This window comes from Pseudomonas sp. P5_B3, assembly GCF_056400405.1.
The window spans coordinates 1-49180 of the sequence record NZ_JBFULI010000048.1 but is presented as its reverse complement, the minus strand read 5'-3'; the positions used below and the strand labels follow the sequence as shown (position 1 = coordinate 49180).

The window sequence follows — 49180 nt, the reverse complement described above, 5'->3', positions numbered from 1 at the left end:
CTTGCCCGACACCGTCAGCGCCGGGCAGATCGCCGAGTTATACCGTCGTCGCTGGAGTATCGAAGGGATGTTCCAGCGCCTGGAGTCGGTGCTGGACAGTGAAATCGAAAGCCTTGGCGCTCCGCGGGCGGCGTTGCTGGGATTTGCTTCAGCGATCCTGGCCTACAACGTCCTGGCAGTGCTCAAGCGCAGTGTGGAACAGGCTCATCGCGAGACATTGCCCAAAGGCTGGGAAGCTTCGATCTTCCATCTGACGGTACAAGTGCGTAGCGGATACGAGGGCATGCAGATCGCACTGCCCTCGGATTACCTGACACTTCAAACGACCTCAGAAACGCTGGCAACACGACTGTTGGCGCTCGCCAGGAATATCAAGCCCAAGCAAGTGGCCAAAAGCATACGTGGTCCCAAAATCGCCAAACCCAAGGAGTGGCTGGACGGCAAAGCTGCGCATGCTCATGTGTCGACGGATCGGGTGCTCAAAGCCCATAAAGGGAAAACACCTTGAAAGGGCTGGCCGTAAGGGCGGAACCCTAAGTAGCCGTGACCGCAGCAACGGATATGTCCCCCCTAAAAATCGGGCAGATGTGTAGATACCTATGCTAAGTGGGCACAGCCCTACAGCCGCAACGAGCCCAACACCCCTTGCAGAAAGTACTCGCCGGCTTCCACTTGGCTGATCTCGATGAACTCGTCAGGCTTGTGCGCCTGTTCAATCGAGCCCGGGCCACAGACCACCACCGGCACATCCAGGCGTTGTTTGAACAACCCGCCCTCGGTGCCGAATGAGACTTTGGCAGTGCCGGTGTCCGGGGCGGCGAAGTTTTTCAGGAAGCGCACCGCTTCGACGCTCGGGTGGGTATCGAGGCCCGGATAGACGTTCAGGGTTTCGATCTCGATATCCGCCGCGCTGGACAGTTTTTTCGCTTCGCGCACGATCACTTCGGCACGCTCGCGCATCTGTTCCAGGAACTGATCCAGGTCGTCCGCCGGCAAGTTACGCACTTCGAAATCCAGGGTGCACAAGTTCGGCACGATGTTCAGCGCCTTGCCGCCGACAATCTGCCCGACATGTACGGTGCTGTAGGGCACGTCATAGTCGGTATCCTGCGCGCCCTGCTCTTGCAGTTGCTGCTGGCTCTGACGCAGTACCGCGATGAAATCGCAGGCCACGTGAATCGCATTGACCGAACGCGGTGCCAGCGAGGAATGCGCTTCCAGGCCGCGACAGTAAGTGCGGTAAGAACCCTTGCCCTTATGCCCGAGCACGAACTGCATGTTGGTAGGTTCGCCAATCACGCACAAAAACGGCCGCACCGGCGCCAGGTGCAGCACGTCGAGCAAACGCCGCACGCCGACGCAGCCGATCTCTTCATCATGGGAGAGCGCCAGCTGCAATGGCCGGTTCAATGAATAGTCGGCGGCATCGAGCATGGCGTCGATAGCCAGCGCGATAAAGCCCTTCATATCGCAACTGCCACGCCCGTAAATCCGTCCGTCCTGCACCGTTGCCTGAAACGCCGGAAAGGTCCAGGCCTGCCCCGCTGCCGGCACCACGTCGGTATGACCGGACAGCAGAATCCCCGGCACCTCCCGCGGCCCGGTACTGGCGAAGAGGTTGGCTTTTTTGCCAGTGGAGTCCTTGACGATCAGCGACTCGATGCCCTTGGTCAGCAGCAGATCGCGCACGTATTCGATCAAGGCCATGTTCGACTCCGAAGAGACGGTGTCATAGGCCATCAGACGTTTGAGAATGTCCAGCACGCGGGGTTTCATGAGACCTTGCTCCGTTGCTCGACTGAAGAAGCGAACCGGTTGATGGAGAACGGCGAAATCGAAGTGCTGGTGCTGCCGGTGCTGATCAGTTCGGCCATCACGTCGCCCACGCCCGGACCGAGCTGGAAGCCATGGCCGGAGAAACCGAAGGCATAGAACAAGCCATCAACGGTGCCGCTTGGCCCCATTATGGGCAGGGAATCGGGCAGGTAACCTTCGATACCACTCCAGACCCGAATGATGTTCAGGTTGCCGACACCCGGCAGCAGGCGACGCATCTGATCGAACTGATTGAGAATGCTGCGCGGCTCGACATAGGCCCGGCGGTTGAGCATGTCCGGCTCGCTACGATAGCCGCCACCGATGATGATGTTTCCACGGGGTATTTGGCGGAAATAAATCACTTCCTCGGGAATCTTGGTATAGACACCGATGACTGTCGGCAAGGCGTAAGGCACTGGCTCGGTCACGGCCATTTGCGGACCATGGGTTTCCAGCGGCACCGGTTCGCCGAATTGCGCCGAGAGTTTTTGGCCCCAGGCGCCAGCGGTGATCAACAGCTGAGCGGCACAGAACTGACGACCGTCGGTGGTGCTGATGTGGAACTCACCGCCGATCTTATGCACCTCGGCCACTTCCGTGCGCTCTTCGATCTGCGCACCGAGGCGTCGTGCCGCGCGGGCAAATGCCGGGGCCGCCAGACGCGGGTTGGCATGCCCATCGTGGGGGGCATAAGAGCCGCCTTTCACATCCGGGCCGAGAAACGGAAAACGCTTGTGTAATTCGTCGCCACTAAAGATCTTCAGCTCCAGCTGCTCTGCCTCAGGGGCGTCTGCGTAGGCTTGCAGCTCGGCGATCTCGTCTTCGCGGTAACACACCCGCATATGCCCGCTGGCGATGAATTCCAGGTCATCGTCGATCAGCTCCGGCAGACGCTTCCATAACGCCCAGGAACGATTGGCCAGTTCCAGCTGCCCGAGGTAACGCCCTTGACGTCGCACGTTGCCGAAATTCACGCCGCTGGCGTACTGACCGATCTGGTCGCGCTCCAGCAAGATCACCGACTGCCCGCGCTGACGCAGGAAAAACGCCGCCGCTGAGCCCATCAGGCCGCCGCCGACAATCACGACATCGGCTTTCTGTACCGTCATGGCGACACCTCCTCGGTGAGTATCGAAAGGGGTTTGACCGGCGCCTGACCCCGTTGTCGGCCGACCTGTTGCACGCTGACGCCCGCGGCAGCGGCAATCACCTCTGCCCCGGCCTGCGAGCAATAACGCCCCTGGCAGCGGCCCATGCCGACCCGGCTGAAGGCCTTGGCCCGGTTAACTTCACAGGCCCCCTTCTCACTGACAGTACGGCGCAACTCGCCGGCCGTGATCATTTCGCAACGGCAGACGATCGCTTCGTCCGGCAGCGCTTTGGCCTGGGCAGAAGGCCACGGAAACGCCTGGGCCAGTCCGAGACGAAACTGATCCATTACCGTCAGCGCGTGCCGTTGTTCGTCGCGCAACCCGATGTTCACCGGATGCTGCAGATCCTCCAGCAGCGCCATGGCCACCAGGCGCCCGGCGTGCTCGGCGGCGTCGGCGCCGCGAATCTTCGAACCGTCACCGGCGGCATACACACCGCTGACCGAGGTCCGGCCGTCTTCATCCGTAGCCAGCCACCATTGGCTCGACGCTTCATCGAAGCGCATACGGCAACCGGCCAGGTCGGCCAGTTGAGTTTCCGGGCGCAGGTGATAACCCAGCGCGACGGCATCGCAATCCACCGTCAAGGTCTCACCACGTGCCGTGCGCACGCGTACGCCACTGACACCGCTGGCCGCATCGCCCTGCACTTGAAGCGGCGAAATGCCCAGATGCACCGGGATCTTCGCGCGATACAACTGCGCCAATAACTTCATCCCGGTGAACAGCAACCCCGGGCGCGCCAGCAGTTTCGGCATGGCAAGGATGCGTTTGCTCAGAGGCGAAGTGTCGAGCACTGCCGCGACCTTCGCTCCCGCCTTCACATACTGACTGGCAACCAGATACAGCAAAGGCCCGCTGCCCATGAACACCACGCGGTGGCCGATGGACACAGCCTGAGATTTCAGGGCGATCTGCGCACCGCCGAGACTATACGTGCCCGCCAACTGCCAGCCTTCGATCGGCATCAAGCGGTCGGTGGCACCGGTGCAGAGGATCAGCGCGTCGTAATCCACCGTCGAGTGCTTGCCCTGGCTGACACAACACAGTTGCCCCGGTGTCAGGTTCCACACCAGCGTGTCCGGGCGATAGTCGATCTGCCCGCGCAAACGATCGAAGCTCTGGTGCAGATCGTTGGCCTTGGCGGCTTCGGTGCCATACAGCGTGGCGTAATCCCGGGTAAAACCTTCGGGCTGGCGACGGTAGATCTGCCCGCCATCCCGGCGATTCTCGTCGATCAGGATGGGCTTTAATCCAGCGGCGACCAGGGTTTCGGCACAACGTGTACCGGCCGGCCCGGCGCCGACGATAACGACTCGATGAGTGCTCAGCCGCGCAGTGGCCATATCGCCTCCGGTTGTGTGGTGACAATATCCAGGCCTTCACGGACCTCATTGGAACAGGCGCGTAGACGCTCGCCTCTGCGGGTCCAGACCCAACAGTCCTGGCAGGCTCCCATCAGGCAGAAACCGGCGCGGCGGCCCGAATCGAACTCCGATTGGCGCAAGGCCGAACCCTGAGTCAGCAACGCGACCATCAGCGTATCGCCCTGCAGCGCCTCGATAGGCTTGCCGTCTACCTGAAGTTTGATGATGGGCCGGCCCTGTTCGGCCAGCCTTACGAAACGCCCGTTCATGCATAGACTCCCGCGGTCATGCTGTTTGAATCCTTCTGGGTTTTCAGCAACTCGGCACTGTCGTGATGGCAAAGGACTTCACTGCCGCCAACAATCATCCGMCGGTCCGGCGCAACGCAATTGCACAGACCGTCAACCCGCACCGGGCAGCGATTGAGGAAGGTGCACAGCCCCGGCACATTGGCTTTTGCACCAATGGGCGGCAGCGTGCCACAGGTCGTTGTTCCGCAGCTTTCCAGCCAGCCCTGACGCAACTCCGGCACTGAGTGGATCAACAGATCGGTATAGGGATGGAAGGGTGCTTCAGCGTACGATTGTCGAGTACCGGCCTGAATCTTGTGGCCGCTGTACATCACCACAATGTCGTCGCACAGGGCTCGCACGGTGGAGATGTCATGGCTGATGAACAGATAGGACACCCCCAGTTGCTGGCGCAGGTCGCGCAGCAGTTCGAGAATCGCTGCACCGACCACGGTATCCAGTGCCGAGGTCACCTCGTCGCAGAGAATCAGATCCGGTTTGGCAGCCAGGGCCCGGGCCAGATTGACCCGTTGTTTCTGCCCGCCGGACAGTTCGTTCGGACGACGTTCAGCCAGCGTGCGCGGCAAACGAACGAGATCCAGCAACTCACCGATACGCTCGCGCAAAGCCGCACCCTTGAGGCCGAAATACATCTTCAGCGGGCGACTCAGAATAGTGCTGACGCTGTGCATCGGGTTGAGCGCGGTGTCGGCATTCTGAAAGACCATTTGAATACGTCGGAACTGCTCATCGGTGCGCGACGACAGGCTGCCACCCAGGGGCTGGCCATCGAAGGTCAGTCCCCCGAGCGCCGGCTCCAACAACCCGGCCACCACCCGCGCCAAAGTCGACTTGCCAGAACCTGACTCACCGATGACGCCAATCGCCTGGCCTCTGCGAACCGTCAGATCAATGTCCTCCAATACCAGGATCGATGGCATGCCATGCGCGTTTTTGTTGCCGTAACCGGCGGTCAGTCCCTGGATAGTCAGCAAAGGCGTGTCTTCAGCGACACCGCAGGGTGGACGGATGGTGGTGTCCGGCCGTGCTGCCGCCAGCAAGCTGCGGGTGTATTCGTGGGCCGGGCCTTTAAGCAAGGGTGCCGTGGCGCTCTGTTCGAAGATCTCGCCGCCATTGAGCACCACGATCTGATCGGCCATCTGCGCCACCACGGCCAAATCGTGGGATACGTAGACTGCCGTCGCGCCACGTTCGCGTACCACTCGTTTGAACGCCCGCAGTACATCGATCTGGGTGGTCACATCGAGTGCCGTCGTCGGTTCGTCGAGCACCACCAGCAATGGATCGCTGATCAGCGCCATGGCCGCCATCACCCGTTGCAGTTGCCCGCCGGAAACCTGATGAGGGTAACGCTGGCCAATGTGATCGGGGTCTGGCAGGGCCAGGTCGCGGAATAACTCGATGGCCTTGGCCTCAAGCACAGTCCTGCTGCCCAGGCCATGAATCAACGCGCCCTCCACCACTTGGTCGATGAGTCTTTTCGCCGGATTGAACGCCGCGGCGGCGCTCTGGGCGATGTACGACACACGGTTGCCGCGCAAGCCTTGCAGCTCGCCTTCGCTCAACGCCAGCATGTCGTGTTCGCCGACCTGCACCACCCCGCCCGCCAACCGACAACCGCGTCGGGCATAACCGAGTAACGCCAGGGCGATAGTGGTCTTGCCGGAGCCGGACTCACCGATCAACGCCAGCACTTCGCCTTTCTGCAGGGAGAAGCTTACGCCCTTGACGATTTCCACATCACCGAGTTCGCCACAGGCGACCACTCGCAGGTCCTGAACGCTAATTAATGCACTCATTTCAATGACCTCCCGAACGTCGGCTACGTCGCGACGACAGTCGGTCGATAAACAGATTCACACCGATGGTCAGGGTGCCGATGGCCAAAGCCGGAATCACGATGGCAGGCGCACCCTGGTAGAGACCGCCGATGTTTTCGCGCACCAGCGACCCGAGATCGGCATCCGGCGGTTGCACACCCAGGCCAAGAAAACTCATACCGCTGAGCAACAACACGATGAAACCGAAGCGCAGCCCCAGATCTGCAAGCACCGGGTTGAGCATATTCGGCAGAATTTCCACGCAAGCCACATACAACCGGCGCTCGCCACGGGTACGAGCTACCTGCACGTACTCCAGCGCTTCAATGTTCACCGCCATGCTGCGGGCGATGCGGAATGCACCCGGGGTGAAGCTCAATACCGCCGTGCAGATCAGCAAGGTGACCGAGGAGCCGAAAGCCGAGACCATGATCAACGCCAGCATCTTGCTGGGGATCGAGATGAAGGCGTCCATCAAGCGACTGATCAACTCATCCAGCCACTTCGGCGACACCACCGACAGCAACGCGAAGCTGGTGCCCAGACCACTGGCCAACACCGCCGCCACCAAGGCCAGGCCGACGGTGAATCGTGCGCCGACGAGGATCCGGCTGAGCATGTCGCGGCCCAGGTAATCGGTGCCGAACGGGTAAGCAGCGCTCAGGTTTTCGAAGACATTGTCGGAGACCACTTCCCCCACAGGATGCGGTGCCAGCCACGGGCCGAAGATGGCTACCAGCAACCAGATCACACACATCGCGGCACCCACCAGGCCGAGCCAGGACGATCCGTGGGAAACCTTGCCCAGCGCCAATTTTGTAGTAGCCGGCGATTTCACAATGAGATTGTTCATTGATTTCTCAGCCTCGGATTGGAAAGAATCGCGCACAGGTCGGCAATCAGCACCAACGTCAAATACGCCGTACAAAACAGCATGGTGCAGGCTTGAACCAGGGCCATGTCGCGGTTGGTCACGGCATCGACCATCAGGCTGGCGATGCCGGGGTAGTTGAAGATCGTTTCAACGATCACCACCCCGCCCAACAGGTAAGACAGGCTCAAAGCGATGGCATTGGCGATGGGCCCGATGGCGTTGGGCAAGGCATGGCGTAGAACGATCCGAATCTTGCTCACACCTTTGAGTCGGGCCATCTCCACGTAAGGGCTGTCGAGCTGATCGATCACCGCCGCCCGGGTCATGCGTGCCATCTGCGCGACAATCACGCAGCACAGCGTCATCACCGGCAAGGCGTAAGTGCGCATGAATTGCCAGGGTGATGTGATGTCACTGGCGTAGGACAACGCCGACAACCAACCCAGGTTCACCGCGAAAATCAGCACTGCCAGGGTCGCAACCAGAAACTCTGGCACCGCTACCATGGTCAAGGTAAAAAAGCTCAGGACACTGTCGATGCGCCCGCCCCGGCCCATGGCCGAACCGATGCCCAGAATCAACGCCACCGGCACTGATACCAGCGCCGTGGCGGCCGCCAGCATCAGGGTGTTGGGCAGACGCCCGGCCATCAAGTCGCTGACTGGCATGGCGTTGGATACCGACTGCCCCATGTCACCGCTAAGCAGGCTCATCAACCAGTGCAGGTAACGCAACACACCGGGCTGATCCAGCCCCATTTTCAGGCGCAAGGCTGCCACCTGCTCGGGCGTGGCGAACTGCCCCAGAGACTGTTGTGCCGCGTCTCCCGGCAGCACCGCCGTGATGGCGAACACCACCATGGACACAATCAACAAGGTCACGATCGCCGCGCCCAGGCGCCGGCCGATCAACCACAGAGTGTTGCTATTCATCACCCTATCCTCATGCTATGTAACTGCAGCAAAAACCCGACTTTCATCAAGCGTCCAGCCAGACCTGCTCGGCAAACATGTACCCCATGAAACCGCCCAGGGGGTTGGTGCCGTAGCCCTTGACTCGCTGATCGGCGCCATCGATGTTGCTGATGAACACCGGCACGCCAATACCGCTGTGCTCATGCACCAGGGTTTGCATATCTGCGTACATCTTGCCGCGCTTGGCCTCGTCGGTTTCACCTCGGGCTTGTACCAACAGTTGGTCGAACTGTTCGTTTTTCCAGCCGGACTCATTCCAGGGTGCTGTCGACTGGAAGAACTGCGAGAAAAGCATGTCGGCATTGGGCCGCGGATTGATGTTGCCAAAGCTCAGTGGGTGCTTCGCCCAATGGTTGGACCAGTAGCCATCGCTCGGCAGACGGTTGACGTCGAGCTTGAGCCCCGCCTGTTTGGCTGACTGCTGCAGCAGCACGGCGATGTCCACCGAACCGGTCGCAGCCGGCGAGCACATCAGCGGCATAGTGATGCTTTCCATGCCGGCCTTTTTGAGCAGGAACTTGGCTTTTTCCGGATCGTAGGCACGTTGTGGCAGGTCGGCGTTGAAGAAGCGCGCACCGGGTGCGATCGGGTGATCGTTGCCGACCCTGGCGTAGCCACGGAATATCGCCGACTTGATCTGCTCGCGGTCCAGCAAGTATTTCATGGCCTGGGTGAATTCCGGGCTTTGGCCTGGCATCTGGTCCTGACGAATGATCAGGTCAGTGTAGTTACCCGACGGCGAGTCCACGACCCGATGCCTGGTGCTGGCCTTGATGCGAGCCGTTGAGCGCGGGTTAACCTCGTTGACGATGTGCACGTCGCCCGACAACAGGGCGTTGATCCGTGACGGCTCGTCGGCAATGGCGATAAATTCGATCTCGTCCAGATACGGCAAGCCGGGTTTCCAGTAATTGGTATTGCGCACACCAATCGAACGCTCCCCGGGCTTGAACTCCTTGACCTTGAACGGACCGGTACCGATGCCCTGGCTGAAATCGCTCGTACCCTCGGGAACGATCAACATGTGAGAGATGGCAAGAATCGACGGCAATTCAGCATTCGGGCCGCTCAATTGAATCTGCACTTCGTGGGTGCCGACGGCCTTGACCTCAGCGAACTGCGACGCGAGCGGCAGGACCTTGGAACCGGTGATCGGGTCCTTGTGCCGCAACAGGGAAAACACCACGTCAGCGGCGGTCAGGGGCTTGCCGTTGTGGAAGGTCACTTCCTTGCGCAGGCTGATGACCCAGAGCGTGGCGTCAGTGGTTTCAATTCGCTCGGCCAACTCCAGTTGCGGCACCATATGGCTGTCGAAACGGGTCAGGCCGTTGTAGAACATGTAGTGACGCACGTAGTCGGTGGACGACGAACCTTTGGCTGGATCCAGGGTGTCGGCGGTGGAGCTGGACGAGCCTGCAACGCGGATACGACCGCCAGGCTTGCCTTTGCCAGGGCTTGCACCTTCATCATCGGCAAACAGTTTGCCAGCGGCGCCGAACAGACTGCCAGCCCCCACTGCGGCCACCCCTGCCAACCCCAGCATTTGCAATGCATTGCGGCGTGACATGCCGCGATTGAGCCCTTCAAAAACACGCAGACTTTCTTCACCGGTGATCAACTGGGAGTCGATATTCTTTTTATCGTCAGTCATGTCAGTCCAACCTTTCGCAAATGATAAGGCTCAAGTGCTGGCGATTAAGCGCAGCGTGATTGAAACGTAAAAATGAGAAGCAACCACATGAACTCAGTGCAGGTAGTCCTGCAGGCGGTAATACGCACCCACCAGAGGCAGGAACCAGGGTTTGCCGAAATGCCCGGGAATGGCTGGCCAATCGAGTTCGCGCCACGGGTTGGCCTCGACCTTGCCGGCCATTACCTCGGCCATGACCTGCCCCATGTGTACCGACATTTGCACCCCATGACCGCTATAACCCATGGAGTAATAAACCCCTCCATGCTGCCCGGCCCGGGGCAACCGATCGGAGGTCATATCCACGAGACCACCCCAGCAGTAATCGATCTTCACGCTAGCCAGTTGCGGAAACATCTGGACCATCGCCGCCTGCAATACCTTGCCGCTCTTGGCGTCGGAAATGCTGTCGGACATGGCAAACCGGGCACGACCGCCAAACAGCAAGCGGTTGTCCGGCGTCAGGCGGAAGTAGTTACCGATCATGCGGCTGGTGACATAGGAACGCCGTGCCGGTAGCAAGCTGTCGATCAGGGCCTGCGGTAGCACCTCCGTGGCGATCACGAAACTGCCCACCGGCACGATCCGCCGCCGATACCAGCCCAATCCGCCCTGCTGGCACGTGCCTGTGGCCAGCAGAATTTGCGTGGCGTGTAGCGAGCCCTTGGTGGTGTTGACCTGATAGCCGCCAGCGCTGGCTTTCCAGTCCGTCACCGACACGCCCTGAAAGATCGATGCGCCGTGACGTGCTGCTGCTTCGGCAAGCCCGACACCGAAGCGCCCGACATGCATCTGCACGCCGTTGCGCTGCAGCATGCCTCCATGGAACTGGGCCGAGTTGGCTTCAGCACGGGCTTCTTCTGGAGAGAGCAACTCGACGTCGGCGTCGACCTCCCGCCGAATCAATTCGCAGGTGCGCGCCAAACCTTCGTAATGCATCGGTTTGGCGGCCAGCTTCAGCTTGCCATTGCGCTTGAGGTCGCAGGCAATCTGCTCCTGCTCCACCAATGAAACGACGCTCTGTACGGCGCTTTCATAGGCTTGGTAATAAGCACGCGCCTTATCAGCGCCGAGGCTGGCGCTGAGTGCCGCGTAGTCTTGGGCAACGCCGGTGCTGCAGTGGCCACCATTGCGCCCCGAAGCCTCGCCAATCACTCGCCCTCCTTCCAGCACCACCACACTGGCCCCCTTCAAGGCCAGGGCTCGGGCCGCCGCCAGGCCGGTGAGACCACCACCGACGATGGCCACATCGACCTGCCCGGGCAATGCGCCGAGCTGAGCACCGGTGAATTGCGGTGCGGTATCGAGCCAATAGGACTCACTGCCCATGTCTAACCCCTTTTGCCTTGAAGAGTGCCCTGAGACTCAGAGACCGACCAACCCGGGCAATGCGCCGATATCCGGGATCTGGTGGTAGCCATAGACGGCATTCGCCGGCTGTTCATGACCACGAGCAACGAAGGCTTTGTTCTTGATCTTCATGTCGTTGGCCGGCATCAGGTCATAACGAAAGCTCGAGGACACATGCAGAACGTCTTCTGGGCCGCAGCCGAGGTTATCGAGCATGAACTCGAAGGCGGCCAGGCGCGGCTTATAGGCTTGGGCTTGTTGGGCGGTGAAGACTTTATGGAAAGGTGCGCCGAGCTTGTCGACGTTGGACATGATCTGCTCGTCCATCGCGTTGGAGAAAATCACCAGGGGAATCTTGTCGGCGATTTTCGCCAGGCCAGCCGGCACGTCGGCATGTGGCCCCCAAGTCGGTACGGCGTCGTAGTAGAGCTGGCCTTCGCCTTTGTACTCGACACCCCAACGCTTGCAGACCCGCGCCAGGGCGGTCTTGATAATCTCATCATACGGCCGCCAGTCACCCATCACCTGATCCAGACGATAGGCGGAGAAGTCCTTGACGAACTGATCCATTTGCTCAAAAGGGACACGATCGGCGAACAGTTCGCGCGTCATGTTTCCCATTTGAAAGTTGGTCAACGTGCCATAGCAGTCAAAGGTAATAAACTTGGGTCGAAGAAAGCTCATGAGTGCGGTCCTTAATGATTGTTGAGGTCATGACGGGGCAAACAGTTACTCCGCTCTGGAAGCATCGGAGCAACGCTGCATCACGGATTTATTACAACACCAAGAGACCATGCATAAACTGTTAAAAGTATAGGCTGCTTGGTACAAACCACCGTTTTGCAGGGCTTGCTCAGCAGACTTTGCGGGATGCTCCAGACTCGGGCGCTCCAGCCCCTGTTTCTACGCCTTTGCGGGCTGTTATGGTGCGCTGGCAAGCCATGCACAACGCCATGTGCGGCAGTATTCATGACTGGCGGAAGGAGATCGGGGGCATTCGCTGAGGACGCGCCCGCTGATTGTGCTGCGAGGTGAGGCGGGGCCAGTCAAGAGTCAATGCGCGTTGGGACAACCTTGCTTCTATTAGCGATAGGCGTGACATGCCGGTCAACGCAACATCTGTACGCGTCGCGACAACTCTACAAAGGCGGCGCATTGCACGATGCAGCACCACGTCCCTTCCTGCTTGTCTATATGGCCCACCACCGCCACCGATGAGCCTGCGACCGCACTGACTGGTAATGATCTCATCGAGCTGTCTATCAGCAAGGTTACTGACGAAATCGGGTCAACTTGCTCTCATACAAAGTCAGCCTGGCAGATACGGCAGATTCTCCCTTGCAAACCTCAAGAACAGCACATTTTATCTGGCACGCTTTGTTAGCTTATTGAGAAGACGCGGCATAGCGATGTCCTGGTCGCCACGGCGATGTTCTGGTGATTTCCACGTTCGGCCTGATCTATTTTTCAGCGGCCTTGCCGGGTCGCGAGCCAGACCGCCCTCTGCTGCTTGCAGTGCCTGTTACCGCTCAAGGGAGCCAGTTGGATGACAATACAATCTTCGAATAGCTACAGCGTTGATCCGCAAACGTCTCACAAATTTTATATCAATGGCTGTTGGTCGTCCCCGGCGATCCCGGCAAGTTTGCCGGTGGTCAATCCGGCAACTGAAGAGGTCGTTGCGCAGGTCGCGCAAGGCTCCGCCGAGGATGTTGATCGGGCAGTAGTTGCCGCGCGTGCAGCGTTTGCTGGTTGGTCTGCTACCTGCGCAGAGTCGCGCGCGCTTGTCCTTGGAAAGATCCACGAGCTCATCCTTGAGCGAAAAGAAGTGCTCGCGCAGGCCCTCTCCCTCGAAATGGGTGCTGCCATCGGTTCCGCCCGGGCAATGCAAGTGCCTCTCGCGGCCGAACACGTTCGGGTCGCCCGCGACCTGCTGTCCACTTATCGTTTCCAGACGGTTGAAGATGGAACCGCGATTGAACGCGAACCCATAGGCGTCTGCGGTCTCATCACTCCGTGGAACTGGCCGCTTTATCAAATCACCGCGAAAGTCGCCCCGGCTATTGCCGCCGGATGCACTGTGGTCCTCAAACCAAGCGAACTGTCGCCTCTGAGCGCCCTTCTTTTTGCACAACTGGTCCACGACGCGGGCCTTCCACCTGGCGTCTTCAACCTCGTGAACGGAAGTGGTCCCGAGGTCGGCGCAGCAATCGCTGCGCACCCGGATATCGATATGATTTCGATTACCGGCTCCAACCGCGCGGGCGCGCTGGTCGCACAGGCGGCCGCCCATACGGTGAAGCGCGTCACACAAGAATTGGGAGGCAAATCACCGAACATTCTGCTTCCCGACGCCGACTTTGCCAAAGCCGTCCCACTGGGCGTGATGTCAGCGTTCCGCAACGTCGGACAATCATGCAGCGCCCCGACACGAATGATCGTACCTAAGGACCGGCTGGCGGAGGTTGAATCGCTGGCAGCCGAAACCGCCAATGCGATCATCGTGGGTGATCCGCGATCGGAAGCTACGGTGCTCGGTCCCATTGCCAACGAGGCCCAGTTCAATCGCGTGCAAGCCATGATCGAGGCTGGCCTGAGTGAGGGCGCAAAACTCGTTTGCGGCGGACCAGGACGTGTGCCGGGTTTTGAAAAGGGCTTCTACGCTCGACCGACAGTATTCTCCGAGGTAGATACGGCAATGCGGATCGCCCAAGAAGAAATTTTCGGGCCGGTGCTGTGCATCATTCCGTATGAAACGATCGATGAGGCGGTCGTTATCGCGAACGATACGGTATACGGACTGGGCGCCCATGTTCAGTCTCAGGACCTTGATCTGGCGCGTGCAGTGGCCTCTCGTATCCGCGCGGGACAAGTGCTTCTGAATTACCCCGCCTGGAATCCAATGGCTCCATTCGGTGGTTACAAACGTTCTGGTAATGGTCGTGAGTATGGTGTCTACGGCTTGGAGGAATACCTGGAAACCAAGGCAATCATTGGATTCGGCGGATCACTTGATAGTACTTCCCGCACCTGGAACTCATTCAGATGTTAGGTACCGTCCAATTCGGCTGGCCGCCGATGCGGACGCCCATCGCGCAGACCGGTTGAATCCACAGCCAAAAGCGGACGCTTTTCAAACGTCCGCTACGGCTGGATTGTCTTAAGGAAATCGACTAGTCCTCAGCCTTTTTCGCTCAGCCTCCAGGCCGGCCTCGATACTGACGTGCCAGATCCGGCTTATGGTGGCTCTACCCCTTCGATTCGCTGGCACAGATCATCGAGGAAGTCTGCGGCAGGAGCCCCGTTCACGGCCCGGTGATCAAAGGTCAGCGAAAGACCCATGAAGTCGCGCTCTGATAACGAACCATCGGCACCTCGTTGCAGGCGACGCTGGATGCCTCCCAGCCCGATAATGGCCACCTGAGGGACATTGAGGATGGGCGTGAAGAAACGCACCCGCGACAGCCCCAGGTTGGTCACGGTCACCGTGGCGCCCGTCAGCTCCTTCACCGAGAGCTTCCCGGACAGTGCCTTGTCCACCAGGGCCCGGCGTGCAAATGCCAAGCCCTGCGCATCCAGTTGGTCGGCATCGAACAGTGCGGGCGCCACCAGCAGATCGTCCGGCAGCGGGATCGCCAGACCGAGATGCACCGAACCATGCCGCGTGATTTGGTTATCCTGCAGGGTTGCGTTGAGTCCCGGATGGTTCTTCAGGGAACATACGATCTCAAACAGCAGCAGGTCCTGGAGCGATACCTGGCTACCCGCAGCCTTCAGCTGCGCCCGTTTCGCCTGCAGGTTGGTCAACTCGCATTCAGCGTGATGAGTCAGTTGCGCGGCAGTCTGCAAGCTTTCGCTCATCTTCGCAGCGATCATTTTTCGCATGCCTTTCAAGAGCACGGTGCTACCGGTACGGGCAGCAACATTCTGTATGTGCCCCATGGCTCACTCCACTAACCCGATGGTTGCGCCTTTGACCACCACAGCGTCTTCTTCTTCGAGGATTTTCAGCACGCCGCAAGCTGGTGCCTCGATCTCGAACTGGGCCTTTTCAGACATGATTTCTGCCACCAGGTCGCCTTGACCAACTTCGGCGCCATCACTGACCAGCCAGGAAGTGATTACGGCTTCGGCGTCGCCTTCCCAGAGGTCGGCGGGAATCAGGATTGAGTTGGACATGTTGTTATTCCTCGTTCTTCAGGTTCTGGTAGGCCGCAACGATCTTTGCTGCGCAAGGCAGCGCCCATTGCTCCATAGGCGGTGTGAAAGGAATCGGAATGTCGGGGAAAGCCACTCGCTGCGGGCGCGCCTTGAGCATCCCGATGTCGTGTTCGACGACGCTGGCGATGATTTCGCCGCTCACACCAAAGCTGTGATAGTCCTCGTCGACAACGATGAGTCGGCCGGTCTTGCGCACAGAGGCGATGACGTGCTCACGGTCCAGCGGCACCAGACTGCGCAGGTCCACGACTTCGGCGCTGACACCCTGCTGCTCCAACTGCCGGGCAGCGCGCAGCGCGTGATGCACGCCGGCACCCAGGCTGACGATACTGACATCACTGCCTTCGCGGACCGTCTTCGCCTTGCCGATCTCCACGGTATAGGGTTCCTCCGGTACAGCCACCGTGGCGCCCTTTTCGGTACCCAGCCAGCCCATGCCCTGCAGCGACTTGTGGAACAGGTAGACGACCGGGTTGTCATCACGAATGGCGGCGGTCATCAGGCCCTTGGCGTCGTAGGCGTTGCTCGGCACCACCACCTTCATGCCTGGCAGGTGAGCGAAGGTGCCGTAAAGGCACTGCGAATGCTGCCCGGCGTCGGAGTAGCCGGCACCGGTGGATGCCATCAGCACCATGGGCACGCTGACCTTGCCGCCGGAGAAGTAGGTGTTCTTCGCCATCAGGTTGTAGATCGCGTCCATACAGACGCCGAAGAAGTCGACGAACATCAGTTCGACAATCGGACGCATGCCGTCAGAGGCCGCGCCCACGGCAGCGCCGATGAAGGCGGTTTCCGAGATAGGCGTATCGCGAATGCGCGCGCTGCCGAATTCTTCATGCAGGCCACGGGTGTTGCCGAACACCCCGCCGAGTTGGCCAATGTCCTCGCCCATCACGAAGACGCGTGGGTCGAGGCGCATTTCCTGGGCCATCGCCTCGGCCATGGCGCGGGCGACGGTGAGTTTGCGTTCTTTGATTGTTGCAGACATGTCTGATTTCCTCCGTCGATGGGATCAGTGACTGGCAGCGGCAGGCGCGGACGGCCTGACGATGATCTTCACGTTCTGGTCCTTGTTGTTAACCAGTTCCTCGAAGCCCTGCTCGAGGATGTGTTCCAGCTCGATCCGCCCAGTGATCAGCGGAGTGACGTCCAGGCGGCCGTCGGCGATCAGAGCGATGACATCGGCGAACTCACCGTTGTAGGCCAAGGCGCCAATGACCTGCTTTTCGGTGGCGACGATTTCGAAGAAGTTGAATTCGCTGGGTTCCTCGAAGATGCCCACCATCACGCAGCGCCCGCCCTTGCGAATGACATCGATAGCCAACTTGGCAGTGGTCTTGTGGCCGATGCACTCGAAGGAAACCGCGGCACCATATCCATCTGTCAGTTCGCGCACCGAAGCAATGGCATCGCACTGGCTGGGGTCAAGCACCTCGGTGGCCCCCACCTCAAGCGCCTTCGCCTTGCGCGCCGTGGACATTTCGAGAGCGATGATCCGGGCTGCACCCGCGGCACGGGCGCACATGATGGTGCACAGACCGATGGTTCCAGCGCCGACTACCACCACTGTCTGGCCGAGGAGGCTGCCGGCCTTCTTCACCGCGTGCATGCCAACTGCCAGAGGTTCGATCAGCGCGCCGGCCTCTGCCGGGAAACCTTCCGGCAGGCGGTACAGCAGATTTGCCGGGATGTTGACCAGTTCAGCGAACGCACCGTTGTTCATCAATCCGGTGAAGGCGAGGTTCTCGCACAGGTTGTATCGGCCCTGCTGGCAGAACCAGCATTTGCCGCAATGCTGGCAAGCATCGGCGGCCACACGCTCACCTACTGCAAAGTTCTGAACCCCCTCCCCCACGGAGACAATCTCGCCGCAGAACTCGTGGCCGAGAATGCACTGCCCTTTGAGGCCAGTGAGCGGATGGGCGGTATCAGTGGGAATGAATACCGGCCCGGCCAGGTATTCGTGCAGGTCCGAGCCACAGATGCCGCACCATTGCACACGGATTTGCACCCAACCCGCCTGAGGTTGCGGGGGGCAGGCAACGTCCTGCAGGCGGATGTCGCGTCGGCCATGCCAAACTGCGGCCTTCATCGTCGGTTGTCGGTACATGTCGGTCTCCTTCTTGTCGTTGTTGTGGCGGGCTCCGTTCACACGAACACCATTTCCAGAGCTTCTTGCGGTGCCGGATAGGCACTGTCGCGGGCGAACTGCACCGCAGCGTCGACGCGTCCCCGGGCACGTTCTTCAATGGCGGCGGCGCCGACCTCGTCCAGCACGCCCAGATCCAACAGGCGTTGGCGGTAAGCCGGAATCGGGTCCTTCGCCAGCAGGGCTTGCTTCTCGCCGGCAGGACGGTAGGTTTCGCCGTCACCCATGAAATGGCCGGCCAGGCGGTGAGTTTCGATCTCGATCAGGCTCGGCCCTTCACCGGCACGGGCCCGAGCAATGGCCTCACCGGCCGCGGCGAAGATGGCATCGGCATCGTTACCCGGGACGAACACGCCGGGCATGCCATAAGCGGCAGCACGCAGGTAGTTGCGCTCGATGGCAGTCGAAGAGGCCTTGGCCACCGAGATGCCCCAGGCGTTGTCCTCGATGACGAAGACCACCGGAAGCTTCCACAACGCGGCCAGATTCAGGGTTTCGTGGAAGGCTCCCTGGTTCGCTGCGCCTTCACCCAGGTAGGCCACGGCGACTCCGGACTTACCCTGCAATTGGCGCGATAACGCAGCACCAACCGCAGGGCCCATGCCTTGGGCGATGATGCCGGAGCAGGAGAAGTTCACCCGTGCGTCGAACAGGTGCATATGGCCGCCGCGGCCGCCAGACAGGCCGGTCTTTTTACCGAAGATCTCGGCGACCATCTCGTCCAGGTCTACGCCCTTGGCCACGGCGATGTGGTGCGGGCGGTGGGTGGCGGTAACGATGTCCTCCACCGCGAGATGGGCGCAGACACCGACGGCGCAAGGCTCCTGACCGTTGGACAGGTGCATCTCACCGGGAATTGGCCCATTGGCCATGTTGAATACAGGCGTCTTGCCTTCCATGTAAATTCGTTCGATAGACTCTTCCAGGTAACGGCTGACGAGCATCTGCTCGAGCATCCACAGTCGCTGGGCTTTGCTGGGCGTGGTCATGGGATTGGTTCCTCAGAGGGCGCGCTGGTTCATCAACGCGCCGATGTGCTCGGCCTGGCGCAGGGCCAGGGCGACAATGGTCAGGGTCGGGTTCTGCCCGCCGCTGGTGGTGAACTGGCTACCGTCAGAAACGAATAGATTGGGAATGTCGTGGCTCTGGCCCCATTTGTTCACCACGCCGTCGGAATCTTTGGCGCTCATGCGGTTGGTGCCCATGTTGTGACTGGCCGGGTAAGACGGCAGGCGGATCACCTCGGTGGCACCGACCGCCTCGTAGCACTTGCGGGTCTGCTCCACACCGTGATTACGCATGGCGGTGTCGAAGGCATGGTCGTCCTTGTGCACCACCGGGACGGGCAGGCCGTACTGGTCCTTCTCGGCGCCGTGGAGGGTGATGCGGTTGCTCTCCATGGGCAGGTCCTCACCGCACAACCACACGCCGGACATATGGTCGTAACGCTCCATCCGCGAAGCGAAGGCACGGCCCCAGCCCTGCGGGGTCGGATCGAGGAAGGCGGACATGAACGGCAGGCCGAGGGACAGGATTTCCAGCCGGTAGCCACCGACGAAGCCCCGCGAAGTGTTGTTGTAGGACTCGTCGGAAATGATTCCGGCACAGGTGGTGCCCCGATACATGTGAATCGGCTTGGGCAGCACTGCGTAGATGCCTGCGGTGGTGTGACACATGTAGTTGCGCCCAACCTGACCGGAGGAGTTGGCCAGGCCGTCCTTGAACATCGAGGACTCGGAGTTGAGCAACAGGCGCGGCGACTCGATGGAGTTACCGGCCACGCACACCACTCTGGCCTTCTGGCGCTGCTGGTGGCCCTCGGCGTCGGCGTAAACCACCCCGGTGACTCGGCCGCGGGCATCATGTTCGATGCGAAGCGCCATGCTCTGCGGACGCACCTCACAGTTGCCGGTAGCCTCGGCGCGGGGGATATCGGTGTAGAGGGTCGACCACTTGGCGCCGATGCGGCAGCCCTGCATGCAGAAGCCGATCTGCATGCACCCGGGACGACTGTCATAGGGCTGCGTGTTGATCGCCATCGGGCCGGACTGGATTTCTTTGTAGCCAATGCGTTGGGCGCCTGTGGCCAGGACCTTGAAGGAGTTGTGCCATTGGTGATAAGGCATTCCGGTGCTTGGACCGGTCACGCCCATGTGCTTCTCAGCCTTGACGTACCAGGGCTCCAGCTCCTCATAGCTGATTGGCCAGTCCAGCACATTGGCGCCCTTGATATCGCCGTTCTCGGTGCGCATGCGAAACTCGAAGTCGCGAAAGCGCAGGGCCACGCCGGCCCAGTGCACGGAACTGCCACCCACCGCTTTGACGATCCAGGCCGGCAGGTTCGGGTGGTTGCGCGCCACGTCCCAGCCGCCGGTGGCGATGCGTTTGTCGAGCCAGGAAATCTTGTTGAACATGGCCCACTCATCGTTTTCGATGTCGGACATCTCGTAACGCTTGCCGGCTTCCAGCACCACGGTACGGATTCCTTGCTTGGCCAAGGCGTGAGCCAGGGTCCCGCCGCCGGCGCCCGAGCCAATGATGACGACGACATCGCTGTCGTCCTGGGAGTATTTCGCTGCCATGGGGTTAACCCTCATTGTTGGAATGGATGGAGCCGCGAAGAAAAGACTGATCAGAGCCAGTCGAGGTCGTTGAAGCCACGCGCGATATAGCCACCTTTCTCCACCGACGAGCCCTCGTAGCCAAACAGTGGGAACAGCGTCTTGTTGTCGTAGATGCCAAACATCAGCGCACTGCGGGTTTCGCGGAAGAACGGCGTAGTCTCGATCTCGCGAAGCAGAGCGACGCGATCGTCCTCGCTGACGATCTCTTCGAAAGGCCGCCCCTGTGTGGCGCGGGCTCGCCCCTGCAGGGCCTTCAAGCCATCGTTGACCAGGTCCGGATGTTTACCGAGCAGCTCGACCAGCGACTTGGCATACGGTGCATCGCCGAGCCGGTCATGGGGATAGATATCGCGCCCCATCTGCAGCAGCCCGGCGGGCAACCGGGGCAACACGTCGTCGGCGATGGCGGTGACGGGAATGAGCTGGCTGAAAACGGCGGTAGCGCCGATGATCAGGGCCGATTGCCCCGAAAGACTGAGGAAGCGCCGACGGCTCAGAGGGCCTCTCAGGGGTGAAGAGTCATGCATGGCAGAGCTCCAGGCTTTTGCCGGCACGCCTGTAAGGTGGGAACAGGTGTGGCCGACGTTATTGTTATTAGTCCGGGTGCCTTTTCGGCCCCTTCGATAGTGAAGGAGCAACTTGTGTGCCAATGCCAAAAACAGATCCTAACTTACTGTTTTTAAATGATTTTTTAGCACTCAAAAAAAACATCTTTCGAGCATGACCTGTAAAGCGAAGGCTTTACACCTGTAAGCATCCGTCCAAGCCTTTTACATACGTAAAGGCTGGCGATACCTGAACTGAGTGCGAGATCGCAGCGGCGGCATTGCCGGGCACCGCCAACCAATAAGGGTGACCCTTTACCGGTCTTCTGACGGTGGTCCGGCCGCGATCAACGAGGGAAGTGACAGCGCAGGGCTAAACTCGTAATGTGATTGCAACCGTGCCAGCCCGCCCCCCACGTGCTGATGCCAAACAAGAACAAGATCGTCACGGACCCCTCATCCCGTGCCCGGGAGGCCGCATGAGCACCCTTTCGACCCCCAGCCTGCACATCGACACTGTGCTGTCCTACGCCAGCGATAGCGCTGGGCACGAGTCCATCATCACCCGGTCCTGGAAGCGTTGTATCCAGGATTACGGTCTGGATCCGGCCAAGCCCGCGCCACCGCGGTTTGTTCCGCGTCAGGTATTGCGGGAACACCAGGACCACGCGGACGAGCTGATCAACGTGGCCCGTGCAGGCGTCGAGCAGCTGTACCGCCACATCGCCGAGCTGGGGTACGTCATTCTCCTCACCGATAGCCGGGGGATCACCGTGCAGTTCCTCGGCGATCCACTGGATGAGGCGGCGCATCGCAAGACCGGCCTGTACCTCGGCGCCGACTGGAGCGAGAACCACGCAGGAACCTGCGCGGTGGGGACCTGTATCAAGGAGCAACTGCCGCTGACCTGCCACCACCATGATCATTTCAGCGCTCATCACATCGCCMTGACCTGCACCGCAGTGCCCATCTTCAATCCCCACGGGCAGCTGCTGGCCGTGCTGGATATCTCGGCATTGAATTCACCACCGTCCAAGGACTCCCAGCAATTCGCCCTGCAACTGGTCAAGCAGTACGCACGAATGATCGAGGATGCCTACTTCCTGCGCCGCTACCGTGAAGCTCATATCCTCTGCTTCGACCGTTCCCGCGAGTTCGTCCTGATCAATCGCCAGTACCTGCTGGCGATTGCCGGGGATGGCAGTCTCCTGGCGGCGAATACCGCGGCCCGTGTACTGCTCGCCGAATGTGGCTTGCAGTTGCCGGAGCGGCCTTCGGCACTGGCGCGCCGGATCGGTATCCAGGATCTGTTCGACTGCGAACCTGAAGACATCTTCGGCATCCCCCGCGCCAGCCCCGACCAGGTACGCGCGTTCCGTACCCACCGTCAAAACGCCCTGTTCTATGCCGCGTTGATGGAGCCCAGCCGAACGCCCGTTGCCCCTCAAGCTCAACGTTCGAGTGAGGAACGCTGCCCGCTGGATGAGCTCTCCGACGATGACCCCGCCATGCGCAAGATGCTCGCTCGTGCCAAGCGACTGTGCAGCGAGCCGCTGAACTTGCTGCTCAATGGCGAAACCGGTACCGGCAAAGAACGCCTTGCCCGCGCTTTGCACGACAGCAGCAACAGGCGCAAGGCCCCCTTCGTCGCCATCAACTGCGCGGCAATGCCTGAGTCATTGATAGAGAGCGAACTCTTCGGCTACCAGCCAGGCACCTTCACCGGGGCACGCAGCAAGGGTATGCGAGGGCTGATCCAGCAGGCCGATGGCGGCACACTGTTCCTCGATGAAATCGGTGACATGCCGCTGCATCTGCAGACGCGGCTGCTGCGCGTGCTTGCCGAGCAGGAAGTGATGCCACTGGGCAGCGAAAAACCGATCAAGGTCAATATCCGCGTCATCGCGGCCAGTCACCGTGACCTGCGGCAGTTGATTGAACGAAACGAGTTCCGCGAAGACCTCTACTACCGCCTCAATGGCGCGATCCTGCGCCTGCCGGCGCTGCGCGAACGGGCCGACAGGAACTACCTGATAGAACGCATTTTCAGAGAGCTCTGTGAACAGCGCCAACGTCCCGCACGAATCCGGGGCGACGCCATGAGTGCTCTCCTCGGCTACGCCTGGCCAGGCAATATCCGCGAGCTGCGCAATGCGTTGCAGTACGCGCTGGCCACCGCGGAGACGGATGAAATCACTGTGAACGACCTGCCCGAAGAATGCCTGCCAAGCGTCAATCAAAGACAGGCCAGGAGTTCGGTTCCCGTGCAGGAACAACAGACATCCCACGCACGCGAAATCGAGGACTGCTTGCGCGGGCAACGCTGGAATGTCAGCGCCGCGGCACGCGAGCTCGGCATGTCGCGCCCGACCCTATATCGCTGGATGAAGCTTCACAACATCGTTCCTCCCAACGCCCTGGACAGCTAAACCAATAGTTTCAAACGCCCGTAACCGGCCCGAGCCGGGCCGGCCGGGCTTTCAAGTCGAATCAGTGCTCAGGTGTGCGCGGGTCCCAGAGAAGGCGCGTCACGCCTTTCTCGTAGCCCATCCCGTCCGGGAAACTCACCAGCTCCAGCTGCAACCCCCAAGGCGCCAGGAAGTACACCCAGGTCAGGCCCTTGGCCGGGCCATCGGTGAAGGTCGATGGAGTATCCAGTACCTGCACGCCACGAGACTGCAGGTACTCCACCGCTGCCTCCATGTCGTCCACATAGAACGCCAAGTGGTGCCCGCCGACGTCGCTGTTGCGGGGCAACCGACGATTCTGGTCGGGAGCTGTGTACTCGAAAATTTCCAGGTTGGTGCCATTGCCACATCGGACCATCTGGAAGTCGCGAATAGACGCGCGCGGATGCACGTTGAGGTGCCGCTCCATCCAGTCGTCTTCAAAACGGAATTCGCCAAAGGTGAAGTATGGCTCGCAGCCAAGCACCTCGACGAAGAAGGCAACAGCCTCGGACAGGTTCGGCACCGTGATGCCGATATGCTGCATGCCGCGCATTCCCGGCAGAGCGTCATTCAGGTTGTTCTTGTGGGTCATGAGGGTCTCACTTGTTGTTGTACGAGATTGGCCAGCTTCGTGCTGACACATTCCCTGCTGCACACCCAATGCCACAAACTAACCCATTGATTTGAATAGCAGTCACTCCCGCCGTTGGCAGCAGCGGTGTAAAGGCCTTTACAGCTGCAAGGCGTTACAACAGCCACCTCCCATCCTCTCTCGCCCCTKCCAATGGGCCTTGCGCGGGTTGGCCCAGCTCTTGCCTGATGTTTGGGGACATACCCTTGAAAGATGGAGACCTATGGTGGAGCCCCGACACATCGTCACTGGGCCGGGCAAGGTTGAAACCGGCATAAAATTGCGCGGTGCCGAGAAGGTCGCGCGTATACCGGTGAAGATCATTCCGACCGAAGAACTGCCGAATTTACTTAGACAACTCCCCGGCGCCGGCAACCATGGTCAAGTATGTTTTAGCAGCTGCAGCAAACCTTCCACATCAGCTAGCGCTGGAGCATGGGCTCCGGCATGGCGGCAAGATATGGATGCGCAAGCCGCTGAAAATTGCAGGCGCTCTCTCAAGTCCACGATCCCCAGCAACTGCGCAGCCAGCCAACCAGCCATACAAGCGTCTCCTGCTCCAACCGTGTCTTCCACCTTCACGGCAATCGCCGGCTGATCGAGTTGGCTGTCCGGGGTGTGGAGAATCATCCCGTGTTCTCCTCGGGTAAAAAGGATCTGCGCCTGAGGATTAAGAGCGCGAAGCTCATCCATTGCCTGGTGTTCTGTCAGCCCTGGATAAATTTGCCGAAGGTCTTCATCGGAAAGCTTAATCATGTCAGCAAGGGTGGTCATCGTAGGGAAGGTCTGCTCCCGATAATGGCTATCCATTAAATTGCGCCAGTTCGGATCATAGCTAATCCGTTTACCGGCTTTTTTGGCCTGCTGAGCAATTTTAACCAGCCTGTCTGCCAGTGGCTGTCGAGCCAAACTGATGCAGCTGAAATGACACAGCTCTGCATGGTTGATCCATCCTTCGGGCATCAGATCCGGATCAAAAAACAGATCGGCATCTCCAGCAAAAAAGTATCTTGGGGGACGGCTCGATGGAACGATGGCAACCAAAGGATCTCGGTCTACCCGTTGGATAAACCTCATATCCAATCCTGCCACTTCCGACTGCGAAACTATCTCGTCACCCAGTGAATCCATGCTCACCGACCCAGCAAAAGCACTGCTGACACCCAAGCGACTTAGCGCTCGTGCAACGTTCCAGGGAGCACCACCCGGGTAGCCCTTCCACTGTCCGGGAGTGCCTTGGACAAGATCGGTCAGGGCTTCGCCAAACACTATTGCGCGAGGCAATACCATCGTCATTTCCTCAATATTTTGTCGTAGGGAACTGCTGGCTGATCAGATCAGACCGGTAATCACTTACTCAATGCGCTTTGATGAAAGGCAGGGTTTGTTGAAGTCAGAGAAGTTCTCATCGCCAACCTCAAAGCAGATGTTGGCCGAACACGTTCAAATATTAAAACCAGGTTTCCATTTGTATACCGTATTGCCATACACCTCCGGCTTTGAAGTCCGTCATGCCAAAGGAGTCTGTGGTACTGAATTTGTCCAGATCCGAAGACCAGTTCATGAAGCTTGCGAACACTCGCAATTCGGGACGTGTGAGAAGATCTCCAACCTCAGGTTTGAATGTCGGGGCGACAGTGAACTTCCAAAAGTTACCGTCGACCGCATTACGTTGTAGATAGTCCTTCGGGTCGAGGTTCATGGTTTGCCAGCTTATTTCGTAGGCCATCTCGAAATTGCTGTTGATTTTATTGGCCAAACGCACGTTCAGGGTCAGCCAGCGGTAGTCGTCACCCTTGACGTATCTATCCTTGCTCTGTTCGGCCAGCAAGCTGGGGCCGATACGCCAGTCAGGCGCAAGGGGTGTCTCACCGTAAAGTGCCAGACGCAGAGCGCGGGCATCGTCGATGAGTTCGCCATCCGAGCCGATGTTCTTGACCTCGGCTCCCAGACCTTGCCCATAGAGCAGCGCCGTTTTGAAGAAGCCTTCCCTGCCGAAAAAGTTTTTCTGGTGATTGGCCAGCATGCTGTGCAAGCCGGAATCCGCAGGCGTCAAACCCGCTGCATTGGTGCGGGTACCGAAATCGTTTTTCTTTGCGCCGATGCCATTGAACATCCACTGCCACTGACCATCCTCGAAGAACTGGTTGGAGGTCAGGATGTAGCTTTCTACATCGGCACTAAGATCGCCTTGACTGAAATCCCCGTAGTTACGCCCGATCAAAGAGTAGTTCGAACGCCAATTCTTGTTCATCTGCATATCGTAGATTCCACCCCCGGTGCCGGCCAGAAAGACAACGTCCGAGTCCAGCCAGTGGATATCGAAATTATCTCTATCGAATCGCTTGCCTGCCCACAGGGTGGCGTTCTCGAACACTGAATTGCCCTTGAACGCAGCGACATGGTCAAGCGCTGTGAATACCTGGCGCACGTTCAGTTTGCTTTCGTCGGCCGTCCAGTCATTGGTGCTTTCCACACCGTCGGCGATGGAGACCGTGAATTTGGAACGGGTGCCGTTTTGCGCATAGCTTTCTTTCGACAGGTCTATACGCATGTAGGTGTCGTCTTCGTTACCGAGTCGCCCGACTGCACCACCGACTGAACCGGCAGGAGTTGTATAAGGGCCGCCACGACCACCACCCAGCCGATCGTTGATCAGCAATCCGGAGCGGGCGTAGCCGTTGAAGCTGAACCCATCAGTGAGGTGTCCGGTACTGCCCTCTTTCTCCAGGCTTTGCTGACGGGCTTCGAGTTTTGCCAGTCGGGTATCCAAAGCGGGCGCCGAAATTACTGCCGCATTAGACGCGGCGGGCTGCAAGGGAGCAGTGGCGAGTTTGATCTGCTGCAATTCCCTGGCAAGTGCCTGGGTTTGCTGCTCGGCTGCGGCTGCACGCTTTTCCGCGGCGCTGGCACGGGCTTCGAACGCGGCCATGCGTTCTTCCAGAGTCGCGGCCTGAGAGGTTACCGCCGAGGTGCCGAGCACGCCTGCGAGTAGCCAGCTTGATGCTTTCTGCATGTGAATTTCCTGTTTTGTTTTTATTGTGTCGTTCCCGCGACCGGCCATTTTTCGTGAGTTGCGAATTGTCGCAATCGACGAAAAAAAGGATGCCTCATCGCTAATACGCTGCTACATTTGGCGATGTTAACGTTAACTTTTCTAAAAACAAAAATAAAGAGGGCTTTATGAAACAGCTGAAATCTGTCCTTCCAGCAGCACTGCTCACCCTTTGTGTCGGGCTTCCGTCCCTGTCGAGCGCAGCCGATTTAACGATCTCCTGCGGCGCGGTGGGTGCGGAGCTACAACTCTGCAAAGAGGCTGTCGAGGCGTGGTCCAAACAGACCGGCAACCACGTCGAGGTGGTCTCAACACCTAACTCGGCAACCGAGAGGTTGTCGTTCTACCAACAGATCCTCAGTGCGCAGTCCTCCGACATCGACATCATTCAGATCGATATGGTGTGGCCAGGGATGCTGGCCAAACATCTGATGGATCTGCGCGAAGTGCTTCCTGCCAATGCGACCCAGGGCTACTTCCAGGCACAAGTGGATAACGCCACGGTGAACGGACGGCTGGTGACGATGCCGTGGTTCACCGACTCGGGCCTGCTGTATTACCGCAAGGACTTGCTCGAGAAGTACAACCAGCAGGTTCCCCAGACGTGGGAGGAAATGACCGCTACGGCCAGGGATGTTCAGCAAGCCGAGCGCAACGCCGGGAACCCCAATGCCTGGGGTTACATCTTTCAAGGGCGCGCCTACGAGGGCCTGACGTGTAATGCGCTGGAGTGGATCAGCAGCCAACCGCAAGGCGGGCTGGTCAATCCGCAAGGCGACATCGTGGTCAACAACCAGGCCTCAAGAACGGCATTGACCCTGGCGAAAAGCTGGGTAGGAGACATCTCCCCGCGTGGCGTACTCAACTACACCGAGGAGGAAGGCCGTGGCGTATTCCAGTCGGGCAATGCGCTGTTCATGCGTAACTGGCCTTATGTCTGGGCCTTGGTGCAAAGCCAGGACAGTGCGGTAAAAGACAAAGTCGGCGTCGCTCCCCTGCCCCGTGGCGGCGAGACCGGTACCCATGCCTCCACCCTCGGTGGGTGGGGCCTGGCGGTGTCGCGTTACAGCGCCCATCCAAAACTTGCCGCAGAACTGGTGAGCTACCTGACCAGTGCCCAACAGCAAAAACATCGTGCTCTGGCTGCCGCCTATAACCCGGTGATCGAGTCGCTGTATCAGGATCCCGAATTGCTCGCGGCAATGCCTTATTACAGTCAGCTCCATAGCATTCTCAACGATGGGGTCATGCGCCCCGCCTCCATCACTGCCGATCGCTATCCACGGGTCTCCAATGCGTTCTTCGATCGAGTGCATGGTGTGCTGGCGGGCGAGTTGCCTGTGGATCAGGCGCTGGCCGAACTGGAAAGCGAACTCACGCGCATCAAACGCCGGAACTGGTAAGCCACAAGGAAGGAAATCACCATGTCTGTCTCTACTACTGCCCCCTGCGACGAGCTCCTGCTCACCAGGGAAACGCCCGTACAACGTCGCCGAGTACGCGCCGCCTGGCTATTTCTGACACCGATGCTGCTGTGTCTGGCCCTGGTGGCAGCCTGGCCGCTACTGCGCACATTCTGGTTCAGCCTGACCGACGCCAGTCTGTCGGACACCGGTGGCGGATCCTTCATCGGCCTGAGCAATTATCTGTTCCGCAACGGTTCCACCTGGTCGGGCATCCTGGTCGATCCTCAGTGGTGGAACGCGGTGCGCAACACCTTGCATTTCACCGTGGTGTCGGTGGGACTGGAAGTCGTACTGGGACTGTTGGTGGCGTTGCTGCTCAACATCAAGTTCACCGGCCGTTCCCTCGTGCGTGCGATGATTCTGATTCCCTGGGCGATTCCGACCATTGTCTCGGCAAAGATCTGGTCATGGATGCTTAACGACCAGTTCGGCATCATCAATCACATGATGCTGAGCCTCGGCCTGATTGACGCGCCCCTGGCCTGGACGGCCGATGCGGACCTGTCGATGTGGGCGGTGATCCTCGTCGACGTCTGGAAGACCGTGCCGTTTGTCACGCTGCTGATGCTGGCGGCCTTGCAGATGTTGCCGAGCGATTGCTACGAAGCCGCGAGGGTTGATGGCATTCATCCGCTGAGGGTGTTCTGGCGTGTCACGCTTCCCCTGCTGATGCCCGCCTTGTTGGTGGCGGCGATCTTCCGCATCCTCGACTCGCTGCGGGTATTCGACGTGATCTATGTGCTGACCTCGAACTCGTCGAGCACCATGAGCATGTCGGTGTATGCCCGCCAGCACCTGGTGGAGTTCCAGGACGTCGGTTACGGCAGCGCAGCCTCGACGCTGTTGTTTCTGGTGGTTGCGGTCATCGCCATGCTTTATCTCTACCTCGGACGCCGTCAACTGGAGGTCCGCTCATGAGCCCGCGCCTGCTGAAAAAAACGCTGTTGCGCCTCGGGTTCTGGTGTCTGATCGGGGTATTGCTGCTGTATGCGGTTTTCCCTTTCTACTACGCCATCGTGACGTCGTTGAAGCCATCCAGCGCCTTGTTCGAGGTGAGCTACTGGATCGATAACCCCGATTTCTCCAATTACTCGGCGGTACTCCACCAAGCCTCATTCCTGCGGGCCATCGGTAACTCGCTGGTGGTTGCGCTGTGTGTGGTGACGCTGGCGTTGTTCCTCAGCCTGACCGCCGCCTATGCCTTGGGCCGGGTGAAGTTCCGTGGGCGTGGCACGGTGTTGATGATGGTGCTTGGCGTGTCGATGTTTCCCCAGGTCGCCGTGCTGTCGGGGCTGTTCGAAGTGATCCGCGCGTTGGGCCTGTACAACACGTCCTGGGCGTTGATCCTGAGCTACACGATTTTCACCCTGCCCTTCACCGTTTGGGTGCTGACCACATTTATGGGGCAACTGCCCCATGAACTGGAAGAAGCGGCAATCATGGATGGCGCGTCCCCCTGGGTCACGCTGACCCGAGTGCTGTTGCCGCTGCTCTGGCCCGCACTGGTCACCACGGGCTTATTGGCCTTCATCGCCGCGTGGAACGAGTTCCTGTTTGCCCTGACCTTCACCCTCACCGACACCCAACGCACGGTGCCGGTCGCCATCGCCCTTATTTCCGGCGGCAGCCCTCATGAATTGCCTTGGGGGTTGTTGATGGCTGCATCGGTGCTGGTCACCGTCCCACTGGTGATTCTGGTGCTGATCTTCCAGCGCCGAATCGTTTCCGGTCTCACTGCCGGCGCGTTAAAGGGTTGATGCCCAACAAAGACAAGGAACAGCATCGTGATTAAATTGAAACTGGACAACGTAAACAAACAATTGGGCGGCGCGCGGATTCTTCGCGACGTCAGCCTGGAAATCGCGGCGGGTGAATTCGTGGTGTTCGTCGGCCCTTCGGGCTGCGGAAAATCAACCCTGCTGCGCCTGATCGCCGGGCTGGATTCGATCTGCGGCGGCGACCTGCTGATCGACGGGCGTCGCGTCAACGACCTGGAGCCGCGCGAGCGTGGCGTCGGCATGGTGTTTCAGTCCTATGCGCTGTACCCGCACATGAGCGTCTACGACAACATCAGCTTTGGTCTCAAACTGGCCAAGACTGAAAAGACCAGCCTGCGCGAGCGCGTGCTGAAAACCGCGCAAATCCTGCAGTTGGACAAACTGCTGCAACGCAAGCCAAAGGAACTGTCTGGAGGGCAGCGCCAGCGTGTGGCAATGGGCAGAGCCATGGCGCGTGAGCCGGACATTTTGTTGTTCGATGAGCCGCTCTCCAATCTGGATGCATCCTTGCGGGTGCAGATGCGCAATGAGATCGCCCGGCTGCATGCTCGACTGGGCTCGACCATGATCTACGTCACCCACGATCAAGTGGAAGCGATGACCCTGGCCGACAAAATTGTCGTACTCAATGGCGGTCGCGTAGAGCAGGTCGGCTCACCGCGCGAACTCTATGAGCGCCCGGCGAGCCGCTTTGTCGCCGGTTTTCTCGGTTCGCCCAGAATGAACTTTCTGGCGGCACGCCTGCATGTCCCGGGTAAAACCAGCCTGGTCGATACTCCCGTCCTGGGTATGACCGCCCTGCCCTTCGACAGCTCGAACCTGGCGGTGGACGCCCCACTGAGCCTGGGGATTCGCCCGGAACACGTGTCGCTCAAGGCGGCGCAGGGAACTGCCGGCGTCGTCGTGACCGGGGTCGAATACCTGGGCAGTGAAACCTATGTGCACCTCGATACAGGTCAGGACGAGCCACTGATCTGTCGTTGTGAGGTCAACGCCGGATGGCAGGTGGGCGATCAGGTCGAGCTGCAGCTGGAGTTCGGCAATCTGCACCTGTTCGACGCCGACGGCACTGCCTTGAGTCGCCACCCACAAGCCATTGAAACCCTGCCGGATGACGTCTCTCTACGCTCAGCCCGAGCACGCGCCCTATGACCTTGTCTTTGAATACCATGAGCGATCCAATGTCTTCTTCCCTTGACCTTGCGCAGCGCGCCCTGGGTGACGGCCTGTCTCGCGTCATCCAGGACTATCGACCCGATTATCATCTTGCCCCCCCGGTGGGCTGGATGAACGACCCCAACGGTGTGGTGTACTTTCGTGGCGAATACCACGTGTTCTATCAACACCACCCCTTCGAAGCGAAATGGGGCCCGATGTATTGGGGGCATGCCAAGAGTGCCGATCTGGTCCATTGGCAACATCTGCCCATTGCGCTGGCGCCCGGCGACGACTTCGACCGTGACGGTTGTTTTTCCGGTAGCGCGGTGGTGTGTGGCGATACCCTGGCACTGATCTACACCGGGCACACCTGGCTGGGGGACGTGGGAGACGAACGCTCGATCCGCCAAGTCCAGTGCCTGGCCACCAGCACCGACGGTATCCGGTTCGTCAAGCATGGCGCCGTCATCGAGAACGCGCCGCAAGACACGATCATGCACTTTCGTGACCCCAAGGTATGGCAGGAGGATGACTATTGGTACCTGATTGCCGGCGCGCGTCTGGGTGATAAACCGCTGCTGCCGCTATACCGTTCCACGGATCTGCACGCCTGGGAGTTCCTTGATTATGTGTCCAGTGGCAGTGAGGGCGATGGCTATATGTGGGAGTGCCCGGATCTGTTCCGACTGAACGGGCGCGATGTGCTGCTGTACTCCCCCCAAGGCATGCAACCCGAGGGTTACGAACGGCTCAACAAGTACCAGACCGGTTATCGAGTGGGCCGACTCGACAGCGAATGGCACTTCACGGGCGGGCCTTTTATCGAGTTGGATAACGGCCACGATTTCTATGCCGCACAAACGCTACTGGCCGCCGACGGTCGCCGCCTTGTGTGGGCGTGGCTCGACATGTGGGAAAGCCCGATGCCGAGCCAGGCCCATCACTGGTGCGGCATGCTCGGGTTGCCGCGCGAACTTGAACTGTGCGCCGATCGCCTTTGCGTGTATCCGGCACGGGAGCTGACCGCACTGCGCAAGGCGCCATTGCCGGGCACGTCCTGGTGGGATGGGTCGGGAGCCCGATGGGTGCGGGAAGTGAATGGCGACAGGCTCGAAATCCATGTGCAGCTGGATTTGCTCGGCTGCACCGACGGCCACCTGGGAATCGCTTTGCGTTGCAGCGACGATGGCCAGGAAGAAACCCTGCTCTACTACGATGCATCGCTGCAGCGTCTGGTGCTTGACCGCAGCCGCTCGGGTGCACAAGTCACCGGCCAGCGCAGCGTGGCGATAGATCCGACACAAGAGCGACTGGAACTGCGTGTGTTTCTCGATCGCTCGTCCATCGAGGTGTTCGACGAGAACGGGCGCTTCAGCCTCAGCAGTCGCCTCTATCCGCGGCCCGACAGTCTGGGCGTGAAGCTGTTTGCCAACGGAAGTGGCGGGCGTGTCTCGATTCCCAAGGCATGGCCTCTCGGCTCTGGATGGCTATGAGCGGCGGATGGCTGTGAGCAGCGTCATTCGAGTCGCGAGAAGCCCGGGCCCTGTGTCATGATTCTGCGTCAACCTGACCGGGCTCACCTCGCATGACTTCAGTGAAAGACGTTGCACAGCTGGCCGGCGTGTCCCTGATGACGGTTTCTCGAGCGCTCAATAACCCGGAAAAACTGAGCCCCGAAACCCTTCAACGGGTGCGGCGCGCCATTGATGAACTGCAATTCGTACCGAGCCTGTCGGCGCGCAAGATGCGCGGCGACAACCTCCAGTCGCGAACTATCGGAGTGTTCGCGCTGGACACCGCGACCACACCGTTCGCGGTCGAACTGTTGCTGTCCATCGAACAGACCGCACAGCAAGCCGGCTGGAATGTCTTTATCCTCAACCTGTTGAGCAACCCGCCCACCGACCAGAACATCGACCTGATGTTGTCGCACCGTCCCGACGGGTTGATCTTCAGCGCCATGGGGTTTCGCCAGGTATGCATTCCCGAGCGCTTGAAAAGCAAACCCCTGGTACTCGCCAATTGCCTGGCCGATGACAGTCACCTGGTCAGTTATGTGCCGGACGACGAATCTGGGCAGTATCGCGCCGTACATCACGCGTTGAGCCAAGGCTATCGGCGCCCTCTGTGTATCAATCTGCCTAAACAGAGTCTGGCCTGGGGCCTGCGACAAAAAGGCCTGCAGCGTGCCTGTCAGGCATTCGGCCTGGCGCCTGACGCACTGCTGCAATACGACCTTTCCGATCATGATGCCTATGGTGAAACCGCAGCCATCCTCGACCGGCACATCATCGAGGGTCGTCCCCGGTTCGATGTTCTGATCTGTGGCAACGACCGCATTGCCTTTTGTGCCTATCAGCTATTGTTGGGCCGTGGCCTGAAAATTCCCGACGATGTCGCCGTGCTCGGCTACGACAACATGATCGGTATGGCTGAGCTGTTCATCCCGCCGCTGACCACGGTGCAACTGCCGTACTACGAGATCGGTCGCAAGGCTGCCCGGCACCTGATCGAGACCCTCGACGTATCGGGAGCCCAGCCAGTTGATTGTCCATTGGTGGTCAGGGCATCGCTATAAGATTCAGTTAATTCGGTGATAGCGCGCCCGCTTGCATTCGATTTGCCACTAGCCTGTCACCGACCGCTTATGGCCCAAAGGGTCAGTCACGACATGCACAAAACCGCCAGAAGTCGTCATTCTTCAGATCTCACCGCCCCTCAGATTGCAACAGACGCTTTCTTGGCGATTATCAGCTCAGTGAAAATATTCAACTTCTCCTTTCTCCCCATTCAGCAAAACGCATTGGGCCGGTGACCAAACCGACCCAATGCCATACGAGCTGATCCACTTACCGCGAATCGACTAACCCAACGTGTTAAGGCACACCACCTTGGGCTGGGTCATTTCCTCGTAGGCAAAACGCACCCCTTCCCGGCCCAGGCTACCGTACTTGGAACCGCCAAACGGCATCGCATCGAAGCGGTAGTCGGAAGAGTCGTTGATCATCACTCCCCCGGCTTCGATCCTCCGTGCGGCGCTCATCGCGGTAGCCAGATCATTGGTGAAGATCCCGGCATGCAGGCTGTATTCGGGTTCATTGGCCAACGCGATGGCTTCATCGAAGGTTTCGAACAGCTGCAATACCACCACCGGAGCGAAGACTTCATTGCGCCAGAGTCGACTGGCATGATCGACGTTTTCCAACACGGTGGCGGCGTAACACGATCCTGCACGCCGATGGCCGCAGAGCAACGTGGCGCCCTCTTGCAAGGCCTCGTTCACCACTTGCTCGGCATTCTGCGCGGCTTGCGCAGTAATCATGGGGCCGATATCGGTGTCGGCCAGCAATGGATCGCCGACCACAAGCGCACGGGCCTGGCTGACGAATCGCTCCCGGAACGCTTCATAAATCGACGCCTGAATCAGCAAACGCTGAGTGCCTACGCAGTTCTGCCCCGCTGCCCAAAAAGCTCCGGACACGCAACTCTCGACAGCGGCCTCAAGGTTGCAGTCGCCCATGACGATTACCGGCGCATTGCCGCCCAGGTCCATGGCCAGTTTCTTCAACCCGGCCGTGCGGGCAATCTGCTCTGCGGTGACGAAACCGCCGGTGAAGGAAATCATCCGCACCTCACGGGCGGCGACCAACGCCTTGCCCAGTTCCGCGCCGCCGGTGGCGACTGTGACCACTGACTCAGGCAAGCCTGCGGCGACCAGATAAGACACCAGTTTAATGGCCGACAATGGCGCGAGCTCGGAGGGCTTGAGAATCACCGCGTTACCGCCCGCAATGGCCGGACCGAGCTTATGCGCCACCAGGTTCAACGGATCGTTGTACGGCGTGATCGCAACGATCAGCCCCAGAGGCTCACGGGAAAACCAGCCCTGACGCGATTCGGAGCCTTCATAAGCGTCGAAAGGCACCACCTCCCCGGCATTGCGCCTGGCCTCCTCGGCCGACAGCTTGAGGGTGTTGACGCAACGTTTGACCTCCTTTTCCGCCTGTTTGAGGGTCTTCCCGGCCTCGTCGACGATCAGCCTGGCAAACACACCGGCATCATGTTCGATGTTGATTGCGGCTTGCTCAAGAATGCGAGCCCGACGATGACGCGCTAACTGCGCGCACGCTCGTGCACCACTGCGCCCAGTCTCCAACAACTGCGGAACTTGCGACGCACAGACATTCGTTACGCTGCCGATGACGGAACCGTCATAGGCGTTAAAGACTTCAATGGGCGGCTCCACGATATCCAGAACCAGGCGCGATAATTTCACAGGGTTTACTCCTGGTTGCGGGCAATGGATTGATGGATGCTGATGATGTCCGAGAGCAGCGCAAACGCTGTTTCCGTGCGCCCGGCTCCCGGCCCTGAAACCGTCACCGCACCGAGCAGTTCGGAGGTAAACGACACCGCGTTGGTCGCGCCGCCGACACTGGCCAGCGGATGGTCGTTGTTCAACAGCCGCGGTTCGACACTGGCACTGMTCGAGCCGTCGGCATGGCGCATCGCCGACCCGATCAGCTTCCAGCGCGCACCGTCCTGCCGGGCTTTTTCGATGTCGCCAAGGCTGAGGGATGAAATGCCGCTACACGTGACGTCGCTGACCGTAAGCTTCGCGTCCAGCAGTTCATTCGCCAGGATCACCACCTTGAGGCGTACGTCATGACCCTCTACATCCGCCGTCGGGTCGGCTTCGGCGTAACCCAGCGCCTGAGCCTTGGCAACGGCCTCGGCAAACCCCAGGCCGCCTTCCATGCTGGTGAGCACGAAGTTGGACGTGCCATTGAGAATGCCTTCAAAACCGACAATGGAGCTGCCTGCCAGCGCCTGCCGGGCCAGGCGAATAACCGGCGTGCCGCTCATGACCGAGCCTTCGTATTCAAAGGCGACATGCTTGCGTCGAGCCAGTGCCTTGAGCTCGGCGCCGTGCAGGGCGATGGGGCCCTTGTTGGTGGTGACGACATGTTTGTCGCCCTCCAGCGCCCAACGGCAGAACGAAGTTGCCGGTTCACCGTCCACCGGGTTGGTAAACGTGGCTTCAACAATAATGTCCGCGCCGGAGTCCTTGATCACCGCTTCATTGAGGGCTGTGACGTCGCCACCCGACAGTTGCGCCAATGCACCTTTGACTGCCGGCAATTGGGCGAGCACATTGGCGTCCAGCCCTTCGCGGCCAATCACCGAACCGAGAAACAAGTCAGTCACACCAACGATTTTCAAGGTGAAACCCAGTTCTGTTTTCCACTGTTCGTTGCGTTCGGCAATCAGCTGAGCCAATGCCCGGTTAACACCACCAAAGCCAACCAGCGCCAATTTGTATTCAGTCATTTTGTTATGCCCTCGATCCGGGGAATGGGTTGTTGGGCACTAGGTTAGGGCTGGGCCCAGGGCAGTGAAATAGGCCAATTTGCTCTATTTTATGGGCGTTTTGACCAGTGTCAGGACAGAGTTTCGGAATCGGGTAGGAGCGAGCTTGCTCACGATGGCGGTCTTACATTCAACATCAATGTTGACTGTTGTGGCCTCATCGCGAGCAAGCTCGCTCCCACAGGTTTTGGGGACAGCTCGCGCCACCGATTTGGCCAAAGCTACCCGATGGTGCATCAACTGGTGGATCATCTGGAGGGTGGTGACCGCAATGCCCTGCTGGGCATTTCCAACAGCGTGATGCTCGCAGAAATCACCGCGAACCGCGTGCTTGATCAAATCGAGCTGGCCGCATAAACCCGCCTCACCACTGCCCCCTGTGGGAGCGAGCTTGCTCGCGATGGCGGCGTGACAGTCAATAGAGATGTTGGATGACAGGGCCTCATCGTCGGAACGCCGCCCGGAGCAAGCTCGCTCCCACAGGGATTGTGGCCGGCCGTGGGATTGGCGGTCACTGAAGATCAAAACTGTAGGAGCGAGCCTGCTCGCGATAGCGGTGGGGATATGGTTGCTTTTGCCCTGGCAACGTTGGGATGAAACGGGTGAGAGTGCCATGCCTGGCGCACGCATAAAAGCCAACACAGGTTGGCTTTTGGCGGTACGAAAAATGGGCTACACGACAGACGACAGCACAAAGGAGGTCACGGTGTTTTCCACCCCGGGCAACGCGGCAATTTCAGTCCAGACCTTGTGCACCCGCTGCGGGCTCGCAGCGCCCACCCGCAGCATCAAGTCGAATTCACCGCTCATGACATCGCACTGGATGACTTCCGGAATGGCCCGCAGCGCTTGCAGCACTTCCGCCCCCCGCATCCGGTCGTAGCGGTAAACGAAAATCACCGCGTTGATGTTCGAAGTGGCTTGTCGCCCCTCCCCCGTGCGTACCGTATATCCCTGTATTACCCCGTCGCGTTCAAGTCTTTCTATACGTTGGCGCACCGCATTGCGTGACAGATTGACCTTGGCTGCCAGCTCGGCATGTGCAGCCCTGGCATTGAGCTGTAGTTCCGCGATGATGTGTTCATCGAGGGGGTCCAGAATTCGCTTCACTTGGCCTCCTGTTGTCGCGCCTTCACAGCGCGCCGAGCAGCTCATGGATGGTATCGAGGTCGTCCGGTTGAATCCGGTAAACCTGCGCCTGTCCTTGCGTCGCGACCTCAAGTTGCGGTCCCGCCACACTGATGCCCAACTCGCCAAGCAGTGCCGCCGACTTGACCGGCGAGATTTCCCCCAGGGTCACCATTGGCGCCACCAGGCTTCGCCGATACAACCGGGCGGCCAGCACGCCAGTGGCTGTATGCGGGTCGATGACGTATCCCGTGTCGCGATACAGCGAGGTGATTTCCGTCAGCGTCTGCTCATCACTGACCGCATAGGAGTCGATGATCATCCGCGCCTGCAACCAGAATTCGTTGGCGATGACCATCTCGCCGCTGGACTCGAACCCCTCCATCAGCGCACACACCGCCTGGTCGTCACGCCCGTAGAGCTCCCAAAGGAAGCGTTCCAGATTGGAGAAGATCGACAGGTCCATGGCAGGCGAAAGCGTCTTGTTGGCTCGTGACCTGCTGTAGTGGTTCTTCTGAAACAACTGATGCAACGCGTCGTTCTGGTTGGTCGCAACAATCATCTGGGTGATCGGCAGGCCCATTTTTTGCGCGATGTAGCCGGCATACACCTCGGCAAAACTCGCCGCCGGCACACTGAAACCGATCGGTCGCTGGCCGCCTCCCAGTTGCAACACGGCGTGGAAGTAAAACACCAGTTGCGCCAACACACTGACCCAGTTACTCGAGTTGAAACTGATCGCCTCGTGCTGCGTATTCGGCCATTCTCGGAACAGCCGGGTGACGATGGTCTGGCACTCATCGAAGCTGCCATTCACTGCAAACTGATGAACCCTTGGGTGCGCCGCTGCTTGCAGATGCTGGAGTTGGTCCAGGGGGACGCCCTTCTCTGGGTAAAACACCACCACGCAGGTGTCCTCGCAGTGCTTGAACGCCTCGATGGCCGCCAGCCCGGTATCGCCGTTGGTGGCACCGATCACCACCCCGCGACGCCCGCGCTTGCGCAGAAAATACGGCACCAGCCGCGCCTGCAACTGCGCGGCAAAATCCTTCGAGGAGCGAGTCGGGCCGTGGAACAGTTCCAGCACCCACTCGTTACGATCGACCTGATGCAAAGGCGCCAGGGAACGGTGGCTGAATTGACTGCCAGCCTCTTTGAGCAGGCGCTTGAGGTCTGTCTCGGGGATCGCCTCCCCCACGAACGGACTGATCACCCTGTAGGCCAGTTCGTCATAGGGCAAGGTCGACCAGTTGGCGATGTCCTGCGCTTCAAACAGCGGCAGTTCGAGCGGTACGAACAGCCCACCGTCCTCGGCAATGCCAGACAATACGACCTGTTCGAAGTCGACCTGCACGGACGAATTTCGGGTACTCACATAACGCATGGTTGGCTCCGGCCATTCATTTGAAACGATGTGCCTGCTCGACCAGCCAGGTGGAAAACATCACTGCGTCGGGGTGCTGCTCGGCCCCGGAACCGCGCACAAGGTAAAAAGACTCGCTGGCTTCGATACGCTGGGTAAAGGGTTCGACCAATCGTCCGTCCTGAAGCATCTCCTCCACCATCGAGGACCGCGCCAGGGCGATCCCCTGCCCTAACTCGGCCATGCGCAAAGTGCAGATCAATGTGTCGAACTGCATGCCGGTCGAGGAGTCGACGGTGTCCGCACCGACCATGTTCAACCAGTAACCCCAACCCTCTTCGTAACCCAGAACATGCAACAGCGGATGGTGCGACACGTCCGCCGGGACCGTCAGCGGCGACTTCGCCATCAGGTCCGGCGAGCAGACCGGAAACAACGTGTCCCAGGTCAGGCGCTGCGATACCAGGCCGGGCCATTGACCGTGGCCCCAGCGAATCTCCATGTCATCCTCACCGTCCAGTTCCTTGACCCAGATATTGCTGATGTAGCGGATATCGACATGCGGATGCGCCTGGCTAAACCCCGCCAGCTTGGGTGCCAGCCAATGCACGAAGAACGCCAGGCTGCCACGCACCTTGATCGGCCGACGTTTGTGCTGGCCAAAAATCTCGTTGGTCCCCACTGCCAGTCGCGTGATCGCATCCTGCACCACCGGCAGATAAGCCTGGCCTTCCTCGGTCAGCCCCAGGCCACGGGGTAAGCGCTTGAACAGTGCCACCCCAAGATGACTCTCCAGTTGGCGGATCTGCTGACTGACCGCGCCCTGGGTCAAAAACAGTTCTTCGGCGGCATGGGTGAAGTTCAAACAGCGGGCAGACACCTCGAATGCCCGCAGCCAGTTCAATGGGGGTAGCGTCTTTTGCTTCATGGCTTGAACCTCTTGGACGCCCCCTCCACCGAGCACGCTTGCCCATCCCGTCGACRCTGACTAGAACGCGTCGGACGGTTGTGCCAAGGGGGCAACCGACAAGCGTCGCTCGCGGCTTTTGCGGGTAATGTAATACACGAAATAGCACCAGGCGATGAAGGGCAAACCGAAGTACAACGCCACTCGCTGCTCCGGATCGAAGGCAATCCCGACACACGCCAGACTGCAGCAGACCAGCGCTCCCAACGGCACCCATGGATAACCCCGGACACGGAATTTCAAGTCGCGGATGTCACCGCCGTTGGCCACATAGTGACGGCGGAAAGCAATCTGGCTCGCAGCGATGCTCATCCAGACCACTACGACCGCCAATCCGGAGATCGACACCAGTGCCAGATAGATGGTGTCGGCGGCAAACACACTGCTGAGCAACGAGGCAGCCCCACCCGCCATGCTGATGATAATCGCGTTGAGCGGCGTGCCCATGCGCGTCAGTGCCGAGAATCGCTTGGGCAGGTGACCCTGGTCACTCAGCGTCCAGATCATCCGTGACGCGGCATACAAACCGGAGTTGGCGGCCGACAGCAAGGCACTGATGATCACGAAGTTCATGATGTCTGCCGAATAGGGAATCCCGATGTAGGTGAACACAGTCACGAATGGACTCTCTACCAGGCCGGCCTGCTCTCGAGGCAATAGTGTTGCCAGGACAAAAATGGTCCCTACGAAAAAGATCGCCAGGCGCAGCACGGTCGTGCGGATGGCACGCGGCACGTTGCGCTGCGGGTCTTTGGTTTCCCCTGCGGCAATACCGATCAACTCAGTGCCGGAGAATGCAAAAGACACCGCCAATAACGTCATGGCTATCGGCATGACTCCGGTAGGAAAAAGTCCTTCGCGAGTGAAGTTGCTCAACCCGATACTGTGGCTCTGCTCGATGTGCAGCAAACCGAGAATCGCGCCACCGCCAATCATCAAAAACACGATGACGGTCACCACTTTAACCAGAGACAACCAGAACTCGGTCTCAGCGAACAGGCGCACCGAAATCACATTGGTCAGAAACACCAGACCTGCAAACAACGCACTCCAGATCCATACCGGTGTATCCGGGAACCAACGCACCATCAAGATACCGGCGGCGGTGAATTCAGAACCGATGGCCACCRTCCAGGTCAGCCAATACAGCCAGGCGACGGTATACCCGGTACCGGGCCCCAGAAAGCGGGTGGCATATGTACTGAACGAACCGGTTTCCGGCATCTGTACCGCCAGTTCGCCCAGGCACATCATCACCATGTAAACCATGAGCGCGCCGATGATATAAGCGATCACCGCACCCAGAGGACCGGCCTGGTTAACCGTATATCCAGACGTGAGAAACAGCCCGGTACCGATGACGCCACCTAATGCCAACATGACAATATGCCGTGTTTGCATTTCCTGTTTAAAACCGGAACGCGAGTGAAATTGTTCTTCTTTTATGGACATGGTTGCTCTCATGAAAGTTATTAGGGCGCGAATTAACGTCTGCGATGACTGACTGGGCAGAGAAAAAACAGATCGCCACTAAGTTTTATTATTATTCCACTTCATGAACGCCCCACTCACATCCTTGCAGTGAGGTTTAACGCTAACGCTTCAGCTTGCAACTTCGGCGCAACTTTCATTGATTGAAAGCTGCGTGTTTGATGGTGCGGGTTCGTTGCCCGCCCCCCTGACAAATGCGAACGCCTGTTTCAGGTCGTCGAGCAGATCGTCGGTGTCTTCAATGCCGACAGAGATCCGCACCAGCCCTTCGGAAATACCCAGGGCCAGGCGTTCCTCCAGCGTGTTCTCGACATGGCTGGTGGTGCGGGCCGGACCGTAGATGGTTTCCACCGCACCGAGATTGCCCGCGCAATGGGCGAATCGCAGTCGTGGCAAGAGTACCTTGACCGTGTCCATGCCGCCCGCCACCACAAAGCTGACGATGGCGCCGAAGCCGGACATTTGCGCACACGCCACCGCATGATTCGGATGGCCTGGCAAACCGGGATAATTGACCGACTCCACCAAGGGTTCGACGCAGAGGTACTCGGCCAGTGCGCGGGCACTGCGCTGCTGCTGACGCATGCGCAGCACCAAGGTTTTCATGCCGCGAATGATCATGTAGGCGGAGAACGGGTCGAGCGTCGCACCGTTGATTTCCCGGTAATGACGCACCTTGTCCATCAGTGATTCACTACCGCACACCAGGCCGCCAAGCACGTCGCCGTGGCCGCTGAGAAACTTGGTGGCACTGTGAATGACCACGTCCACACCCAGTGCCAGCGGGTTCTGATTCAATGGCGTGGCGAAGGTGTTATCCGCCACCACAATGGCACCGACACGCTTGGCCGCAGCCACCAGACGCTCGATATCGAGTATTTTCAGCGTCGGGTTGGTTGGCGTTTCCAGATACACCAATTGGCAACCTTTGGCGATTTCGCGTTCGATTTCTTCGTGATCGAACGTCTCGCACAACGTCACGTTCACACCGGTGCGTGGCAGGAACTCTTCGAAAATCTTGTTGGTGCCGCCATAGCTGTCCCTGGTCGAGACCACCCGATCGCCATGGGCCAGGAAGGTGTAGAGCACGCTGCTGATCGCCGCCATCCCGCTGCTGAAAGCCACGGCTGATTCGGCCAGTTCCAACTCGCAAATCTTTGCCTCGAGGGTCTCGACTGTCGGGTTGCTCATGCGGCTGTAAATAAAGCCGGGCGCCTTGCCCAACGCAACGTCGTACCAGACATCGATGTCGTCATAACCATAGGCGGCACTGACCACGATGGGCGTTTGAGTGGCGTTGTAGGGATGCCTGACCTGCTCCCCGCCCCACACGGCACGGGTTCCCGCACCTGCATTAACAAACCCTGCGTTGTCTGGTTTTTTATTCATAAAGACTACTCGCACTGAGGGTGGCGAATGTTGAGTCACTCACCGGATCTGGCGGCCAATATAGTGAAAAGCAGCGCCGCCGAGAAACGATGTTATCGGTGCCAAAGGGCCGCTTTTTTTAATGGCTGTGATTGCGTGGAGCCAGGTCGATTGCAACCTTTCACCACAGGACGGAGCACGGCGGCTGGAGCGAAACGATCTCTTTCGCCGCCTGCTTGAGTTGAGCGCCATCGAAATTCGACACACCGATGACGTGAGTTTTTCCTTGATCGCGCGACTGCCAAAACCCCGGCATCAACGGCGAGTGCAAAGTTTTCCCGTGTTGATATCCGGCACGGAGGCGGCGCGATCAGGGTAGAGTGCAGTGCCGACGAAACAATCCTGACCAGATATCAATGCAACTGATGCCGAAAAGGTAAGTCCGGACCGTTTTTACCGCAGGTCAGGGCCGCGGCGCTGACGGCAAAGTCGAGCATTGCGTCGATCTGTTCACGGCTCAAGCGTTGCAAGCCCTCCACCGAATCCAGTTGCTGCTCAGTCAGCCAAGCAATCAATGCCGCTTGGAAGGTGTCACCGGCGCCTACGGTATCGACTATCGCCACGGCACGGGCCGGCACCGACCAAGTGCCATGACGGCGGCTGAAAACTGTCGCGCCCTGACCGCCACGGGTGAGGAATACCAGTTGGCAGCGGTGCTCCAGCCAGCCCTCGATCACGCTCTGCGGATCACGCTCTGGGTAGAGCAGGTTCAGGTCTTCGTCACTGACCTTGATCAGATCGGCATGTTCGACCAGAGCGCCGATACGTTCGCGCCACAATTCGATATTCGGCTCTGGGTTGAGTCGCACGTTGGGGTCGAGACTGATCAGGCGTTTGCCACTTTCCCGGCAGACCAGAGCCAACAGGGTATCGGCAATCGGCTGCACCACCAACGAGAACGAGCCGATATGCAGCCCTCGCACCTCAGCGCCCAACTCAGGCAAATGCCCCGGCAACAGCTGACGATCAGCGCAGCCTTCGCCGCGAAAGCTGTAATGCGGCGAGCCATCGGCACCAACGGCGACCATGGCAAGAGTGGTCGGTGCGTCGAAGTCCTGAAGGTAATCCAAACGCACGCCCTCCTCCTGCAATACTTGCTGTAAACGCCGTCCCAGATAGTCGATGGACAACCCGGCAAACAACGCCACGTCGATACCCAGGCGCCGCAGCCCGACGGCGACATTGAACGGTGAACCGCCGGTAATGGCCTTGTAGTTTATTTTTGAAGCTTGAGCTCCGGGGTCGTTTTCACTAAAAAAATCGAACAGCGCTTCGCCACATACCAGATACATAGTCGTTTGCTCTTTAATGGTTCGCTACAGGTTGTTGATAGCGTTAATTGGCCTGTTGATAGGCAGCCACGCCGGCTGCGACACTCTCGTTCAAGGAGAAGAAGCAGGTTCTTCATCTGTGATCGTGAAGTCAGCTCTACTGCTGGCCGAAATCACAAACTCGGCATTCGGAAGGTCGTTGCAATGAACTTTTTCATAGGCAGTAGACTCATCGAACCCGAATGATCGCCATCGATCAAGCAGTCGCGTCTCCAGGGTTTTACGGTCAACCTGCAGCATAATGGTGGTGTCAAAACAGTCCTTTAAGGACGACCATGGGGCAAGATTCAATAGAAGGTAGTTTCCTTCCACGATGAGATATTTCACGTCAGAGGAAACCAATCGTCCTGCGGCACGGGATATCTCCAGGTTACGATCGAATACTGGAACGGCAACCGTTGGTTCGTTGTTCGCACGAAGCCGCAGCAGCAGACTCCTGAAGCCACCCACATCGAATGTTTCGGGGGAGCCCTTACGGTCTAAAAGGTTCAAGGATCCAAGAACCGCGTCATCGTAATGAAAGCCATCCCCGGGGATGACCGCTGCACTCCCCGGCATAATACGATTAAGGGCCTCTACCAAGGCCTCAGAGACGGTGGACTTACCGGCACCAGGTGGCCCCGCCAGCGCAACGACAATTCGATTACCAGGCAGAGCCTTGACGTAGTCAAGTAGCTCTATGCTTACTATTGTGTTTGCGTTGGAAAACATGCCAGGTTTCTCGTCAGCAAGCGTCGTTCACGCCCCCATACCGAGATACGTGGAGCTTGAACAATACTTATGGATACATAATGACAACAGGATCAACTGAATCCTTAGCGAGCACACCTCTAAGAGGCCAATAATTGAAGCACATCCATGGGCCTGATACTTAACCAGAGCCACCGGAAGATCATTAAATTCAGGCTGTTCGGCTACTACGAGTACCTCGCAGCAGCCATTACCCGCATTCCAGATGTGGCTGGATACCCCTATGCCACCTGACTAAACCGCATATTAGTCATTGGTCAGCTTGCCAACCTTTGTACTCCATAACATTAGCTCGGGTTACAAGTGAGGGTTGAAGCAGTACCGTTGTGCTCTCCAGGGATTTGCCATTCAGCAGGTCGTTACCCATCGTTACGGCCTGTTGTGCCTGGCCCCAAGGGGACTGAGAGGCAGAAGCCTGGATCTGTGTATCGCTTTTGAGTGCTGTCTCTATATCGGGAGCCCCATCCACCGATGCGATAATGATGCCTTTACGCTTGAGTTGTTTTGCTGCCAGGTCTGCACCTATGGCTTGGGGATCATTGATAGCGAACACCGCGTCGATTTTTGCAAAGCGAGTCAGGTCGCCTTGCATCACGCTGTAGCCACCTTCTCGCGAGCCTTTGGCATCCTGATTATCGGACAGTACCTTGATATCGGGTGCCTGTGCGAAAACACTCTTACACCCATTGACACGATCCAGGACTGCTGAAGTCTGCGTACCATTCTGGATAATAACGTTACCCTTGCCACCCAGCTGCTCGGCAATGTACTGACAGACTATCTTGCCGGCTTCAACGTTATCTGTCTGTACCGTGGCGTTGGCACCCTGCACCATGACATCAACCCCCACAACCACTATGCCGGCCTTTCTGGCTTTGGCAATCGCAGGTGCAATCGCTACAGGGTCGACGGCATTGACAAGAATCAGGTTTACGCCCGACGAAATGAAGTTATCGATCTGGGTGAACTGCTTGTTTAGATCGTAGTCGGCCGAGACTGAGGTGAATTTTGCGGCGGGGTTGATCTGCAATGCCTGCGCTTTGGCGCCATTTACCATCGCTACGAAATACGGATTTCCCAGCGAGCCAACGGTTATCCCGACGGATTTCAATTCTTGCGCTTGAGCGGTATTAAATGCCAGGAGTGCACAAGCAGCGGCCAATATTGTTTTTTTCATGAGCACAGTCTCTTATTGTTGGAGTATTAGAGGAGTTTTATAGAGTTCAGGTTCGTGCGCCGGCCTGCCGAAAACGATCGAGTGCTACCGCCCCGATGATGACGACACCCTTGATGATGTATTGCCAGATATCCGAAACGCCCAGCAATATCAGACCGTTGGAAAGTGTCGCGATGATCAGGGCGCCAATCAGCGTACCGACGATGGTGCCGACGCCGCCGGTGAAACGTGTGCCACCCAGGATGACGGCGGCGATAGCGTCGAGTTCATAGGACTGGCCCATTTGCAGACCGTTGGCCGCCATCAAACGAGCGGAAGTCATGATGGCCCCCACACCTGCCAGCAAACCGGATATGGCGTAAACGAAGAGCAGGACTTTCCAGACCTTGATTCCCGATAACCGCGCGGCCTCAGGATTGCCACCCACTGCGTAAATCTGTACGCCTAAAACCGTCCGACGAAGAATGAGCCACGAAAGAGTCACCACTACCAGCGCGATGACAACCAGCCATGGCACCCCGAACAACGTATCGTTTCCAATGAAGGCAAATGACAAGTCGGGGTTGAACACCGTTTTGTCTTCGCCGATGAGGCGTGCGATCCCACGCATCGCCGTCAATCCGCCCAGTGTGACTATAAACGCAGGCAGCTTGCCAAAAGCGACCAATACGCCATTGACGAGCCCGAGCAACAGGCCGATTCCAAGCCCCGCAGGGATGGCCAGAGAGGACAATCCGGGAACTTGCGATACCAACAGCGCCACTACCGCGGAAACAGCCAGGATCGAACCCACTGAAAGGTCGATGCCCCCGGTCAAAATCACGAAAGTCAGGCCGGATGCCAATACCACATTGATAGAGGCTTGTTGGCTGATGATCGAGAAGTTCTGCGCCGAGAAGAAGTTGTCGCTCATCAGGCTGAAGCCCACACACAGGAGCAACAATACGGGAAGCATGCCCGCTACCCTCATCAGTTGGCGCATTTTTTCCTGTGCGCCTGGTCCGGCAATGTTCCGCGCATTGGGTGTGATGAAGTCACTTGCTGCTTTGCGTTGCAGTGGGGAAGTCATTGAACTAAGTCTCCGTTGGCTAGAGTCAAGCTGTCGCTGCCTGTGGCAAACGCGATAATGGTTTCGGGTGTGATATCAACACCGCTGCGGCCACCGAGTTCGGCGACAAGTTTCCCTTCACACATGACCAATACACGGTCAGCGATTCCAACAATCTCTGGCAGTTCACTTGAAATCATCACTACACAAACGCCGGAGGCGGCCAATGCATTGATTATTTTATATATCTCTGTTTTGGCTCCAATATCGACACCCGAGGTGGGTTCGTCCAGGAACAGCACTTTGGGCTTCATCTCAAGCAGACGAGCCAGCAAAACCTTTTGTTGGTTGCCTCCAGACAGCGCGCCGACATTGATGTCTGGAGATGCTTTGATATTGAGTGCCTGAATGGCTTGTTCGGTGCGTCCGGTTCCAGCCGTCCGGTCCACAAAACCCGTCAATGAAGCATCATTTCCCAATACACAAACATTGATATTGTCGTGGACACTCATATCGAGAAAGAGGCCCAAGGCTTTACGGTCTTCTGTCAGATAGGCGATACCTGCATTGCCTGCATCGCGAGGGGAGCGTATGGCTACAACTTCGCCGTCCAGTTCAATGTGTCCACCCGAGTATGCATCGACACCTGCAATTAATCGGGCAAGTTCTGTTCTCCCTGAGCCCACCAGCCCTGCAATCCCGAGAATTTCGCCGGCATACAGATCGAAACTGCAATCTCGAATTTTTAAACCATCAGTAAGGTGGCGGACACGTAGTACCGGTTGCTCGTAAGAACACGTAGCACGCTCATGGGCATAGAAACCGGAAACATCGCGACCCACCATCATCCGGACCAGGGTTTCAGCCGATAGCGTGCCACGGTCCAGCGAACCCACGTAACGGCCGTCCCGGAGCACCGAAACAAAATCGGACAATGCATATATCTCAGCCATTCGATGGCTGATATAGATAATCGCAACACCATCATCACGTAACTGGCGAATCAACCTAAATAGACTTTCCGTCTCTTTTGAAGACAGCGGCGTTGTAGGCTCATCCATCACCAGGATTCGCGTATCGGCATGAATTGCACGGGCGATTTCAACAAGTTGTTGGTCGGCGATCGACAATGTACCGACCAGCGCGTGCGGATCAAATGTGACGCCAAGTCGCTTTAGTACAACCTGCGCGCCTTCGGTCATTGCCYTGTGGTTTACAACCCCACATCGACGAATTTCTCTACCCAGGTAGATGTTCTCGACCACGCTCATATTCGCGCACAAGCTGAGCTCTTGATAGATAACTGAAATGCCATGGCGCTTCGCATCGTTCAGGCCATAGTTTCGAATATCACATCCATCGATTCGGATAGTGCCACTGTCGGCTATATAGGCTCCCGACAGGATTTTCATCAGAGTGGATTTTCCGGCGCCGTTTTCGCCCATTAGCGCGTGGATTTGTCCGGGAAAAATACTAAGGTCGATGTCATGCAACACGCGTACGCCATTGAATGACTTGGAGATGGAACGCATTTCCAATAGAGCAGGAGGAGGACTTTCAGATCCAGTACTGAGCATAGCGGTTGACTCCTTATCTGCCGATTTGAGAAGCAGTGAAACCTCTCATCGGTGTTCTTGTTCGACAAACATAGTGCAAAGGAAAGCGCTTGCGCAAGCGCTTTCCTTTGCCCTTTGC

At 58.7% G+C, this 49180-nt stretch carries 40 protein-coding genes and 3 pseudogenes; 11 read left to right on the top strand and 32 right to left on the bottom strand.

The genetic code is table 11. From position 1 onward, the window contains the following. Nucleotides 1–508, top strand: a pseudogene (locus tag AC1DRN_RS23620) (IS4 family transposase); the annotation flags it as partial. A 110-nt stretch (nt 509–618) separates the two neighbouring features. On the opposite strand, the gene argE reads toward AC1DRN_RS23620, so the two are convergent. The 10 genes from argE to AC1DRN_RS23570 form a co-directional block, all read right to left on the bottom strand. After that, complete coding sequence (gene argE, locus AC1DRN_RS23615) at nt 619–1776, bottom strand: acetylornithine deacetylase (RefSeq protein ID WP_223458809.1); 1158 nt, start codon at nt 1774–1776, stop codon at nt 619–621. Then, nucleotides 1773–2927 (bottom strand): NAD(P)/FAD-dependent oxidoreductase, encoded by a 1155-nt coding sequence (locus AC1DRN_RS23610; RefSeq protein ID WP_223458807.1) that lies wholly within the window; start codon nt 2925–2927, stop codon nt 1773–1775. The genes argE and AC1DRN_RS23610 overlap by 4 nt, the downstream gene beginning before the upstream one ends. After that, a complete protein-coding gene (locus AC1DRN_RS23605; RefSeq protein ID WP_457265717.1) occupies nt 2924–4315 on the bottom strand; it encodes an FAD/NAD(P)-dependent oxidoreductase in 1392 nt (463 codons plus the stop codon). Before AC1DRN_RS23605 ends, AC1DRN_RS23610 begins: the two co-directional genes overlap by 4 nt. Further along, on the bottom strand, nt 4297–4605 hold the full coding sequence (locus AC1DRN_RS23600; protein ID WP_457265718.1) for a (2Fe-2S)-binding protein: 309 nt from the start codon (nt 4603–4605) through the stop codon (nt 4297–4299). The genes AC1DRN_RS23605 and AC1DRN_RS23600 overlap by 19 nt, the downstream gene beginning before the upstream one ends. Continuing rightward, nucleotides 4602–6446, bottom strand: coding sequence for an ABC transporter ATP-binding protein (locus AC1DRN_RS23595; RefSeq protein WP_457265719.1), 1845 nt, complete (start codon nt 6444–6446; stop codon nt 4602–4604). Before AC1DRN_RS23595 ends, AC1DRN_RS23600 begins: the two co-directional genes overlap by 4 nt. A 1-nt stretch (nt 6447) precedes the next feature. Continuing rightward, the gene (locus tag AC1DRN_RS23590) at nt 6448–7320 is read right to left on the bottom strand and encodes an ABC transporter permease (protein ID WP_457265720.1); all 873 of its coding nucleotides are present in this window, start codon (nt 7318–7320) and stop codon (nt 6448–6450) included. Next, entirely contained in the window at nt 7317–8273 is a 957-nt protein-coding gene (locus AC1DRN_RS23585; protein ID WP_151213984.1) for an ABC transporter permease, read from the bottom strand. The genes AC1DRN_RS23590 and AC1DRN_RS23585 overlap by 4 nt, the downstream gene beginning before the upstream one ends. Before the next feature lie 46 nt (nt 8274–8319). Next, the gene (locus tag AC1DRN_RS23580) at nt 8320–9966 is read right to left on the bottom strand and encodes an ABC transporter substrate-binding protein (protein WP_457265721.1); all 1647 of its coding nucleotides are present in this window, start codon (nt 9964–9966) and stop codon (nt 8320–8322) included. A gap of 93 nt (nt 9967–10059) precedes the next feature. Further along, a complete protein-coding gene (locus AC1DRN_RS23575) occupies nt 10060–11334 on the bottom strand; it encodes an NAD(P)/FAD-dependent oxidoreductase (RefSeq protein WP_223458797.1) in 1275 nt (424 codons plus the stop codon). Nucleotides 11335–11370: 36 nt separating this feature from the next. Further along, entirely contained in the window at nt 11371–12039 is a 669-nt protein-coding gene (locus AC1DRN_RS23570; RefSeq protein WP_008017124.1) for a haloacid dehalogenase type II, read from the bottom strand. 862 nt (nt 12040–12901) lie between these two features. Here AC1DRN_RS23570 and AC1DRN_RS23565 point away from each other — a divergent pair. Further along, nucleotides 12902–14407 carry an aldehyde dehydrogenase family protein gene (locus AC1DRN_RS23565; RefSeq protein ID WP_223458793.1) on the top strand — a complete coding sequence of 502 codons (1506 nt, stop codon included), beginning with the start codon at nt 12902–12904 and terminating at the stop codon, nt 14405–14407. A gap of 185 nt (nt 14408–14592) precedes the next feature. Here AC1DRN_RS23565 and AC1DRN_RS23560 read toward each other — a convergent pair whose 3' ends face one another. Genes AC1DRN_RS23560 through AC1DRN_RS23530 form a run of 7 tightly spaced genes read right to left on the bottom strand, consistent with a single transcriptional unit; the run spans nt 14593 to nt 20876 of the window. Then, nucleotides 14593–15297, bottom strand: coding sequence for a 2-oxo acid dehydrogenase subunit E2 (locus AC1DRN_RS23560; RefSeq protein ID WP_108219368.1), 705 nt, complete (start codon nt 15295–15297; stop codon nt 14593–14595). Nucleotides 15298–15300: 3 nt separating this feature from the next. Next, nucleotides 15301–15534: a lipoyl domain-containing protein gene (locus AC1DRN_RS23555; RefSeq protein ID WP_223458791.1), complete on the bottom strand. Its 234-nt coding sequence runs from the start codon at nt 15532–15534 to the stop codon at nt 15301–15303. A gap of 4 nt (nt 15535–15538) precedes the next feature. Next, on the bottom strand, nt 15539–16564 hold the full coding sequence (locus AC1DRN_RS23550; protein ID WP_223458789.1) for an alpha-ketoacid dehydrogenase subunit beta: 1026 nt from the start codon (nt 16562–16564) through the stop codon (nt 15539–15541). A gap of 24 nt (nt 16565–16588) precedes the next feature. Continuing rightward, nucleotides 16589–17668, bottom strand: coding sequence for a 2,3-butanediol dehydrogenase (locus tag AC1DRN_RS23545; RefSeq protein WP_223458992.1), 1080 nt, complete (start codon nt 17666–17668; stop codon nt 16589–16591). 56 nt (nt 17669–17724) lie between these two features. Beyond that, nucleotides 17725–18714 carry a thiamine pyrophosphate-dependent dehydrogenase E1 component subunit alpha gene (locus AC1DRN_RS23540; protein WP_223458786.1) on the bottom strand — a complete coding sequence of 330 codons (990 nt, stop codon included), beginning with the start codon at nt 18712–18714 and terminating at the stop codon, nt 17725–17727. A gap of 12 nt (nt 18715–18726) precedes the next feature. Further along, nucleotides 18727–20307 (bottom strand): GMC family oxidoreductase, encoded by a 1581-nt coding sequence (locus tag AC1DRN_RS23535; protein WP_223458784.1) that lies wholly within the window; start codon nt 20305–20307, stop codon nt 18727–18729. A 50-nt stretch (nt 20308–20357) separates the two neighbouring features. Further along, on the bottom strand, nt 20358–20876 hold the full coding sequence (locus tag AC1DRN_RS23530) for a gluconate 2-dehydrogenase subunit 3 family protein (RefSeq protein WP_223458781.1): 519 nt from the start codon (nt 20874–20876) through the stop codon (nt 20358–20360). Between the two features lie 497 nt (nt 20877–21373). Here AC1DRN_RS23530 and AC1DRN_RS23525 point away from each other — a divergent pair, with 497 nt between their 5' ends. Continuing rightward, complete coding sequence (locus AC1DRN_RS23525; RefSeq protein WP_477786814.1) at nt 21374–23323, top strand: sigma-54-dependent Fis family transcriptional regulator; 1950 nt, start codon at nt 21374–21376, stop codon at nt 23321–23323. A gap of 61 nt (nt 23324–23384) precedes the next feature. On the opposite strand, the gene AC1DRN_RS23520 is transcribed toward AC1DRN_RS23525, so the two are convergent. Then, on the bottom strand, nt 23385–23936 hold the full coding sequence (locus AC1DRN_RS23520) for a VOC family protein (RefSeq protein ID WP_223458777.1): 552 nt from the start codon (nt 23934–23936) through the stop codon (nt 23385–23387). Between the two features lie 262 nt (nt 23937–24198). On the opposite strand from AC1DRN_RS23520, the pseudogene AC1DRN_RS23515 reads away from it, so the two are divergent. After that, nucleotides 24199–24318 (top strand): annotated as a pseudogene (locus tag AC1DRN_RS23515) (lipoyl synthase); the annotation flags it as partial. A gap of 38 nt (nt 24319–24356) precedes the next feature. Here AC1DRN_RS23515 and AC1DRN_RS23510 read toward each other — a convergent pair. Next, a complete protein-coding gene (locus AC1DRN_RS23510; RefSeq protein ID WP_223458775.1) occupies nt 24357–25265 on the bottom strand; it encodes a carbohydrate kinase family protein in 909 nt (302 codons plus the stop codon). A 160-nt stretch (nt 25266–25425) separates the two neighbouring features. Continuing rightward, entirely contained in the window at nt 25426–26991 is a 1566-nt protein-coding gene (locus AC1DRN_RS23505; RefSeq protein WP_223458773.1) for a carbohydrate porin, read from the bottom strand. A gap of 167 nt (nt 26992–27158) precedes the next feature. Here AC1DRN_RS23505 and AC1DRN_RS23500 point away from each other — a divergent pair, with 167 nt between their 5' ends. The 6 genes from AC1DRN_RS23500 to AC1DRN_RS23475 all read left to right on the top strand — a co-directional run bounded on the left by AC1DRN_RS23500 (nt 27159) and on the right by AC1DRN_RS23475 (nt 34010). After that, nucleotides 27159–28433, top strand: a complete 1275-nt coding sequence (locus AC1DRN_RS23500; protein ID WP_223458771.1) for an ABC transporter substrate-binding protein — start codon at nt 27159–27161, stop codon at nt 28431–28433. 21 nt (nt 28434–28454) lie between these two features. Further along, the gene (locus AC1DRN_RS23495; protein ID WP_223458769.1) at nt 28455–29414 is read left to right on the top strand and encodes a carbohydrate ABC transporter permease; all 960 of its coding nucleotides are present in this window, start codon (nt 28455–28457) and stop codon (nt 29412–29414) included. Then, nucleotides 29411–30253, top strand: coding sequence for a carbohydrate ABC transporter permease (locus AC1DRN_RS23490; RefSeq protein WP_223458766.1), 843 nt, complete (start codon nt 29411–29413; stop codon nt 30251–30253). Before AC1DRN_RS23495 ends, AC1DRN_RS23490 begins: the two co-directional genes overlap by 4 nt. 27 nt (nt 30254–30280) lie before the next feature. Next, nucleotides 30281–31426: an ABC transporter ATP-binding protein gene (locus AC1DRN_RS23485; protein WP_223458764.1), complete on the top strand. Its 1146-nt coding sequence runs from the start codon at nt 30281–30283 to the stop codon at nt 31424–31426. Continuing rightward, entirely contained in the window at nt 31423–32925 is a 1503-nt protein-coding gene (locus AC1DRN_RS23480; RefSeq protein ID WP_223458762.1) for a glycoside hydrolase family 32 protein, read from the top strand. Before AC1DRN_RS23485 ends, AC1DRN_RS23480 begins: the two co-directional genes overlap by 4 nt. Before the next feature lie 92 nt (nt 32926–33017). After that, entirely contained in the window at nt 33018–34010 is a 993-nt protein-coding gene (locus AC1DRN_RS23475) for a LacI family DNA-binding transcriptional regulator (protein WP_223458760.1), read from the top strand. A 285-nt stretch (nt 34011–34295) separates the two neighbouring features. Here AC1DRN_RS23475 and AC1DRN_RS23470 read toward each other — a convergent pair whose 3' ends face one another. Beyond that, complete coding sequence (locus tag AC1DRN_RS23470; protein ID WP_223458758.1) at nt 34296–35708, bottom strand: aldehyde dehydrogenase family protein; 1413 nt, start codon at nt 35706–35708, stop codon at nt 34296–34298. Nucleotides 35709–35713: 5 nt separating this feature from the next. Further along, nucleotides 35714–36763, bottom strand: a complete 1050-nt coding sequence (locus AC1DRN_RS23465) for a homoserine dehydrogenase (protein WP_477786813.1) — start codon at nt 36761–36763, stop codon at nt 35714–35716. 267 nt (nt 36764–37030) lie between these two features. Here AC1DRN_RS23465 and AC1DRN_RS23460 point away from each other — a divergent pair. Continuing rightward, nucleotides 37031–37159 (top strand): annotated as a pseudogene (locus AC1DRN_RS23460) (DUF6124 family protein); the annotation flags it as partial. Between the two features lie 315 nt (nt 37160–37474). Here the strand turns inward: AC1DRN_RS23460 and AC1DRN_RS23455 are convergent. From AC1DRN_RS23455 to AC1DRN_RS23410, 10 genes are all read right to left on the bottom strand, one after another. Beyond that, nucleotides 37475–37912: an Lrp/AsnC family transcriptional regulator gene (locus AC1DRN_RS23455; protein WP_008003746.1), complete on the bottom strand. Its 438-nt coding sequence runs from the start codon at nt 37910–37912 to the stop codon at nt 37475–37477. Between the two features lie 22 nt (nt 37913–37934). Beyond that, complete coding sequence (gene thrC / locus AC1DRN_RS23450; RefSeq protein ID WP_223458754.1) at nt 37935–39314, bottom strand: threonine synthase; 1380 nt, start codon at nt 39312–39314, stop codon at nt 37935–37937. A 16-nt stretch (nt 39315–39330) separates the two neighbouring features. Further along, entirely contained in the window at nt 39331–40221 is an 891-nt protein-coding gene (locus tag AC1DRN_RS23445; RefSeq protein ID WP_223458752.1) for a LysR substrate-binding domain-containing protein, read from the bottom strand. Between the two features lie 60 nt (nt 40222–40281). Beyond that, the gene (locus AC1DRN_RS23440; RefSeq protein WP_477786812.1) at nt 40282–41712 is read right to left on the bottom strand and encodes an amino acid permease; all 1431 of its coding nucleotides are present in this window, start codon (nt 41710–41712) and stop codon (nt 40282–40284) included. 150 nt (nt 41713–41862) lie between these two features. After that, a complete protein-coding gene (locus AC1DRN_RS23435) occupies nt 41863–43140 on the bottom strand; it encodes a cystathionine gamma-synthase family protein (RefSeq protein WP_223458748.1) in 1278 nt (425 codons plus the stop codon). Nucleotides 43141–43532: 392 nt separating this feature from the next. Next, a complete protein-coding gene (locus tag AC1DRN_RS23430; protein ID WP_223458746.1) occupies nt 43533–44471 on the bottom strand; it encodes a carbohydrate kinase family protein in 939 nt (312 codons plus the stop codon). Nucleotides 44472–44561: 90 nt separating this feature from the next. Then, nucleotides 44562–45221, bottom strand: coding sequence for a nucleoside triphosphate hydrolase (locus AC1DRN_RS23425; protein WP_223458744.1), 660 nt, complete (start codon nt 45219–45221; stop codon nt 44562–44564). A 289-nt stretch (nt 45222–45510) separates the two neighbouring features. After that, nucleotides 45511–46437: an ABC transporter substrate-binding protein gene (locus tag AC1DRN_RS23420; RefSeq protein WP_108219387.1), complete on the bottom strand. Its 927-nt coding sequence runs from the start codon at nt 46435–46437 to the stop codon at nt 45511–45513. Nucleotides 46438–46483: 46 nt separating this feature from the next. Then, complete coding sequence (locus AC1DRN_RS23415) at nt 46484–47506, bottom strand: ABC transporter permease subunit (RefSeq protein ID WP_223458742.1); 1023 nt, start codon at nt 47504–47506, stop codon at nt 46484–46486. Then, entirely contained in the window at nt 47503–49062 is a 1560-nt protein-coding gene (locus AC1DRN_RS23410) for a sugar ABC transporter ATP-binding protein (protein ID WP_477786811.1), read from the bottom strand. Before AC1DRN_RS23410 ends, AC1DRN_RS23415 begins: the two co-directional genes overlap by 4 nt. Between the last annotated feature and the right edge of the window lie 118 nt (nt 49063–49180).

Excerpts from the sequence above, each read along its gene's own strand:
- AC1DRN_RS23500 (WP_223458771.1), top strand. The coding sequence starts at position 27,159 with ATGAAACAGCTGAAATCTGTCCTTCCAGCAGCACTGCTCACCCTTTGT.
- AC1DRN_RS23490 (WP_223458766.1), top strand. The coding sequence starts at position 29,411 with ATGAGCCCGCGCCTGCTGAAAAAAACGCTGTTGCGCCTCGGGTTCTGG.
- AC1DRN_RS23520 (WP_223458777.1), bottom strand. The coding sequence starts at position 23,936 with ATGACCCACAAGAACAACCTGAATGACGCTCTGCCGGGAATGCGCGGC.
- AC1DRN_RS23575 (WP_223458797.1), bottom strand. The coding sequence starts at position 11,334 with ATGGGCAGTGAGTCCTATTGGCTCGATACCGCACCGCAATTCACCGGT.
- AC1DRN_RS23535 (WP_223458784.1), bottom strand. The coding sequence starts at position 20,307 with ATGGCAGCGAAATACTCCCAGGACGACAGCGATGTCGTCGTCATCATT.
- AC1DRN_RS23560 (WP_108219368.1), bottom strand. The coding sequence starts at position 15,297 with ATGGGGCACATACAGAATGTTGCTGCCCGTACCGGTAGCACCGTGCTC.
- thrC (WP_223458754.1), bottom strand. The coding sequence starts at position 39,314 with ATGCGTTATGTGAGTACCCGAAATTCGTCCGTGCAGGTCGACTTCGAA.
- AC1DRN_RS23580 (WP_457265721.1), bottom strand. The coding sequence starts at position 9,966 with ATGACTGACGATAAAAAGAATATCGACTCCCAGTTGATCACCGGTGAA.
- argE (WP_223458809.1), bottom strand. The coding sequence starts at position 1,776 with ATGAAACCCCGCGTGCTGGACATTCTCAAACGTCTGATGGCCTATGAC.
- AC1DRN_RS23600 (WP_457265718.1), bottom strand. The coding sequence starts at position 4,605 with ATGAACGGGCGTTTCGTAAGGCTGGCCGAACAGGGCCGGCCCATCATC.
- AC1DRN_RS23570 (WP_008017124.1), bottom strand. The coding sequence starts at position 12,039 with ATGAGCTTTCTTCGACCCAAGTTTATTACCTTTGACTGCTATGGCACG.
- AC1DRN_RS23610 (WP_223458807.1), bottom strand. The coding sequence starts at position 2,927 with ATGACGGTACAGAAAGCCGATGTCGTGATTGTCGGCGGCGGCCTGATG.
- AC1DRN_RS23605 (WP_457265717.1), bottom strand. The coding sequence starts at position 4,315 with ATGGCCACTGCGCGGCTGAGCACTCATCGAGTCGTTATCGTCGGCGCC.
- AC1DRN_RS23415 (WP_223458742.1), bottom strand. The coding sequence starts at position 47,506 with ATGACTTCCCCACTGCAACGCAAAGCAGCAAGTGACTTCATCACACCC.
- AC1DRN_RS23480 (WP_223458762.1), top strand. The coding sequence starts at position 31,423 with ATGACCTTGTCTTTGAATACCATGAGCGATCCAATGTCTTCTTCCCTT.
- AC1DRN_RS23565 (WP_223458793.1), top strand. The coding sequence starts at position 12,902 with ATGACAATACAATCTTCGAATAGCTACAGCGTTGATCCGCAAACGTCT.
- AC1DRN_RS23435 (WP_223458748.1), bottom strand. The coding sequence starts at position 43,140 with ATGAATAAAAAACCAGACAACGCAGGGTTTGTTAATGCAGGTGCGGGA.
- AC1DRN_RS23475 (WP_223458760.1), top strand. The coding sequence starts at position 33,018 with ATGACTTCAGTGAAAGACGTTGCACAGCTGGCCGGCGTGTCCCTGATG.
- AC1DRN_RS23550 (WP_223458789.1), bottom strand. The coding sequence starts at position 16,564 with ATGTCTGCAACAATCAAAGAACGCAAACTCACCGTCGCCCGCGCCATG.
- AC1DRN_RS23430 (WP_223458746.1), bottom strand. The coding sequence starts at position 44,471 with ATGTATCTGGTATGTGGCGAAGCGCTGTTCGATTTTTTTAGTGAAAAC.
- AC1DRN_RS23545 (WP_223458992.1), bottom strand. The coding sequence starts at position 17,668 with ATGAAGGCCGCAGTTTGGCATGGCCGACGCGACATCCGCCTGCAGGAC.
- AC1DRN_RS23425 (WP_223458744.1), bottom strand. The coding sequence starts at position 45,221 with ATGTTTTCCAACGCAAACACAATAGTAAGCATAGAGCTACTTGACTAC.
- AC1DRN_RS23505 (WP_223458773.1), bottom strand. The coding sequence starts at position 26,991 with ATGCAGAAAGCATCAAGCTGGCTACTCGCAGGCGTGCTCGGCACCTCG.
- AC1DRN_RS23555 (WP_223458791.1), bottom strand. The coding sequence starts at position 15,534 with ATGTCCAACTCAATCCTGATTCCCGCCGACCTCTGGGAAGGCGACGCC.
- AC1DRN_RS23590 (WP_457265720.1), bottom strand. The coding sequence starts at position 7,320 with ATGAACAATCTCATTGTGAAATCGCCGGCTACTACAAAATTGGCGCTG.
- AC1DRN_RS23585 (WP_151213984.1), bottom strand. The coding sequence starts at position 8,273 with ATGAATAGCAACACTCTGTGGTTGATCGGCCGGCGCCTGGGCGCGGCG.
- AC1DRN_RS23510 (WP_223458775.1), bottom strand. The coding sequence starts at position 25,265 with ATGGTATTGCCTCGCGCAATAGTGTTTGGCGAAGCCCTGACCGATCTT.
- AC1DRN_RS23420 (WP_108219387.1), bottom strand. The coding sequence starts at position 46,437 with ATGAAAAAAACAATATTGGCCGCTGCTTGTGCACTCCTGGCATTTAAT.
- AC1DRN_RS23495 (WP_223458769.1), top strand. The coding sequence starts at position 28,455 with ATGTCTGTCTCTACTACTGCCCCCTGCGACGAGCTCCTGCTCACCAGG.
- AC1DRN_RS23540 (WP_223458786.1), bottom strand. The coding sequence starts at position 18,714 with ATGACCACGCCCAGCAAAGCCCAGCGACTGTGGATGCTCGAGCAGATG.
- AC1DRN_RS23445 (WP_223458752.1), bottom strand. The coding sequence starts at position 40,221 with ATGAAGCAAAAGACGCTACCCCCATTGAACTGGCTGCGGGCATTCGAG.
- AC1DRN_RS23530 (WP_223458781.1), bottom strand. The coding sequence starts at position 20,876 with ATGCATGACTCTTCACCCCTGAGAGGCCCTCTGAGCCGTCGGCGCTTC.